We start from the raw sequence: 57,671 nt of genomic DNA on the forward strand, positions 1-57,671 counted from the left end.
TCTTATTGGTGATGCTTCGTTGCAAACGGCGATTGAAGTGACGGAGCAGCAGATTAGTAAATAGTGGCAGCAGGGTATTGTTTGAATGCATCACTTGAGCAAAGCTATCTTTATCCAGCTTGATAACGCGTGTTTGCGTTAAGGTTATCGCGGTAGAAAACGAAGGCTCACCAGTCACAAACGACATCCCGCCGACAATGTTTCCCTTAGAGTGACGAACCACTTCTCGCTGTTGCCCAAGTTCATCTTTCTTATAAAGAGCCGCTTCACCCTCAATGATCAGCCATAAAAAACGATTGTCTTCGCCTTCCACAGTGAGCAGATGCTCGGGGGAGTAGTCACGAATGGCCTTAGTTTTGTCATCTTTTGAAAACACATCTTGTAAGGCATTGACGACACGTTCAGCGAGGGCATTATCAGAAAGCTGGTGGTAGTCGTGAATGAACCCCGATTGGAAAGAGTGAATCTTTTGTTCAATGTGCGCTCTGAGTAAGCGCTGTTGATCCAATGCATCACTGTAAGAGAGCAGGTTTTCTGAGTCATATTGGATAACAAAAGAAGTCAGCTCTTTTTGCGCTGATTTGAATAGAACCTGATCTTGAACCGGTTTGGTTAGACAGTGATTGAGTCGACCTTCATTCACAGCGGTTAGAATGGATTGAATGTCTGACGAGGCGCTGACTAATATCGTTCTTGCGGTATTACTATGGGGTAGCTGTTCAAGTTCAATAAGAAATTGTACGCCATTAAATTCAGAATGATGATGAGTGATCACCAAGGCAACGGTTTGGTTGTGATCATGGATATCTTCTAATGCGTGATGTGCGTCTTCTATGTTCTCGGCAGTATAAATATCGAATACAGAAGCCAACGGAGCCAGCTCCGAACGTATTCTTTCAATGCTAACCGGATTATTGTCTAAACAGATAACAGCGTATTGATTCACAGCTCAACCTTAATAGTAGCGACGCTTCTAGCCTAGCAAGAACCGCCGAATAAGGATGAGAGCTAGCCGTTAATTTATTGAGGCAATCGAAGTATCGAGCAATAGACTGATTTAACTCAATGTTTCTTGTTTGCTACTGATGGGTTAGACTAAAAAAAACAGACACGTGTAGAAAGAGAACTCATGGAACAGTTAAGAAAAATTGGCGCAATCGGCGGAGCAATCTCATTGGCACTTTGTTGGCCACTAGCGGTTGGGCAAATTGGACAAAACGCGATTACTGATGGCGTTGCAAAGCTTAACAATTCAAGCATTCAAGCTGAGATCGTGGAATACGATAGAGGTTACCTGTCTTCCAACGTAACCACTCGTCTAACTGTGACGGATGAAAACCTGAAAGAGCAACTTGCGATTGATGGACTGCCGAGTGAATTTGTCATCAATAGTGCAGTTAGCCACGGTTTGGTGAGCCTAAATGCACTGTCGACGTTTGAGAATACCGATATTTTGCCTCTAACTCTGACAACTAGCACTGAGCTAAACGGCAACACTGACTTTAACTTCGAGTTAAGCCAGTTTAATCATCAAGGTTCTGATGAGAATGGCACTTCGGTATCGATCACTAAATCGAATCTTTCTGGCCATGCGACTGTTTTAGGGCAAGTTGATTACGAGCTTTCAATCCCTTCAGTTCAAATTGATTTTGAAACCGGTGAAGAGGTAACGCTTTCTAACCTGAAAGGTGTGGGTTCAGGGCAGCAAGCGAAAGGCTACTGGTTAGGTACTCAGAATTTTACTATCGATAGCTTCTTGGTTTCAGATTCTGCAATGCAGCCTTTCATGACCATTGAAAATTCTAAGTACGATTTTGAATCGCATCTAGATGAAGCAACTAAGCGCCTGCGCAGCAACCTTAAGCTGGATATCGCAAATATAGAGACCAATGAAGGCCAGTTGAACAACCTAAACGTCGATTTTGAAGTGTCGAAATTGGATAGTGAATCGTTTGAGAAAATCTTCGAGATTTACCAATCTAATCCTGTGATGACGCAAGAAGACGTTGCACAGATCATTCCATTTATTGATATCCTGTTTGCTAAAGGTTTCGACCTTTCAATGAACAACATGTCACTAGATCTAGGTAAAGGGCAGTTTGAATCTAAGTGGTTGGTGAGCGTACCGGAAGGGACGGAAAACATCAGCAGCAATCCTTCGATGATCATGCCAGCATTAACGGGTAACGTTCACTCTAGCTTCTCAAATGAACTTGTTGAAGAGTATCCATTCATCCGCGAAGGTATCGATGAATTGCTTGTGATGGAAATGATTAAGGAAACAGAAAGTGGTTATGAAATCAGCGCTGACTTAGAAAATGGAAACCTAGTGTTCGAAAATGGACAAGAAATTCCATTAATCGCTCTACTTATGCCGATTTTTGTTCAATAAACAGAGCAAAGGTTAATACTGATAAGGTGATTTAGCTGATTAAGTTTAAACATTTTATACGGTACAAAACAAAAGAGGTCTTAAGACCTCTTTTGTTGTTTTTATGTTGGGTAAAACATGGTATTACTTGCATAGTTATTATTTAGCAGGAGCAATCATCCCCATGGAACTTACATTAGATAACGTATTCAACTTCAGTGCTGGCCCAGCTGCACTGCCTAAACCGGTAATGAAACAAGCGCAAGCGGACTTCATTGATTGGAATGGTTTAGGGACTTCCGTGATGGAAATCAGTCATCGCAGCAAGGAATTTATTCAAGTTGCTGACGAGTCCGAACAGGACCTACGTGATCTTCTGAACATCCCAGACAACTACAAAGTTCTTTTCTGTCAGGGGGGCGCTCGTGCTCAATTCGCTGCTGTTCCTCTAAACCTTTTAGGTGATGCGACCAAAGCGACTTACATCGATGCGGGTTACTGGGCAGAAAGCGCAGTGACTGAAGCGAGCAAATATTGCGAGATCGATGTATTCAACGCGAAGACGTCAATCGATGGTAAAGCGGCTGTTGTTCCGGCTAAAGATTGGAAAATCGACCCAGAAGCGGCGTATGTACACTTCTGTCCGAACGAAACCATCGATGGTATTGAAATTAGCGAGCTTCCTCAAACGGATAAGCCAATCGTTGCGGATATGTCATCTAACATTCTGTCTCGTAAGATCGACGTGTCTCAGTACGGTGTTATCTACGCCGGCGCTCAAAAGAACATTGGCCCAGCGGGTATCTGCATTGCAATCGTACGTGATGATCTACTCGAACTCGCAAACGACGTGTTGCCGAGTATTCTGAACTACAAAGTACTTGCTGAAAAAGACTCAATGTTCAACACACCACCAACGTACGCTTGGTACCTGTCAGGCCTTGTGTTCAAGTGGCTAAAAGCTCAAGGTGGCGTTGAAGCGATGGAGTTGGTGAACAAAGAGAAAGCAGCGCTGCTTTACGGCGCAATCGATAGCTCAGCTTTCTACAAAAACGATGTTCACACTGCAAACCGTTCTAGAATGAACGTGCCGTTCCAACTGGCGAAACCTGAATTAGATGGCAAGTTCTTGGAATTGGCTGATGCTGCAGGTCTGAAATCGCTAAAAGGTCATAGAGCAGTAGGTGGAATGAGAGCTTCACTTTACAACGCAATGTCTCTGGAAGGCGTTCAAGCGCTGGTTAGCTTCATGAAAGATTTCGAAGAGAAATACGCTTAATAAGCGAGTTCGATGTTTACCAATGAAAAGAGGAGCTTTGGCTCCTCTTTTGTTTCCTATAGAAGGTGAAAATATAGAGGCCTAATTATTTTCTTTGACCATTGAAGCGAAACTGTTGTGGCGTTACATCAAAAGACGCCTTAAAGGCTTTAATGTAAGACGAGTCGTTTTGATAACCGACTTGGTCAGCAATACTTTGGATTGAGAACCCTTCATCGAGCAAAGACAACGAATAAATCAGTCGAATTTGTTGTCGCCATAGCTGAAATGACGTATTGAACTCTTTTGAGAATAAGCGCGACAAGGTTCGCTCTGATGCGCCGACTTTCTCTCCCCATTCCTTCAACGAAAAGTTCAACGTTGGTGCTTCTGTCAGCGCTTCAAAGATAAGCTTCAAACGTCGGTCTTCGGGCAGTAACAATTGATAGGTCTGAACGTTGTCTTTCATGATCTGATCGTGCAATACCGAGAGCAATCGCGATACCTCTTCATCACTCACTAATCCTTCGCACTGTCTGCGAATTTCCTGCAATAACTCATTCAAAAACGGCGTCAGGGTAATGGTTCGAACTTGAGGTTCATACTTAATACCAAAGGCTGGATTAAGGTAAATACCGACAAACGTCGTATGGCTGAGTGCTATAGATTCATGTTGAACCCCCGCAGGCATAAACAAAGCAGAAGTATGGGGCACAAGATGCTGGTAGTGCTCGGTTTTCGTTTGCAGTAGGCCTTTGATCGGGAAGATCACTTGATGCCACGTATGTTGGTGCATTGCATCGACGTATCCCTTGGGCATGTCGATGGTCTTCACCAACGCGGGCGAATTCGGGTTGGCGACCATCATCTCATTTGAGGTGATGATTCCGGAGTGAGAATCTATTTGGCGGGTTGGCATGGTTAACTGTCTTTATGTCCCTATTCTGACGTAGTGAGACTAGGCTATCATGCCCGGCAGAGTGAATGAAGTGGAGAGGGTACACGTATGCGATATCAAGTTGAAATATCGAAAGAAAACCAACTACTATTCAAAGTCGATATTGAAGGCATTAACCAGAATAAGTGTGAAACATCGCTCGAAACGGTCTTGGCTAAGTTACCGAAAATAGAAGGTTATCAGCGTCATGTATTGCTTTCGAACAGCGAAACACGTTATCTAAAGAGCACTGAAAACCACATTGAAGTATTAGCAGCGGTTCCGGTATTTAAATCACTGGGTGAGCAATAAGTTGGCGTTAGCTCGTATAAAACAGCAAATAAGTTTCAGGTGAGAAGGAAGAGATATGAAGAAGTTAGGTGTAGTAAATAGTGTATTGGCTGGTAAAACCGTTACTTTTGCGCACGGTGCAAACAGTGCCATTGATAAGCAGGTTTTGTCGGAGCGCCAGCACGCCACAGAGTTGGGTTTTACCAACGATGAACAAGGCGACCCTCGCTTTCATGGCGGCATTCAAAAAGCTCTTCATATCTACCCGAGCGAGCACTACCCAGTTTGGCAGCAAGAGCTGGGTGACAAAGACATCTTCCAATCTGCAGGTGCATTTGGCGAGAACCTAAGTTCAAGCGGGATCACGGAACAATCTATTTGTTTGAAAGATAAGGTTCGTATCGGATCAACTTTATTGGAAGTCTCACAGGGACGTATGCCTTGTTGGAAGCTCAATGTGCGATTTTATCAAAACGATATGGCAAGAAGACTGCAAGAGACACTTCGAACGGGGTGGTACTTCCGAGTATTGGAAGAAGGTGATATTGGCGCGGGCGACGAGATCATTTTGTGTGAAAGACCTTACCCAGATTGGTCGTTAGCTCGTATCATGGGCGCGGTATTTACTGGCAGCCTTGATAGAGAAGAGTTAAGTCAGATGGCTGACCTTCCGTTAGTCGAATCTTGGGGGGCGCTCGTTGCACGACGTCTTGAAACGGGCGAAGTTGAAGATTGGGAGATGCGTTTAGTTGGTCCTACAGCAGCATCATAAGCCTTGATGACAAAAAGCAATAAAGCCCACTAATGGAAGTTAGTGGGCTTTATGTTTATACGTTCAGTTTAACGTCAGTCTTAATTGGCAATTAGAGCCAGAAGTTCTTCAAAGGCATCTCAGCGTCAAAGTGATGAGCTATCTGTGCTTGGAGAAGCTCAGCGGTCGCAATAGCGTCAGTTAGTGCATGATGTGGTGTGTAGTCGGGCAGGTGGTATCGACGACGACTTTGACCCAGTCTCACTGAAGCTGGCTTCTTACCTTTTAGCTTATTCCATAAGCCGCCAGCCAGTTTATTTTGGATCTGAGATTCAATCTCGAGCGTGTCGAGGACTGGGAACTCAATGCCTTCACCGAGTCGCACTTTCAATGCGTTATCCAAGAAATCACGTTCGATACGGCGATAGTGAACCACCGGGATATGTCCCGCCATTGATTCTAATATCTCGCCCAACACTTCGCTAAGGTCTGGCGCATCAATGATGTCATTGTGAGTGATACCATGAATCACGACAGACTCTTCTTCCAACTTCTGCTTTGGTCTCAGCGTCCAGTGTTTGGCTTGTCGTAAGTAAATGCGATTTAGTGTAAACGGCACTAAACCAATGGTAATGATGCCGTCTTTGTTTGGGTTTAACCCCGTGGTTTCAAAGTCGACAGCTAAGAACATCACTTCTGAAAGTGGCGTATCAGGCGCAGGAAGAGGCTGGCTATAAAAGTGCTTTAAGCGCTCGTCTCTTGCTCGTTCTAGTTTCTGAGCAAACTTAAATGGCCAATCGACCGCAGGTGATCTGAATAGTTTGTTCATAGACCCTACTTAAACTTATTGCTGGCTTGATAACGGAACTTAAGGAAGTTTTGCGCATTACTTAATATTTGGAATGCATCCTTTAGGTTACGTCGTTCGAAGTCAGACAGGTTCTCTGGTTCAATGTTGTTATCAGGCTCGATATTGTTGTCGACATCGTGTGCTTGGTGACGAATACGAACCAGAGAGATGAACTCCATGGCGTCTTTTAAATCTTGTGCTCTGCCTTTTGGCAAAATACCTGCGTCAATAATGTCATCTAAACGTTCGAATGAGTTTTTAGAACGAGAAGCGACAGCCAAAGAGTGTACACGAATCAGATCCGCCAGCGGTGCCGTACCACGACGCTTAAGGTTGATCGAGTTGTTGTGGCGACCATCTTTCTCCATCACGAAATCTTTGAAGAAGCCCAGTGGCGGAGTGCGGTTGAGCGCGTTACGAGCAAGACACGCCAAGAAGCGGTTGTTCTTACGTGCACGCCTTATGATGAAGCTATTCAATTGCTCAGCCCATTTCAAACGACCATACACGCCATCTAAATCAAAGAAGATAGAGGCGTTCAGCAGCGCTTTCGGGTTTGGATCATCAATCCAATCAGCAAAGCACTCTTCCCATTGTCGGCGTGTCATGCGCCAAGTTGGGTTCGTCGCCATGATGTCACCTGTACAATATACATAGCCACACTGGTCTAAGCCGTCGCAGATGAAGGTTGATAGCTCTTCAAAGTACTTGCCGTGTTTTTTTTCGTCGTAGGTGTCATCAAGAATGATGGCGTTATCTTGATCAGTGACAAGCAGTTGCTCATCACGTCCCATAGAGCCAAGCGCAAGGAAACAATACGGAATCGGCGCTTTACCGAGTTTTTCTTCACCCAGCTCGATAATACGTTGTTTAAAGCTGCGGCCAATTACTGACATCGCGGTGCCAACCATGTGGGCGTTGGCATCTTCATTAACCAAGCGTACAAAGCTGTCTTTTACTTGTTCGGAAAGTACTTTCAGGTCTTCGATACTTTGTTGTTGGAAGATACTACTTACCAACAACAGTGAGTTTTGAGATTCGTAACGTACAATATCGGTTGCTTCGATAATACCAATCGGCTTCTTATCTTTTAGTACTGGCAGGTGATGCACGTTGTAGCGAAGCATGGTCATCATGGCTTCATATACGTAAGCATTGTGATCGAGTGAGATAACCTCAGCGGTCATTACGCTAGATACTTCATCCGATGGATCCAGGCCCTCGGCAAGTACACGAGTACAAAGGTCACGGTCAGTGATGATGCCGATCACTGGGGTTGAGTCATCTTCATCATCTTCAACGATATCGGGATCGATGATTAGCAAAGACGAAACATTATCTTGCGCCATCATGGTCGCAGCTTGCTGAATAGTGCGCGTTTTTTCGATCATCGGCGCTTCGCTGGTCAGCAGCGTTTTGACCTTGGATGTTGTTAGGTCATTAGCGTCGTTGCTGTCTAAGTTCGCCTGACGCAGTCGTGCGTTATCTTCTACTTCGACAAAGTCGGCGAATGAATCATAGTTGTCATAAAGCTCTTGGAAAATAGGCCCGGGGATACAGTAGAGGAGGGTATCTTCAGTCGCTTTAACTGGGAAACGCACCTTGTTGTTGGTCAGCAGGCCCATTTGACCGAATAAGTGGCCTTCATCAAGGCGGTTATAGAGTTCGCCTTTGCGACGGTAGACTTCTACTTCGCCACTTCGAACCATGTAAAAGTCATGAATTTGATCACCAAAGTGAATGATAGGGGTATCTTGGCGGTAATAAGAAATTTCCACGCTACTGGTCACTTTCGCCAACATCTCCTCAGGGAGTTCTGTGAAAGGGGGGTATTGTGCCAGAAAGTTTTGAATCTCTAATAACTCAGCATCCATAATGATCATCCATTGGTTTGTATGATTTCATGGTACAACATTTGATAATATTTTGCCGTCACAAATCAATCTGTGAGCTAAAACCTTTTTAAAGTCTTATGGATAGACTAACCTTTCAGTTAATGGAGTGACAGTTTAAGGATGATAGGAATGTCGAAGTGGAAGCTTAGTTTTGTATCTGCGGTTTTTTTGTTTTCTCCAAGTTTGTGGGCGGACACTAACGCGGCGGATATTCTTGATTATGACCATGTTTATGCCACAGCGCATTCGGGCAGTTTAAATGAAGATGCAGGCAGTAATAACAATGCCTCGTCGTATGGATTAGGCGTCGGTTACGCGATGACGGATGATTGGTTGCTGCTGGGAGACTACAGCGCACGCTTCATTCACCCTGATGACACCACAACTCGAATTGATACGCTGATGCCAGGTTTTGGTTACCGTTACAGCATTAAGAAAGATTTAGATATAGTGGCTTACTACCTGCTTGGTATCACTAAAGGTAAGGTTGAAGATAATGATACCAACCGAACTGAATCTTCAGACACTGAGTTCATCCAAGGGATAAAAGCTGAGCTTAACTATGGCTTTGCGAAACGTTGGATTGCCAACGGTAGTGTGCAAGTGAATCGAAGTGATCTGTTTGATGAAGAGATCTATCACTTAGGTTTACGCTATCTAGTGACCAACAAGTTTGCGATTGGTGGGTCATACCAACATCGAGATGGTGAAGGTAAGATTCGCAGTGAACGAACTAATGAGTTAGGTGTTGAGTTCTTCTTAGAGTATTAACCTATTGAAGCGTTTAGCGCTTTAACTACAGAACAAGTGGCAGACACAATAAAGCCAGCTTAATCGCTGGCTTTTGCATATCTATTGGTCTGCAAGTGCAGGTTTCTGGACTGCAAATACGGGTTTCGCTTTACGATTAAAGAACCGCAGCGATGCCTTTACATAGAGGACCCATGTTTGACTTAGTCATACCAGCAACACTGATACGGCCAGAACCAACAATGTAGATAGCGAATTCGTCTTTTAGGCGAGTTACTTGCTCTTTGCTTAGGCCAGAGAAAGAGAACATGCCGTTTTGACGTTCGATGAATGTGAAGTCTGCATCAACACCTTCTGATTTCAGGGTTGTTACGAATAGCTCACGCATCTCTTGGATACGGTCGCGCATTTCTGCCACTTCTGCTTCCCATTCAGCACGTAGATCAGCATCACCAAGGATGTGAGTTACTACAGCGCTGCCGTGCGCTGGTGGGTTAGAGTAGATAGAGCGGATGATGCTCTTAACTTGAGAGAATGCTGTTGTTGCTACGTCTACAGACTCTGCAACCAATGTGAATGCACCAACACGTTCGTTGTACAAGCCAAAGTTCTTAGAGAACGAGCTAGCAACAAGAATTTCTTTGTTGTACTGAGCAAAAATACGCAGGCCAGCCGCATCTTCTTCAACGCCTTTTGCAAAACCTTGGTAAGCAAAATCGAATAGAGGAAGCAGTTTCTTCTCTGCTACTAGTTTAGCCAGTACTTCCCACTCTTCAGTTGTTGGGTCGATACCTGTTGGGTTATGACAGCAGCCGTGAAGAAGAACGATATCGCCTTCAGAAGCTTTCTCTAGGTCGGCAACCATGCCAGCGAAATCTTTGTCTTTAGTTTCAGCGTTGTAGTAGCTGTATTGAGCCGTTTCGATACCTGCAGCAGCGAAAACGCCGTTGTGGTTAGCCCAAGTTGGGTTACTGATCCAGATTTTCACGTCGCCCAGTTGGCGCTTGATGAATTCACCCGCTACGCGAAGTGCACCTGTACCACCAGGAGCTTGTGCTGTTTTAGCGCGTTGAGATGTTACGATCTCTGCATCTGCACCGAAAAGAAGCTTCTGAACCGCTAGACCGTATTCAGCTGTGCCTTCAATCGTTAGGTAAGATTTGGTTTTTTCGTTTTCAAGAAGTGCAGCTTCTGCTTTCTTTACTGTTTTAAGTACCGGTGTTTGACCATCTTCATTTTTGTAGATGCCAACACCAAGGTTGATTTTCTCTGCACGAGAGTCTTTTTTAAACTCTTCAGTAAGGCCGAGGATAGGATCGGCGGGAGCAGCTAACACTTTTTCAAACATAATCTTCATCCATGTCAATTGAGAGGGGATAGTATCTATGGGTAGTTATACCTGTATGGAATTTTTAAGACAATACGAAGTGAACAGAAAGGCTAAAAAAAATCCATTTCAATTAGATTTATTGACTAAAGAGGGTATTTGATAACAAAACACCCTACGGATTAACCTATAGGGTGCAAGAAGTTAGTGATTTTTGAAGAGATTAAGCGGGTTGAGCAATAAGGCTTTCGCGTTCGAGTTCACTCGCGATATTTTTGCCATCTTTATAGGTTGCAGCAATCGAAACAAACGCGTGTTCAACCGCTAGAAAGGCGTCGACAACCTGTGGATCAAAATGTGTCCCATTACCTTCTAAGATAATTTGTTTCGCTTGCTCATGAGTAAAGGCTGGCTTGTAGACTCGCTTCGAGATGAGCGCATCATAAACATCGGCTAATGCCATTAAACGACCCGATAACGGAATCTCTTCACCAGACAACTGATTTGGATAACCGCTGCCGTTCCATTTCTCGTGATGAGTGAGAGAAATCTCTTTCGCGACTCTTAAGAAAGAGCTGCTTCCTAACTGTCTCTCTGCAATAGATAACGCTTCTGCGCCAATAGCAGGGTGACCTTTCATTATTTCAAATTCTTCGTTAGTCAATTTGCCCGGTTTTAATAACACACTGTCAGGCACACCCACCTTGCCCACGTCATGCAGTGGCGCGGACTTATAAAGCAGTTCGATATAGTTGGGTGTTAATAAGGTCGCGTGAGCTTCCGATTTGCTGAGCTCTTGCGCGAGAACCTTAACGTACTCCTGAGTTCTTAGGATATGTGCGCCCGTTTCATTGTCTCGAGATTCAGCAAGTGCAGATAGGCTGACAATCGCGACGTCGCGAGTGGTCTTAACTTCGTTTTGTGCTGTTTCAAGGCTATCAAGCATGGTGTTGGTCATTGATGCCATTGACCCCAGCTCGTTGTAACCGAAAATAGGTAAACGAACACCTTGCTCGCCTTTGGTTACTTTGTTCAATGCACACTCTTGGCTAAGCAAAATGCGTTTAATCAGTTTGCTCCAAAGTGTCATGATGATGATTGCGTAGCCACCCAGTACCACCGCCAAATAAATGAATTCTTTGATCACACTGATCTTGCCAGAGCCATCCAATAAGCGGCCAGGGTTATGTTCTAACCAGAAGATGTCTTTAACGGCAACCATCGTTAACATTGTGGTAAGGGTGATAAGAAGCACTATGACCAAACCAATCATCTGTTTAACTAAAGAGCTTCGCTCGCCAATCAGTTGAAAATCAAACTCTCCAGACGCTTCCATTTTATCCATTTGAGTCAACTTGGCGTTCAGTTGGAGAATGGTTCCGGTAAAGAAGCCAAACAGTGTCATACCGAATAGCACTTTCAAATTACTATCGATGGTGAAGTCGTAGCTTAGGTTGTAGTAAAGCGCGAAAGGGACACTCGCAGCAAAAAATAGCAAAGTATCGAGCTGTGCGAATCGACCTTGTTCAACTAATGCGTGTTTCGCTAATAGGAAATGGCGAGTTAGCCAAACCAAGACGAAAACGATACTGACTTGAGTGAAAATTTCCAAAGTTGTTAGGGTTTCGAGCATAGGGCATACCCGACTGCCGTAGGTGCCAAAAAGCACGCCAGCGGCAACGTATAACTTAGTCGTTAGCGATTGATTATAATTTGAAGTATCCATCGATAAGCCTTTGTTCTCATTCTTATTAGATTTACGCATTCATTGATTCACGACGTTATAATTGCGAATGGTTAACATAGCTAGCGTGAATAAGATCGGGAATTCTATCGATAGCTTTGGTGGATTGATACAAGAAACTGGTTTGTGTTCGTGATTTGTTAGCTAGGTGGGGGTTATTGCAGCATTCTTATGAAGATACTTGAATAGCCTCGGTCGAGGTTTGAGGCTATTCAGTCTGCGTTCTGGGTTAGAATCGCGAGTGATTGATTTCGCTATCTACTTTAAAACAATTACTTTTTCAGGTTGATTTCAGCTTCGATAGAACCTGTTTCAATCTCAGGGTGAGACGCTAGTTTGTCTGCTGCCCATTGGTTAAGGTGTTTCAGAATTGCAGACACTGCGTGTTTTTCCGTTGGTGTTTGGTCTTGATCGATATCGATCTTTTGTTTTGGATGTGAGCCTGTCGCATCTTCAGCAATATGAAGCCAATCTGGGTGCCAGTAATATGGCTGGCCGCTCGGTGTTGTCCAACTGTGAACACCGTTTGACTCTCCTTTATAACTTAATTGGTCTGCTTCTATTTTTTTCATTGTTATCTCGCATGTTTTTGGGTTACATCAAATTATTGAGGTAGAAAGCCAACTTAGCTCCTGCCTTGGATACAAACTTAGCAAAGCTTACAAAGTTATCTGTGAACTGATTCACACTATTATAGAAATTAGGTTCATTCATATGGATAGCAGCAATAGTTGTTAGCGTTAGTGATAAAATCTCCGGCTTATTGGAATTTCTCTAGGTAGTACAATTAGATGGCGCGTTATGAAGAGCTTGCAAAGGATATTCGAACTCAGATCGCTAATAACACGTGGCGATCCGGGGAGAAGATCCCTTCTGTGCGCATGAGTTGTCGTAATTACAACGTCAGCAATAGTACTGTTTTACAAGCCTACCAGTTGCTAGAAAGCGAAGGGTGGATTATCGCTAAGCCTCAATCGGGGTATTTTGTTGCGCCAAGACTGGAAGGCGTTGATTACGCACAGCCACTCGTTAGTGAAAAGAAAGCCATTAATGACCGCTTATTTGATTTCTTGAAGTCGAGTTCAGCCGAAGGTGTGATTCCTTTCGGTTCTGCATTTCCTGATCCAGACCTTTTCCCTTTACCGACGTTAACTCGAAACCTTGCCAGCGCAGGTAGGAAAATGACTGGCGCCAGTGTGATCAATAATTTGCCACCGGGCAGTGAATCCTTGAGAAGACAAATCGCGCAGCGCTATTTGCAACAAGGCATTACGGTTAATTATCAAGACATCGTGATTACATCGGGTGCTATGGAAGCGCTCAACTTGAGCCTGCAAACGGTCACTAAGTCGGGTGATAACGTCGTGATAGAGTCTCCCGCATTCTATGGCGCTCTGCAGGCTGTCGAGAGGCTAGGGCTTAACCCTATCGAAGTTGATGTTTGCCCAATTAATGGATTGAACATAGAGCAGTTTGAAAACGCACTACAAAACCAAGATATAAAAGCGTGTTGGTTGATGACGACTTTTCAAAACCCAACGGGAACCAGTTTGTCGGAACAGGCAAAGCGCCGTGTGGTAGAGATTGCAGAACAACATGAAACCTACATTATTGAAGATGACGTGTATGGCGACCTTTATTACGAAGGGCATAAGCCGAAGCCACTTAAGGCCTTCGACAAGACCGATTCCGTCTTGCTTTGTGGGTCGTATTCAAAAAGTTTGTGCCCGGGTTATCGAGTAGGCTGGGTTGTGAACACGCGTTTTAACGATGCGATTCAAAAGTTACAGCTTCTTTCTACGCTATCGAGCAGCACTCCTGTTCAACTTGGCGTCGCCCATTTCTTAACGCATGAAAGCTACGACAATCACCTCCGTAAACTGCGTAAAAACCTTTTAGTCAGAAAAGAGCGATTTATCGATGTCATTAAGCAGTACTTTCCGCATTCAATAGAGATTGAAGAACCAGCTGGTGGCTACTTGATATGGATTCGTTTCTCTGAAAAATTCGATAGCCAACAATTTCATCAACTGGCTATCGAGCAAGATATTAGCGTCGCATCAGGCGATCTGTTCAGTGAGCAGGGAAGAGTGGATAACGCGATACGATTGAATTTTTCTTATGAACTCACAGAAGAGAAGGAACAAGCACTTATCTTGCTTGGCAAACTGGCACATCAACTTACGCATTCGTAAAATCTTAAGTCACTCATAAAACTGACAATCATTTCAACTGTACGGGTTGTTTGTGGTGCAACTGTACGCCTTGTACAACAAAGAGTTGTGATTCAATACAGTTAGACCAAATATTGGAGATACCGTTATGTTGAAAATGACTATGGGAAATGAAGTTAAGCTGATTATCGTCGCGATTGTATGCGCGCTTCTGCTTATTCTCGGCCACGTACTGCTGGCAAAAGCATTCGCTGATATGGCGTGGGCGGAATACACCACTGCGGCTATCCCGTTCGTTATGATGGCAATCTGCGGTCTCGCAATAAAATACGCTATCGACCAAGATGTAGATTAGCCTTTGAATAACGAATCTCAGATGGTGGTACGCAGAAGCAGCCGTCGTCTCGTTTTATTCCGAACATAAAAAAACCTCCGCAAGTGCGGAGGTTTTTATTTGTTTTTAACTTTTAATTTCGACTAAGTATCGAATTAGAAGTTTGCAGAGCGTGGTGTACGTGGGAATGGAATCACGTCACGAACGTTGCCCATACCTGTTACGTAAGACACTAGACGCTCAAAGCCAAGACCGAAGCCTGCATGAGGCACTGTGCCGTATTTACGTAGGTCGCGGTACCAGCTCATGTGCTCAGGGTCGATACCCATACCAATCATGCGCTCGTCTAGAATGTCTAGACGCTCTTCACGTTGTGCACCACCGATGATTTCACCGATGCCTGGTGCAAGTACGTCCATTGCTGCAACTGTTTTGCCGTCGTCGTTTAAGCGCATGTAGAAAGCTTTGATGTCTTTCGGGTAGTTCTTAACGATAACAGGTGCTTTGAAGTGCTCTTCAGCTAGGTAACGCTCATGCTCAGAAGACATGTCGATGCCCCACTCAACGTCGAATTCAAATTTCTTACCAGAATCTAGCAGGATTTGGATTGCGTCAGTGTAGTCAACTTGTGCGAAATCAGCGTCTACGAATTGCTCTAGACGAGTGATTGCTTGCTTGTCGATGCGAGAAGCGAAGAACTCAAGGTCGTCACGGCGCTCTTCAAGAACAGCTGCGAAAACGTACTTAAGCATGTCTTCAGCCAGTTTCGCTACATCGTCAAGGTCTGCAAACGCAACTTCAGGCTCAACCATCCAGAACTCAGCTAGGTGGCGGCTTGTGTTTGAGTTTTCAGCACGGAACGTAGGACCGAACGTGTAAACTTTGCTTAATGCACAAGCATAAGCTTCAGCATTAAGTTGGCCAGATACTGTTAGGAAAGTTTCTTTACCGAAGAAATCTTCGTTGAAGTCAACTTTGCCTTCGTCAGTGCGAGGTAGGTTTTCCATGTCTAGCGTAGATACGCGGAACATTTCGCCAGCGCCTTCTGCATCAGATGCAGTGATAAGCGGAGCTGAAGTCCAGAAGAAGCCTTGCTCGTGGTAGAAACGGTGAATCGCTTGCGATAGACAGTTACGTACACGTGCTACTGCGCCAATCACGTTTGTACGTGGGCGTAGGTGAGCAACTTCACGAAGGTATTCGATAGAGTGACGTGTCTTAGCCATTGGGTAAGTGTCAGCGTCTTCAACCCAGCCTACAACTTTAACGTCAGTTGCTGCTAGTTCGAAGTCTTGACCTTTCGCAGGAGACTCAACAATCTTACCAGTTACTTCAACAGAGCAGCCAGTTGTTAGCTTTAATACTTCGTCTTCGTAATTATTAAGATTATTAGGAACCACGGCCTGAATCGGGTCGAAACAAGAGCCGTCATAAATGGCAAGGAAAGAGATTCCAGCTTTGGAATCACGACGTGAACGGATCCAGCCGCGAACAGTTACTTCACTGTCTACCGCTAGCTTGCCGCCAAGTACGTCTGTTACAGGCGCGTAAGTCATGTTGATTTCATTCTCCATTGAGGGACAAATTCAACTCAAAGTCTCTGGCATTGCTGCAAACAAACATACATTTGCACAATAATTAGCCGAAACATTAAGTTGTATAAACTTTTTAAATCGATTGAACATATTACCTGTCATACCGACAGCTTCAACCTTTATTCTTGCTTGGTGAAAGAAATATTGTGTCTACTGACGATAAAACCGTTTGAGGGTGTGTTTTTTGTTCGATCTTCGCGTCCGCCTTACCTTTCAACCCTATGTGAGCTGTTGAACGAGCAAGGCGCAATCGAAACCTTTGTTTTCAATAATGGGAGTGTGATTGTGTTGAGACTCACTCTATATTGGCGCGGATTCAGTCGTTTTGGACTTGAACACCTTCTTAATTTCCCACTAAAGCAACAAGAGGAGTTTAATATCTACGTGTTAATTACGCCGCCTTAACCCCTGCATTCTCTCTACACCCGCATTTTTCGAGCGCTCGCTCATTCAAGAAAAACAGTCGATCAAATTATGTCTCAACAAGGCAGGACTGGCTGTACAAGTAAAAGAGAATTACATGCTTAATTATTTAAAAAAACACTGGTTATCAAACGTTAAAGGAGATTCATTATCTGGGATTGTGGTTGCACTTGCATTGATCCCTGAAGCTATCGCATTTTCAATTATTGCAGGCGTTGACCCTAAAGTAGGGCTCTATGCCTCGTTCTGTATTTGTGTCGTCACTGCTTTGGTTGGCAGTCGTCCGGGAATGATTTCCGGTGCAACAGGTGCAATGGCGCTATTAATGGTCACCTTAGTTAAAGACCACGGGCTAGAATATCTACTCGCCGCTTCGTTTCTTGCTGGCGTCATTCAAATCGCGGCTGGATATCTCAAGCTCGGCAACCTAATGAACTTCGTTTCCAAATCGGTGATTACAGGATTTGTTAACGCGCTCGCCATTCTAATTTTCATGGCCCAACTTCCTGAATTGATCAATGTCCCTTCAAGTGTTTACGTGTTAGTCGCTTTGGGTTTAGCGATTATTTATCTGCTTCCTTATTTTCCAAAGTTTTGTCGCACGATACCTTCTCCACTGGTCGCTATTGTCACCCTGACAATCATTAGTTTGTTGTTCGGATTAGATGTGAGAACGATTGGCGACATGGGCAAGCTTCCGGATTCACTGCCAGTGTTCTTGATTCCTAATATTCCATTCACGTTTGATACGCTCGCAACCATCCTTCCATATTCGATTGCTCTATCTCTAGTTGGCTTGTTGGAATCCTTGATGACAGCAACCATAGTCGATGATCTGACCGATACTGAAAGTAATAAAAACAATGAATGTAAAGGGCAGGGCGTTGCGAACATCGTGGCTTCCCTTTTTGGTGGAATGGCGGGGTGTGCGATGATCGGTCAGTCGATCATTAACATCAAATCTGGCGGCTTAACCCGATTATCTAGCATGATCGCCGGGGTGGTTTTGTTATTAATGGTAGTGTTTGTTTCTGATTGGTTGAAGCTGATACCGATGGCGGCGTTAGTGTCTGTGATGATCATGGTTTCTATCGGCACATTCTCATGGCGTTCTGTTGTTGAGCTTAAAGACCATACACTGCCAACTAATGTAACCATGTTGGCAACCGTGGCGGTGGTGGTGTTTACTCATAACTTAGCGATAGGTGTGGCGGTTGGCGTGGTGCTGTCGGCTCTGTTTTATGCACATGCCAGCAAATCTATGGTGTTTATATCCGATGAAGTAGTGACTAACGAACTGCACACCATTCACCGAGTAAAAGGCCATGTCTTCTTTGCTTCGTCAGATGCGTTTGTTGACCTATTTGATTATGACAACGCGACCTCTTTAGTGACGATCGATATATCGGATGCGTCATTCTTAGATAATACCTCTGTTGAGGCGCTTGATAAGGTGGTGTTCAAGTTCCGTAAAAAGGGCGCTTACGTTGAAGTTTCAGGAATGGATAGCGTGAGTGCGAATCTGATAGTCAAACACGCGATGTACCATAAGCATAAAGAGTTAACGGCGGTTTCAATTACGCACTAGTCACTGTTTGGTTTGAGTCCGATCTCGAACCCTCAGCAAAGATAGGTAAAGAAGACAAAGCGCTCATGCAGAGCGCTTTTTTGTTGGTCGAAAGTAAAGTAACTCTTCAACTTAAGATTTGATACTGGTCTTGGAGTTCGGTTGTGAGTTCATCGTTGACTGAGACAATGTGAATTGATTGATCAGCGATTCAAGATGATCAGATAGCTCTTCTAAGTCATTGCTGATGTTGCGAGTTTCAGCCGCGGATTGCGACGTGTTGTTGGCGTGAGAGGTGATGGTTTCGACTTTCTGCTGAACATCTTTAGTAGCCTGTGTGGTGGATTGGGTCTGCTGTTGAATGTTCTGTGCATGTGCCAACACTTGCTTCATCTCTTCTACAACACCATTCATTTCAACAGACAGGGCATCGATATCGCTCGAGCTTTGATGTGCTTGTTCACAAACATGGTCAGCAGAGGTCAACGATTCTTCGCTGCCTTGCTGGAACTGATGGATAATCGATTCAATGCTGCTTGTTGCTTCTGCCGTTCGTGACGCGAGATGACGGACTTCATCAGCAACAACGGCAAAGCCACGACCTTGTTCGCCGGCACGAGCGGCTTCAATGGCTGCATTAAGTGCAAGGAGGTTGGTTTGGTCGGCAATACCACGAATCACACTCAATATTGAAGAGACCTCTCCGGTTTGCTCATTGAGTGTCAGTATTTTGTGTTTCACTTCTTCTATGCTGCTGACTAGGTTCTTTATGTCACTGCTTGCGTCGTGTGCTTGGTTAGCACTTTTGCATGCCACATCAGCGGTGTGATTAATGAGGTCGGATGCGGTTAACGTCGCTTGTTCCACATTAACCTGTTGAGCTTGTATCCCTTCTACATTGTTTTGTACTTCTGCCGTTTCATATTGCTGATCGCTCGCCGCTTGTTCCGTAATTTGTGCAACGCTGGTCAGTTGGTTCGCAGACGCATTCAGTTTGTGTGAAGTATCTTGTACTTTCTCTAAACTGTCAGAAACCGTGCCCATGAAGGAGTTAATCGAATTGGCGAGTGTACCAATCTCATCTTTGCTTTGTGCTGGTAAGCGGGTTGATAGGTTTTTGTCTCTGCTAACTTGCGTCATAAAACGAGACGTCTGTTGAAGAGGTCGAACAATGATCTTACGAATTAGCCCCATCGTCAGTACAAAGCCCGCAAAGGAGATCACCGCCATAATGCCAATCGCAGCCATGGTTTGAGTGTTGATCAGCGAATTGACATGGCTAAGATTGTACTCCAAGCGAATAGCACCTAACACTTCACCTTCTGGCGCCATATGGCATGCTACACAATTGGTGCCGCGATAGTTTTCGCTCGATTTCATTGGCAGGGCAATCACTAGGCCTTTGCCCCAATCAGCCGAAAAAGGTTCGATAACGGTTTCGCCTGCTAGCGCTCGTTTATCAATATCATCAACGGGTGTTTGGTTGTTATTACCTGGGCCGTATAATTTGCTGACAGCTTCGGCGCGTAAAACACGAACGTCTTCAATACCTTCTTGTGCCAATGCTTTCTGACGTAGGGTTTCTTTCTGTGCCATGGTACCAGTCAGCATCATCATATTGAGGCTATCGAAATAGTTACTCGCTTTATCGTGAAGTTGTTCACTCAACACTGAATTAACAAGTTGTTTTTGCTGTGAATATTGAAAATAGGTCGATATCGCGAGCAAGAAAGTGAACACGATGGCGAGGGCCACTAGGATTTTAAAAGTGATTGTTGAGCGCATAAGGTGTTTGTTTTTATTCATTATAATGACGCGCATACTTTACGTGTAAGAAACCCTACTACCTATGGGGTATAGTGAATTGTGTGACCACACTCCGGTTGTGGTTATGTTTCTGTGATGTAGCGATAATGTGTAGCAATTGATTCAACATTTGAGGTTCAAATGAGTTTGTGTCTACTTTTGGTCTATTGCTAGGGCGTTGGCTGTGATTTTTTTCGCTAAGAACGCCGTTTATGCGGCTGTCATGTGTTTTTTAACGTTCTTTGCACAGGCATTGTAGTTAATGGTGTTGGTGAATTTATAGCTTGGATTCTTATCAGTAATGATTATTGTTTTACGTGGTTTGGTGGTTAATTTGTATCCAAATGGCTGTTTTGTTCAATTTAATAGCAAAAAATGTGGCTATAGCGTTGTGTTTCGAGTCTCATTCGATAAGATGAAAAGACCTCTAATGCTAGAGGTAGGGCAGCAACGGATACGCTGCTTCAAATACTATGGAATGTGAATCAATTATTGGACACATACATGAAATTCAAGATTACATCGCCGATTATTGAACCTACGGAAGGTTCACCACATCAGTTAACGCTTACTCACGCTTCTCGTTTTACCTCTTTTAAGACAAGCTCCCTTTTGAACGCCCTGTTCGACAACGTCTCTGCACGCTTCTTTACCGCTTATCGCTCCTATTGTTATTCGTTTTATAACTTTATTTCTATCTGAATTCCTTTGTCATCCAATTGATGCACGAAGACTCACACCTATAAAAACTAAACAAATAAGTTAAAAATAATGAATATTAAAATGATGGGTAGCTCCCTAATTATCGCTGGTACCGCTCTCGGTGCTGGTATGCTCGCGATCCCAATGGTATTAGCTCAATTCGGATTGCTTTATGGCACACTGCTTATGGTTCTGATCTGTTTCGGTACCACTTACGCAGCTCTATTACTTTTAGAAGCGACCATCAAAGCCGGTGGCGGTCTAGGGTTGAACTCTATTGCTCGAAAAACCTTGGGCAAACAAGGCCAGTTGCTTACCAACGGCCTACTTTACGCGTTATTGATTTGCCTATTAATGGCTTACATTTTGGGCGCGGGCGACTTGCTGAGTAAGTTACTGTCTAACTTCGGTGTAGACATTACAGCAACCTCTAGCCAAATCACGTTTACCTTGCTTGCCGGTGCTGTAGTTGCAAGTGGTACAGGTGTGATTGATAAACTGAACCGTGCATTGTTCTTCGTGATGTTAGCGAGCTTGTTTGCAACCATGGCGTTTTTGGCGCCAAGCATGACTCAAGATAACCTGATGCAGGTGACCAGTCATGACCACGTTGATCTAATCAAAACCAGTGCCATCCTGTTTACCAGTTTTGGCTTTATGGTTGTGATTCCAACCTTGGTTTCTTACAACCACGAAGCGACAGACAAACAGCTGCGTAACATGGTGATTGTTGGTTCTCTGATCCCATTAGTGTGTTACTTGTGTTGGTTGTTTGCGGTAGTGGGTAACTTGAGTGAAGAGCAATTCAGAAGCTTTAAGAATGTCTCTGACTTGATGGCGGCGTTTGAGGCTCAGTCTCCTTGGGTGGGTAACGTTCTGTCTACCTTCACTGGCTTGGCGTTGTTGACTTCTTTCTTTGGTGTGGCGATGGCGTTGTTCAACCAGAACAAAGACATGTTCAACCAAAATACAGCGGTAACGTACTGCATTAGTTTCATCTTACCGTTGGCGGGTTCGTTGCTTGCTGCAGATAAGTTCCTACAAGTGCTGAACTACGCTGGCATCATTTTGGTTTTCCTTGCTGTATTCGTTCCTTTGGTTATGGTTCACAAGCAACGCTTCATGAAAGTTGCTGATGACCGATACCGAGCAGAAGGTGGCAGCGCAATGATGTTGTTCTCACTGCTGTTTGGTTGCTTCCTGCTTATCTCACAAGTGATCTAGTTCTTTGGTCAATTATCTAAGATGCGAATTGAGCATCTTAGATATAAGTGACCGGAATTCAGATACAAAAAAAGGAACGCATCGGCGTTCCTTTTTTATTATTTGCTCGTTACCAAGCAAGCTGTGTTAGAGGCTATTAGCAAACAACCTTAATTGCCAAACCACCTTGAGATGTCTCACGGTATTTAGCGTTCATGTCTTTACCTGTTTCTAGCATTGTTTCGATAACTTTATCTAGAGAAACAGTAGGAGCTGAAGAACGACGAAGCGCCATACGAGTCGAGTTGATTGCTTTAACTGCAGCAATACCGTTACGCTCGATACATGGTACTTGTACTTGGCCAGCAACTGGGTCACACGTTAGACCTAGGTTGTGCTCCATGCCGATTTCTGCAGCCATACATACTTGCTCAGGGCTACCACCCATAAGCTCAGCAAGACCAGCAGCAGCCATAGAACATGCCACACCAACTTCACCCTGACAGCCAACTTCAGCACCAGAGATAGAAGCGTTACGCTTGTAAAGACCACCGATCGCGCCAGAAGCAGCGAAGTAACGGATGTAATCTTTCTCTGTCACTGTTTGGATGAATTTATCGTAGTAAGCTAGTACAGCAGGGATGATGCCACATGCGCCGTTTGTTGGTGCCGTTACTACACGACCGCCCGCTGCGTTTTCTTCGTTTACTGCGAAAGCAAACATGTTTACCCAGTCAACAACCGTCATTGGATCATTGGTTGTTTTTTCTGAAGTAATTAGCTGTTGGCGAAGTGCTGCTGCACGACGAGGTACACGCAGTGGACCAGGCAGGATACCTTCAGTATTCATACCGCGATCCATACACTCACGCATCGTTTTCCAGATGTTAGCGAAGTAAGTGCGAGACTCTTCGTCTGAGTGGAATGCTGCTTGGTTTTTCATAACCAGTGTACTGATAGAAAGACCGCTTTCTTTACACTGGTTAACTAGCTCTTCAGCTGTTGTGAATTCGTAAGGTGCTTTGATTGGGTTTTCTTCTTCTTTGCCGAAGTTCTCTTCGTCAACGATGAAACCGCCACCAATTGAGTAGTACGTTTTTGAGTATGCAACTTCGTCACCAACCCATGCATGAATACTCATGCCGTTCTCGTGTAGAGAAAGGTTGCTAGTGTGGAAGTTCATTCCGCCATCTTTAGGGAACGAAACAGTATGACAGTGCATACCAACAGGTAGACGTTCAGTTTCTTCTACGCGAGCAATGAAGCCAGCAATAGAATCGATATCAACATGTTCAGGAGTATTGCCAGCAAGACCCATGATGATTGCGATATCTGTGTGGTGACCTTTCCCTGTCAGTGATAGTGATCCATATACGTCCACGGTGATTTTAGTGATGTCGCGCAATTTTCCCATTGAACGTAGGTCATCAATAAACTCTTTACCCGCTTTCATTGGTCCAACTGTGTGTGAGCTCGATGGACCAACACCGATTTTATAGATATCAAATACACTAATCATAGCGATTACCTCAAAAAGAGAGCCTCCCACGTCGAGTAGGGAGGCTCATTTATTATCATTATATTTTTTGTCTAATCTCGCGATATAAGATGGATGTCATCTTATAAAAAGCAGCTGAGATTAAAGAGCGCCGTAGATTACAGAACTAATAGCCGCTAGACCACATAAAGCTGTAAAGATTTGCACAGGTGCTGAAGTTTTGTACTTAGCCATTGCTGGTACTTTTTGCATCGCGAATACAGGCATTAGGAACAGGATAGCTGCAATCATTGGAGCACCCATTGTTTCAATCATACCTAGGATGCTTGGGTTAACTACCGCAACAATCCAAGTTGTAACAACGATGAACGCTAGAGATGCTTTCTCAATCGTGCTGATTGAAGAACCAGAGCGAGACTTGATTAGACCAACAAGACCTTCATGAGCACCTAGGAAGTGACCGAAGTAGCTAGAAGTGATTGCTGCGAACGCTACTAGAGGACCCATGTAAGAAATAAGTGGAGACTCGTGAACGTTAGCTAGGTAAGAAAGTACAGAGATGTTTTGTGCTTGCGCTGTTGCTAGTTGCTCTGGAGATAGAGAAAGTACTACAGAGAATACGAAGAACATTACAAAACCCATCAGCATCATTGCTGCGCCGCCAGTGATCGCGTCAGTTTTCTTAACTGCGTCATCACCGTATACACGACGTTGCTCTTTAGAGAACTGTGAAATGATTGGGCTGTGGTTGAAAGAGAACACGATGATTGGAATCGCAAGCCAGATAATAGAAGGCATTGTTGACCATTCTGGGCTTGTTTCCATCATAGAAGTGTTCCAATCAGGAACTAGGTAAAAAGATAGCGCTAATAGGATGAATACTAGTGGGTAAACCATCGCTGAAGTTGCTTTCAGCATCAGATCTTTACCGAATACAACGCCCGCTGTCATAGCAAGGATAAGTGCACCAGAAAGAAGGGGACGTGGAATAGATTCCATACCCATTTGGTTTACAAGGAAAGAGTCAACCGTGTTTGTGATACCAACACCGTAGATAAGAACGATCGGGTAGATAGCGAAGAAGTAAGCAAAAGTAATAATGTTTGCGCCGGTCTTGCCGAAGTGCTCTTCAACTGTGTCTGTAATATCAGCTTCAGGGTTTTTAGCCGACAGTACGAAACGAGCTAGAGATTTGTGTGCGAACCAAGTCATTGGTGCCGCAATTAGAGCTAGGATAACTAATGGCCAAAAACCACCCGCACCAGCTTTGATTGGAAGGAATAGTACGCCAGCACCAACTGCTGTACCGAATAGTGATAAACACCAGGTAAAATCTTTGTAGTTAAACTTGCTTGAATCTTTAACGGCATTTGCCGAAGAAGTTGTTGTGTTCATGTTAAATTACTCATTTTTTGGGAACAGGAAATAAGTCGGGGCTAATTCTGCAGAATTTTCTTCTGCAAAAAATAGATCTAAATCATGTAATGAAACGGCGTGTCACATGATATGCGAAAAACGGATTTTTGATCACGAAAATAGTGTGCTACAGGTGATTTATATTTGGATTGGGTATTAGTTTTTCTTATGGTTTGGTGGGGCGTGTATAGTTTTATACCAGGAAAACGTTTGCGTAAAATTGCATTAATAAATCTGTTCCATAGAAAGTCTGGATTTTGTTAACAGAGATTAAACAAAACGTAGTTGCTATGTAATTCGTTGCACTATGTGTTGCTGCAGCGATTGGATGATTTGCGCCGTAACGCCCCAAATTAGGTGCTCTTGGAAGGGCATGGCAAAAACACGATGCTTGATTTGTTTAAAGTTAACAGTGTGGCTATGTAACTTGGCTTGGTCTAAAACATAGGTAGCGGGTACCTCAAAAATTGAGGCCACTTCGTTTTCATCGATGATGGGTTTATAGTCAGGATCAACTAATGCGACAATCGGCGTAACAGAAAATTTACTAATGGTACTCAAGGCGGGTAATTGCCCAACAATTTTAACTTGATCCGATCGAATTCCTACCTCTTCATGAAGCTCTCTGAGTGCAGTGAATTGCATGGAAGGGTCAGAAAGTTCGTGTTTTCCTCCAGGAAAGCTGACTTGCCCGGGGTGATGCTTTAAGTGAGCAGCTCTTTTAGTAAAAATGACATGTAAACCATCTTCTCTTTCAACTAAACCTACCACTACTGCCGCTTTACGTAATTGATCGCCACTGATATGAGAAACACGCTCTACTGACTCTGGGTGATAGCCTACTGTAGGGTTAAGTTGGAATTGTTGAAGGAAGTTTTCTTTATTCATATCAAGCCAATATATTGATTATTATGATTTTAAGTATAGACATAACCGTGGGTTGATTACCAATGTTGAGTTTTTCTTGATTTACTTTCCTTCTTTTAGTTACGAATTGGATGTTATGAGGGGTTGCTTACCGATGAGTATCCTCAAAATGCCGATTTTTGCTATATTCAATATGTGCATATAGGCGAATAAGCGTTACTCATGTCATAAAATTAGGTGACGAAACGTAGATTTTTTGTTTAAGAATTTGATAACAATAACTTAGTGGACCATTCTAAAAAGAAATAGAAGAAAAGGTATGAGATGAAAGGAATCATATTCACCGAATTTTTAGAGCTTGTTGAAGACAAGTTTGGGTTAGAGCTTTTGGAAGAAGTTCTCGAAATGTCAGAAGATGAAGGGATCTATACGTCGGTCGGCAGTTACGACCACAAAGACCTTGTCAGGTTGATTATCAACCTAAGTAAAAAAACCGATATTGATGCGGCAAGCTTACAACGCGTGTTTGGGCAGTCTGTATTTAAAAACTTACTTGCCTCTTTACCGAATAAAGCGAGTCTTGCTCATAGCAATACCACCTTTCAATTTATTCAGCACGTAGAGCGCTACATTCACGTTGAAGTGAAGAAGCTCTATCCAGATGCTGAGCCACCTGAATTCAGTTTTATCACCACGACCGAAGCACAACTTATCTTTGACTACAAAAGCGCAAGGTGTATGTCTCATGTTTGCTTAGGACTTATCGAGGGATGCGCTGAATACCACGGTGAATCTATCGCGGTGGAGATGACGCCACAAAATGATGACCAAAGCGTGGTTAGGTTTAATCTCAAAGTAGAAAATTGATATGGATCTGGCATCTGCCCTAGAGAAGAAGCTCAAGCGTCAAATCGCGGCAAGAAAAGCGGCTGAAGGATTGTTGGAACAGAAGAGCCTCGAACTTTTCGAGGCTAACCAACAACTAGAGCTTGCTTTACGTCAGTTAGAAAAGCGCTCCAACGCGAATATACGCCGCATTGAATTCCAAGAACAGATCGACAACCTGTTGATTGACTTTGGGCGCGCGTTTCTAAGAAATGATCTCGATGATGTCATGCTATCTGAATTAACGACGAACGTGACCAACAGTTACTTAATCGAAGCCAGCCGTTTGATTCTACCTCCCAAGCTCATCCCTCAGTTACAGACTTATGATTATGGTGATGAAACTGTCGAGGTGTTAGAGCAAGACATTCAAGAACCTCATTGGCAAGACAACCTGCTGACTGTGCCCTTAGAGGTCGAAAAAGTCATAGTTGGCGCGTTAATCGTCAGAGTCAGGTTGTTAGACCAAGACTACGAGTTTATCCAAAGCCAACTGTTGTTAGTAACGGACCTTATCTGTAGTGCCTTAACCCATCAACTCGCGATTAACCGAAATATTGAATCACGTAAACGAGCGGAAGAGTCCGAAAGGGCAACGCGTGACTTTGTGGCCATGATCAACCATGAGTTAAGAACACCACTGAATGGTTTACTAGGCAGTGCCGAGTTGATCAGTGATACCGAACTGAATAGTTCTCAGCGTGAAATAGTGAACAACCTGAGCCAGTCTGGAGAGTTCCTCAGAACCATCATTAATGACTTGTTAGATTTCAGCAAAATTAACGCAGGGATGTTGGAGCTTATTCCAAAGAAATTTGCCCTGAATGACTTGCGAAACACGATTGATAGTATCTTCGTCAATCGAGCAATAGAGAAGCAGCTTGAATTTAATATTAGTGTTGCGTCAAATGTTCCCTCCCATTTCCAAGGCGATTTAGAGCGCATCACACAGTTGTTTGTGAACTTAATCGGTAATGCGATTAAATTTACAGAAGAAGGACATGTGAATGTTGATATTGAGTGGGACACAAACCAATTTGTTTTCTCTGTGGAAGATACCGGGGTAGGGATTGCTGAATCGGCGCATAAGACGTTGTTTGAACCTTTTACACAGGCAGATAACTCAAGTAGCCGAAACTATGAGGGCACCGGACTTGGCTTAGCGATCTGCCGCAAGCTGGTGGCTCTGATGAATGGCGAGATTGGGGTGAGCAGTATTGTTGGTTCAGGCACGACGTTTACCATCTCGATTCCTCTTCAAGTTGTCGATATTCCGGCAGAGAGTGATAGTGTCACCAAAGGCTTTGAGTCAGAAGTCGAATTGTCACTACTTAAAGTGTTGGTGGTTGATGATATTAAGATGAACCAGATCATCATCCAACAGATGCTACGTAAACATGAGATTGAACCTGCCATTGCAAGCAATGGTGTCGAAGGGTTTGAACTCGCGTCAGACAATGAATACGACATTGTATTCATGGATTGCAGAATGCCCGTTATGGACGGGTTCGAAGCAACAGAGAAGCTAAGAGAGAAGGGTTACGTTAAATCTATTGTGGCACTCACCGCCGGAACGACACTTGAAGAACGCGAACGTTGTATTCAATGTGGAATGGATGACATTTTGAGTAAGCCTTACACCGCCAATGATCTTAAAGAGATGCTTAAGAAGTGGGGTGTCTCTGCGGTGAAGGTCGCTTAAACACGCGAATAAAGCATGGTGAGTCATGTACTCTAGTTCAAAGACTAAAAAACCGAAGTGATCTTGCGATCCTTCGGTTTCTTTTTATATAGAGTTTTTGCTGTTCGTTAAGCTGCGGAACTCGTCATTAAGCCGCGGAACTCGCAGTTAATGACGCTAGGCTTCGCAATCTTCAAGTACCGGTAGAATTCGGCTCAGTTTATCCAGTGTTTCTTGGTATTCAGAAGCGCAATCACTATCAAATACCACACCACCGCCAGCCCACGCATAAAGTGTGTTGTTCTCGGCGACTAATGTACGAATGGTGATACTTGTATCCATTCTGCCATTTCGGCTGATGTAGCCGATACTGCCGCAGTACGCTGAACGTCGATGTGGTTCTAACTCTTCAATGATCTGCATAGCACGAACTTTTGGTGCGCCCGTAATTGATCCTCCAGGGAAACAAGCTTTCAGAAGGTCAGTCGCAGAATATTGGTCATCAAGGTCTGCTCGTATCGTGCTTACCAAGTGGTGCACGGCTGGGAAGCTCTCAATATCGAATAACTTTGGTACATGAACAGTGCCCGGTTTTGCTACTCGGCCAATGTCATTACGCAGTAGGTCGACGATCATCAGATTTTCCGCCTGATCTTTATCGGCGCTTGCCAGGTCTTGCGCGTTCGCATCATCAATCACATGGTCGTCAGAACGAGGGCGTGTGCCTTTAATCGGCTTAGTCTCAATCACGTTGTCTTTAAGTTCTAAGAAACGTTCTGGCGAAACGCTAATGATTGCGCAGTCGGCCAAACGGATAAAGCCAGAAAAGGGCGCTGAGTTGTACTGCTCTAACTTGTCATAAGCCAGCCACTCACTGCCTTGGTATTGGGCATTGAAGCGCTGAGCTAAGTTAATCTGATAGCAGTCACCGGATAATAGGTACTCTTGAACACTATCGAACTTGGTGGCGTAGCTCTCTTCGCTCATGTTCGATTGCCAGGGTGTGGTTAGGCGAAATTCTTCTGAGTTAGGCTTGTCTTGCTGCTCAGATAACCAATTCCAGTGGGCCTCGATGTTTTGTCCAACGATGCATGCTGTCTTAAGCGTGTGATCAACCACGATTGCCCATTCATATAAACCAACCGCCATGTCGGGCGCTTCAATATCACGCTTTGCAAGAGACGGAAGCGTTTCCACTCTACGGCCTAAATCGTAGCTAAAGTAGCCTAACGCGCCGCCAACGAATGGCAACTCAGCGTGCTCTTTAGTTGCAGGCAATAATTGTTGCTGATATTGGTCGAGTAGTTCGAAAGGGTCTGACTCTGAAACCTCGCACGTCTCATTAACATTAACGGTCGTTTTTACACCGATTGTCTCGAAGGTGGCGATGGGTTGAGCAACTAAAATATCGTATCGACTGTCAACGTGGCTTTCTGAAGCGGAGCGTAATAGCATTGCCCACGGCAGGTTTTCAATATGGGAAAACAGCCGTTTAGCTAAAGTTGATTGATATTCAAGCGGCTTGATTTGGATAGAGCGAAATTCGTTGTTATTCATTTGTTTAATTTGTGACAAAGAGTTCGATCACTGCATGGCGTGTGAGAGAAAGCAAGAGTATCATAAATTGAAAATAAAATGGGTTTTTGATTAGAACGGTGCAAACCACATGGTTTAGTTTAAAGCTATGCAAGCGATTGCTAAAGCAACTAAATACAGCTCAACATAATAAAAAGCTAAGCCAACTAGTCCGGTTAGACAAAACAGTCAAACCAAGAATCCACATGGAACCAGAACAATAAAGAGGCATGCAATGACGGTTATTCGTAAGCAAGATGTGATCAGCAGTGTCGCTGACGCACTTCAGTACATTTCTTATTATCACCCTTTAGACTTTGTCCAAGCCCTAGAAAAAGCGTACGAGAAAGAAGAGAGCCAAGCAGCAAAAGATGCGATCGCTCAGATTCTTATCAACTCACGTATGTCTGCGGAAGGCCATCGTCCTATTTGTCAGGATACAGGTATTGTTACTTGTTTCGTGAACATCGGTATGGATGTTAGGTGGGAAACGGATCAAACAGTACAACAGATGGTTGATGAAGGCGTTCGTCAAGCTTACAACAACCCAGATAACCCATTGCGTGCATCTGTTCTAATGGACCCTGCAGGTAAGCGTATTAATACGAAAGACAATACGCCAGCGGTTGTTCACATTAATATGGTTCCTGGCAACAAAGTTGAAATTCAAATCGCGGCAAAAGGCGGCGGTTCTGAGAACAAAACTAAGATGGTTATGCTGAACCCTTCTGATGATATTGCAGAGTGGGTAGAGAAGACTCTGCCAACGATGGGCGCGGGCTGGTGTCCACCGGGTATGCTAGGCATAGGCATTGGTGGTACGGCTGAAAAAGCAGCGGTACTAGCAAAAGAATCTTTGATGGAACACATCGATATTCAAGAGCTTATCGACAAAGGTCCAGAGAACGCTGAAGAAGAGCTTCGTTTAGATATTTTCAACCGTGTAAACAAACTGGGTATTGGCGCACAAGGTCTTGGCGGTCTAACGACTGTGGTTGATGTGAAAATCAAAACAGCGCCGACGCACGCGGCCTCTAAGCCCGTTTGCTTAATTCCTAACTGTGCGGCAACGCGTCACGTACACTTCACATTAGACGGAAGCGGCCCAGCAGAGCTAACACCACCTAAGCTAGAAGAATGGCCAGATATTACTTGGGAAGCAGGCGCAAATACACGCCGTGTTAACCTTGATGAAATTACTAAAGAAGATGTACAAGAGTGGAAAACTGGTGAAACGGTTCTTTTATCAGGCAAGATTTTAACGGGTCGTGATGCTGCTCATAAGCGTATTCAAGGTATGCTTGAAAGTGGTGAAGGTTTACCAGAAGGCGTCGACCTGAAAGGTAAGTTCATTTACTACGTAGGCCCTGTTGATGCAGTTGGTGATGAAGCGGTAGGTCCTGCTGGTCCAACTACGTCTACTCGTATGGATAAGTTCACCGACATGATGCTAGAAGAAACCGGCATCATGGGCATGATTGGTAAAGCAGAGCGTGGCCCTGCAACGGTTGAATCAATCAAACAACATAAGTCAGTTTACTTAATGGCCGTTGGTGGTGCAGCTTATCTTGTTGCAAAAGCAATTAAGAAAGCACGTGTGGTTGCGTTTGAAGATCTCGGTATGGAAGCGATTTACGAGTTTGAAGTCGAAGATATGCCCGTGACAGTAGCGGTTGACTCTAACGGTGTGAACGCACACCAGATCGGTCCTGACACATGGAAAGTGAAAATTGCTGAAGCTGAAAAAGCGTAATTAACTGACGCCAAAAATCGTAATTGTCGTTAACCTCGGCGTTTGAATTTCAATTTTTGACAGAAAGTTAAAGACAAAGTGCAGCATTATCTGCACTTTTGTCATATTATCAATGATATAGTGATAAACACATAGTTTGATATAAGAACATAGGAGAGAGGAATGCCTCGTTTTATTCAGATCCTACAGATTATCTTGGCAGTGGTGATTGGTGCTTTTGTTGGCTACGATCTGATCTTGAAAGGGATTAGTATCTTTGATAATAAATACGTGACGATTACTTGTGCGCTTTGGTTAATTGCAGAGATTGCACTGTTTGTTATCTACAAGTTGATTGAAGACGATTAGACGTCGGATATCGTACAAAAATTCTAAAGCCCCTGATTATGAATGTAGTCAGGGGCTTTTATTCATCTAGCATTAAGAATGTGTATTGCATACTCATCAACATCAACAAAAGCATACACACTATCCCAACTGGGAAAGAACATAGGCTTGCCTCTCTATTATCATAATTAGCTAGCCTAACTATCACGGAGTCGTTCAAATGAAACACCTAACTCAAGAAATGAGTGACTTTATAAGCAGAGGAACGGATTCTCATATTCGAGTAGCGGTCACGGGGCTTTCTCGTGCGGGTAAGACAGCCTTTATTACTTCGCTGGTTAATCAGCTTCTTCATACGTCTACCCACAAAAACCTGCCACTGCTTACATCAGCAAGAGATGGAAGAATTATTGGCGCAAAGCGCATTCCGCAACACAATATGATGATTCCACGCTTCTCTTATGATGAAGCGATGGAGTCACTAAACGCGCAGCCCCCAGAATGGCCAGTACCGACGCGTGATGTCAGTGAGATTCGCCTAGCCATCAAATATAAGCCTGCTAAAGGGGCAAAAAAGTTACTGAGTAAAAACAGCACCCTTTATCTCGATATTGTCGATTATCCCGGAGAGTGGCTGCTTGATTTGCCGTTACTGGACATGGACTTCGATACCTGGAGCCAATCTCAATTTGCAGCACTAAAAGGCGACAGAGAAATCTACTCGCAACAGTGGAACGCAATGCGCGGTGACATCGACTTGTTAGCAGAAGCAGACGAAAAGAAACTGGTCGCGATTGCCGATAGTTACACCCAGTACCTGCATACTTGTAAAAGTAACGGATTGCATTGGGTCCAACCGGGTCGGTTCGTATTACCGGGTGAGCTTGAAGGCGCGCCTGTTTTGCAGTTTTTCCCGTGTACTGCTCCTGAGGGTAAGTTCTCGAAAACAAGCAACTATGCGGTTTTAAAAGCGCGTTATGAAGAGTATCAACAGAAGGTCGTGAAGGCGTTCTACAAAAACCACTTTGCGACGTTCGACAGACAAATTGTGCTGGTGGATTGCTTACAGCCACTTAACGCAGGTTACGACTCTTTCATGGATATGCGCGGTGCACTTGAGCAGCTATTGAAGAGCTTTAAGTACGGTCGAAGTAACATCTTAAGACGCCTGTTTGCGCCGAAGATCGACAAGATCTTATTCGCCGCAACCAAGGCCGATCACGTGACTCCGGATCAGCATCCAAACTTAGTGTCACTGTTACAACAGATGGTGCATCCTGCGTGGCAGCAGGCGGCGTTTGAACACATCGACATGAGTTGTATGAGTATCGCGTCTATTCAAGCGACCAGCGCGGGTTATATCTCGTCAGGTTCAGACAATGTGCCTGCGCTGCAAGGTGTCACCTTGGATAACGTTCCTCAAACCATGTATCCGGGAGAGGTGCCGCGTAAGTTGCCCAATAAACAGTATTGGGAAACAAACCAGTTTGATTTCACGAGCTTTAGGCCGATGGAGCAACACTCTGATGAGCCTTGTCAGCATTTAAGAGTCGACAAGGTTTTAGAGTATCTCATCGGTGACAAGTTAAAGTAATTGAGGCAATCAAAATGAGTGAATTAAAAACAAAGCAGGTCTTTAATGAACCGTTGAAGACCTCTTTTGATGAGCAAGATAAGAGCGACGTTGGCCCGGATTTAGGCGCTCAACAACTGTTCACAGAGCAAGAGAAATTTGTCCCTGTCGCTCCGCAAGTGGAAGCCGAACTTGATGGTGAAGCTGAACAGCAATTGGAGCAAGTGATTCGACCGAGCAAAAAGAAGAAGTGGTTTGGAACGGGCTTACTTGTCGCTTTCTCCGGTTTAGTCGGATGGCAAGCTATTGACTCGGTCATTACCGCGATTCAAACAGCCGATTGGCTTGCGTTAGGTTGGGCAGGCTTTATTGCTGCCATTGCTTCATTGGGTTTAGGCGCAATAGGCAAAGAGCTGTGGAAACTGCGCTCACTTAAAGATCATTTTAGTGTGCAAGAGCAGAGTGAAGAGCTACTCCAAAGCCAAAGTGTCGGTAAGGGCAAAGCGTTCTGTGAAAACATTGCGAAGCAAGGCGGCATTATCGCTGAGTCTCCTTCGTACGATAAGTGGCGAAACAGCATTAACCCGGCGCACAGCGATGCAGAAGTGTTGGATATGTACGATGCGTTGGTCGTGAGCCAACAAGATAAGGTTGCGACTCAAATCGTCACTAAGTTCTCGACAGAATCCGCGGCTTTGGTTGCTGTGAGTCCATTGGCGGCTGCTGATATGTTGCTGGTGGCGTGGCGTAATTTCACCATGATCGACAAGCTTGCTGATGTGTATGGCATTGAGCTGGGCTACTGGTCTCGCATTAAGCTATTTAAACTGGTGTTAATCAACATGGCTGCTGCGGGAGTTAGTGAACTCGCGATTGATGCGAGCATGGACCTCGTATCGATGGATTTAGCAGGCAAAGTTTCTGCAAGAGCAGGGCAGGGGCTCGGTGTTGGTATTTTAACCGCTCGACTGGGTCTAAAAGCCATGACATTGCTTCGCTCTATGCCTTGGCATAACGAACGAAAAGTAAAATTGGCAGACCTTCGTAAAGCCGTCCTTTCTGAAATAAAGCGTATTACGCTTAAATAAAGCACTTGAAGCTCAATAGTTTGAGAAGAAGAGTAAACATATGTTTACTCTTCTTCTTGACTGAACTCAGAGCTTAATCCACACTACTGTCAACTTATCCTGACACCTATAATAGGACTATTTGTGCGTCTTGAAGTATTGTGTGAAGACAGACTCGGCTTAACGCGTGAGTTGCTCGATATCTTGGCCTCAAAAAGCATTGATTTAAGAGGAATCGAAATTGATGTTAAAGGCATTATTTACCTAAACTGCCCTGATATCGATTTTGATGCTTTTAGTGAACTTATGGCTGAAATTCGCCGAATTTCAGGTGTGAAGGATGTACGTAAAATCCAATTTATGCCAAGCGAAAGGCATAACACAGAGCTGATTGCTCTGCTGGCAAACCTACCTGACCCCGTGATTGCGATTGACCTTAAAGGCTCAGTCGATATGGCTAACCACGCTGCATTGAACCTCTTCAACAAGCAAGAAGATGAAGTTATCGGTGAACCGCTCGCGACGTTTGTTCCTAGCTTTAACTTTGCTCGCTGGATCGAAGGCGATGTAACGCGTCATCGCGAAGTTGTCGTGTTGGATGGTTTAGATTTCTCTATTGAGATCCTGCCGATTTACCTTGGTGGTGATGTCAACGAAGCGGTACTGGCGAGCGCAGTAATGACGATTCGTTCTTGTAATCAAGAATTGAACTCACCAGATTCAATCCCAGAACAGAACAACCTAGGTTTTGAACACTTTGTTGGCGTCTCTAATCGCCATAAAGCCTTGATCAGCCAAGCTAAGAAATTGGCTATGCTGGATCAGCCTCTATTAATTGAAGGCGATACAGGCACAGGCAAAGAGATGTTGGCGAAAGCGTGTCATAACCGTTCAAATCGTTCTTCTTTCCCATTCTTGATTCTAAGCTGTGCATCGATGCCTGATGACGTAGCGGAAACGGAATTGTTTGGTCATGCTCCGGGTTCATTCAACCATGAGCAAGGTCATAAAGGCATTTTCGAGCAAGCGAATGGCGGTACGGTATTTTTAGATGAAATTGGCGAGATGAGCCCTCATCTACAAATCAAACTGCTGCGTTTCCTACAAGATGGTTCATTCCGCCGTGTTGGTGAAGAAGAAGAGATGCACGCTGATGTTCGTATTATCGCATCAACGCGTCATCGTCTTTCTGAATTAGCAGACTCGGGCTCGTTCCGTGAAGACCTGTTCTACCGCTTGAATGTACTGACGTTGTCTATCCCTGCATTGCGTGAACGCTCAAACGATGTAGCGCCGCTGTTGGAACTGTTTGTTGCGAAACACGCGCAGCAGTTAGGTATGTTAAAACCAAAACTGACTCAAGAGCTGATCGACCAACTTGGTAATTACCAATGGCCGGGCAATATTCGTCAGCTAGACAACATGGTTCTGCGTGCACTAACAGAGCTAGATTCAGACACGCTAACGGTTGAGCAATTCCACTTGCCACAGCTTGAAGCTATGACTGCTGGAATGGCGAACTTAAACATAGATGGCTCTCTGGATGAGATCATGAAAGACTATGAATCTCAGATTCTAGAAAAGCTTTATCAGTCTTTCCCATCAAGTCGTAAGCTTGCAAAACGTTTGAATGTATCTCACACCTCAATTGCGAATAAGCTTCGCGATTACGGTATCAGAAAGAACTGATCGAATAAGAACAAGATTATGGAAGATTTGAGTACACCAGAACGTATTTATAAGAATGACGGTAATCTGATTCTACGCACCGCTGAAATCGATGACGCTGGTATGATCAGCGAGTACTTTCAGGTTAACAGAGAATACCTGAAACCTTGGGAACCGATTCGCGAAGACGCGTTCTTTGATAGAGCGAGTTGGGCGCAGCGACTGATTAAGTTAAACGAGCTTCATAAAATGGGGCTAGGCTATTACTGTTTGTTGATTAATGCTGACTCTAATGAAATGTTAGGCACCATATCGTTCAGTAATTTGTCTCGTTTCCCGTTCTACGCTTGTAATGTCGGTTACTCATTGGCGCAAAGTGCACAGGGGCACGGTTACATGCGCAGAGGCTTGAGTATGGCCAAAGACTACATGTTTGATGTGCAGAACATGCACCGCTTAATGGCTGGCTATATGCCTCATAATGAGCGCAGTGCTGGTGTGTTGGAACATCTTGGCTTTGTTCGCGAAGGTTTTGCTAAAGACTATCTACAGATTAACGGTAAATGGGAAGACCATATACTGACTGCACTCGTTAACCCGAACTGGGAAGATAGGCGCGCTGTTTAGAGACAAATAGTCATTAGGCGTAAGTATCAATTAAACGTAAATACAAATTTAGAGGCAGTGACGAACATAGATAAAATGAAACCGTCACTGTATCAAAAAGAGCATATAGGCATGGTAATCCATAAGCCTGAGAAGAAATTTGAGGAATTTTGATGTCATATACAACTTTGGACGAATACCAAAGAAAATGGATTTTTACTCACCAGTCGATGCCATTACCAGCAGAGGACTTGGAAAAGATTAAACCAATGACACAGGCAAGGGCATCTCAGTTTTGGAAAGAGAACGTAAGCCCTCAAAGTCCTGATGCAGAAAGACTAAGTTCACAAGACTGGCCAAGCAAAGCATCGAACTGGAATGAAGAGATCAGCTGGATGGCAAATTGGGAAGCCGATGAGCCTGAAATGCCAGAAGAGATCCTTAACTTCATTGATTGGCAAGATGACGTAACTGTTTATTTTTGTTATGAAAAATATAACATTCTCGAAACTAAGTGGTCAGTTTTTAAGAAACACTGGAAGAACTTTTTGTTCTACGATGATGGCCCAATTTTGCTAGGTCGCCGTCGTTCAGAAGCTCTTTGGTTTGCGACAAATGGCACGGTGAAAATCGGTAACCGTGCTTAAGTTCGGTGTGATTTAATCGAGCAAGTATTGGTGACCCGATCACAGACAGACAAACAAAAAGCGAGTATTGAGCTCGCTTTTTTTATGCCTGATGATCTTAGAAGATCATGGTAAAACACCCACTATTTGAGCTAACTAAAGATAAGGGTTTTCACTCGTTAAAATCAGGTGAATGACGAAATTGAGATCGCTATCCCATTGGCTTACTTGAAGTTTTAAGACGTTTGGCTATATTTATATTACTGCCTTAGTGGAGGTGAAGTATTATGATTTGGGATACTCTCGAACGTGTAAATAAACTTCGCAGGGAAGCAATGGAGGATCCGGAGTTTTTGGATTCGGCAAAAATGCATGAGGAATGGCTTTTAAGCGAAACTCATAACCAATCAATAAAAGGAGCCAAGGATAAGAAACCTAAAAAACTATCAGATATTTATGAAAACACGGATTTTCCGATTAACCCAACAGGAACGAAACATTAACAATGATGAACTGCAACACGGCTAAGGCCTTTAAACAGCGAGCCTCTAATCAATTAGATACTGGCCAGCAAAATACTAGCCAACCAGACACTTGCAAACAGGCCTTTAGCCACCAATAAAAAAGCCACTTTCAACGAACCGAAAGTGGCTTTTTCTTTTCTAACTCGTGACTAAAGCTATTCGTCTATAAAACGAACAGCTTTTAAAATTAGCTATTGATCAGGCTTAATCCGCTTGGTAACGCATCACCAAATACGCGCTTAGATTCGCTCTCAGAAAGCTCAGTCACTTCACTCACTAGCATTAACCATGAATCAGGTACCTTGCTTTGCTTAAGCTTCTCAATCACCTGATTGCGATAGTCGTCAGAGATATCAAACTGACGGTCACCGGTTTTACGACAAATCATCACCGCTGCAAAGGCGATCATCTGCTCTTTATGCCAGTTCTGCTCAAGCAACTTCGGCAACCATTGTTCAGCTTGTTCTCTAGGAATCACGCTGTGTTGGCTGCCATATAAAGGCGTTCTTGAAGCCAGTCGACCTAAAGCCCACCAATGCGCTTGCTCAAACTGGTTGTGGTTAATTGCTTTGCTTAAGAACCAACTTGCCAGCAGCACTTTGTCTTCAACTTCAAGTTGCTCAAGTGACGCCGCTAAACGAACCATGGCTTCATAACCATTGTCTTGCGCATCTTTGGCAGTCTTAGGGTTTTTCATTGCACCTGGGTGAAGGTACTTAGCGATATCAGCCAAGATACTTTCTTGCTGTTCTTGATTCAGGCCACCTGCAACACGACGCCAGAATACCCACCAATCTGTCCAACCTTGATGGTTCTGGAATTGGATGTTTTGTTGGTAAAGTCCCCAAATTTGTTCAATGCGCCATGAGTCGGTTGGATCACCAAAGCCGGGACGCAAAGAGTAACCCGCCAGACGAAGCCAGTTCTTTTCGTGTGCCTCAGAGCGGCGACGACGCTTACGGCCTAATGAAAAGCTATCAAACAGGTGGCGAAGGGTAGTGAAATCCCATTCATCACGTTTACCGAGTCGCTTTTCAAGATCTTTAGCCAGTGTTTTGATCTCTTTAGATTCGGCACTCTTCTTGTTACCGCTGTACAGGCGAGAAATTAGCTCCTTACATTCTTCAAGTCTTGGATGAAGTTTAGAGTTATCGGATTCATCGCCTTGCTTGTTTCTTACTTCAAACTCAAGCAACCAACGCTTAGAGTCATCTTCTGTACTCACACACTCCATTTTCAATGTGCCGACTTCGGTTAACTGACAAGCGAGCAGTACTTCAACACGCTCTTTTTGGTTGGCTTGAAGTTCTGCAGTGCCAGACCCTTTTAGCGTAGAAATATACGGTGGAAGAGGTGAGAACAAGTCGGCATCCACATTGACCATCACACCATTTTGAATAGCAGTGTCGTGAGCTATTTGGTCATGTGTTGAAGTCAGTAGATTAAATCGTACTGGCTCACCTAACGTCAACGAAAAACGACGACTGTTTAAGCGTATCTCTTGGCCTTCCTCAGTACCTTTGGCAAGCAAACAAAGTGCTTTACCCATCTTGTTCTTCTCTTGTAGATGCAAGAAGTAAGAACGAGCAGCACCGCCACCGATTTTCAGTTGTGCACCACGGCGGGCTTTACCAAAGGCAACCGCGCCAAGGGCAACAGACCAATCGGGATGAGGGTTATCAAGCACTGTGATTGGAGAACCGTTCCAGTTGCCTAGTAGTTGAGTAATACGCTCAGTCACCAGTTCACTGTTGAACACACCACCATTGAGTAGTACACCCACAGGAATAGCAGGTTTGGTGTCATCGAACTCAACAGAGCCTGAGTTTTCCAATGCGGCTTTAGACACTTGTTGGTGTGTCGTTAGGAATTCTGCAACGTGCTTACTCACCGCAGGGTCGGCAACGTAAGGCAGGCCGAATTCAACCACGGCGCTGCGACGCTTATCTGGTGTTTCAGAAAACTCAGACAGTGGGAAGAAACCTTCCAAAGCGATTTGATGAACTTCTTGCTTAGTTAAGCCAATGCTCTTGGTACCACCTAGTAGCTTCGAACCACTACTGAGCATGGTGATCTTCACATCATCGGGCGCATTGGCAGAAAGCAGGCTCTCTTTTGCGGCGCGAGTTTGTTGAATTAGTTTGGTTAGGCTAGAAGCATTCAGCTTTTTGTTTTGATTGAAGCGTTGCTCGGCTAGGTGAGCAAGCGCTAAATCTAGATTATCACCACCGAGCATCAAGTGTTCGCCAACGCCGATACGGTCGAGTGCGAGCTCGCTGTGACCAGCGTTAGTCGTATCGTTATTTGCATCGAATTTAGCTTCAATTAAGCTCAAGTCGGTAGTACCACCGCCGACATCACACACTAAGATCAATGGGATCTGTTGAAGCTCTTCCGCAGCCGTTTGTTGATGACGAGCATACCAGTCATAACAAACAGCTTGAGGCTCTTCGAGTAATAAAATCTTACCTAAGCCAGCAAGTTCTGCGGCTTCAAGAGTCAGCTTACGTGCTGTCTCATCGAATGATGCAGGAACCGTTACAACAACATCTTGGTCTTCAAGTTTGTTGCTTGGATTACGGTAGTTCCACGCTTGGCGGATGTGATTCAGGTAGCTTGCACTCGCGACAACCGGCGATACTTTATCGACATCAGCTGCGCCTGCCCAAGGCAGAATATCGGAGTTACGATCAACCGCTTGGTGCGACAACCAACTCTTGGCACTCGATACTTGGCGGCCTTCAACTTTTGCGCCCAGTTCGCGCGCCCATTCACCGACGATGACGTTTTGAATATCACCTTCAACCAAACTCGGTTCCCAAGGCATAGTGAGATCGGAAGGAGAGATCTGACCTTGTGCCGGATGGTAACGAAATGAAGGAAGTAGCGGTTTACGAACCACTTCACCTGGGCCGATGAGTTGATCGATATCGAAAAGAGAAACGGGAGCATGTTGTAGGTCGTCGTTGATTTCACAGTAGGCAACCACAGTGTTGGTTGTGCCTAAGTCAATGCCGACTAAAAAACGAGGAGTTGCCATACAAAACCTTATTCTGCCAAAGTGATGACCAGTTAATGGATAGTCTTGGTCTTATTATTGTCTTTGAAATGCTTTTAATACAGGGCGAGGGAATCGCATTGATAAAGTAACGGCACCCGTTAAGGTGCCGTTGATTCATTATGCTTGTTCGTTTGAGTCGTTATTCGAGTCTTCACGAACATCAAACTCAACGTGCCATTTCTGACCGTTATCAGCAGCAATTGCTTCTAGATAAAGCGTGCCGAGTTCAGTGACACGAGAGGCTAGGGTTACCGGAACCACTTCACCCTCACGGCGACCTTCAGATACTGGCAGTGTCACTTGAATCTCTGGAAGTTCATCAAGGTCTTCTGGTGCCCAATGATCAAGGTGCGTACCCGCTACGTCTTCACGACGGGTCGTAGAACCGAAGAATTGGAAGTGTACTGGCTGGCCAATCACCAAACCAAACTCTTGGCTAGGCACTTGAACGCTTGAGCCTTCTTCCATACCAAACGGTGCAACACACAGTGCTTCCATTGGAGGAGCCATACCTGGGATTGCTGGCATCGCGCTCTCGATTCCTACGTAATAAGAAGAAGCGATACCACCGCGGATACGAACGCCTTGGCCACGACGAACTGCGCCGTAGTAAGAAGCGCCACTTGCAACCGCTAGGTCTAGATCCAAACCTGAAAGCTGTTTAGCAAATTCTGCATCAGCATTGATCAACCATTCGTTGATCGTGTCTGAAAGACGATCAGCAAGTAGATTAGATTTTAGAACACCACCATTGAACAGCACCGCTGTTGGTTTGATGAAATCTGCCGCTGGCGCTTCTGACCCTTGCGCTTCTGTACCGGGCATACCGGGCATGTTTGCAAACGGGTTGAAATCTTGCTGAGCCGTTTCGCCATTTCCAGAAAGCGCGTTCGCTTGCTTAGAAAGGAATGCGGCAATGTGACGAGTAATGCCTGCGTCTTGAGCGTAAGGCAGACCCATTTGAGTCAGTGCGCCACGCGTCTTTTGAACTGGGTGCTCCGTCACAGCTACTTTCGGGAAGAAGCCATCAACCAATGTTTGTTGTACTTCTTGCTGAGTCAGTTCTGTTTTTAGTGTTGCGCCAAGTAGTTTAGAACCACGGCTAGGTACAACGATCGGCACAGATTGCAGTTCAGCATCATTAAGCAGTGCTTCTTTTGCATCACGACATGCGTGAGTCATTGCTTGAACCTGCCAAGGAGCCAACTCTTTGCCTTCTTGAGCCAGTTTCATTTTCAGACGGTAAGCCAGTGCTAAGTCCATGTTGTCGCCGCCAAGTAGGATATGTTCACCTACTGCGATACGGTTCAGGCTTAGGTTGCCGTCATCTTGTGTTACTTCAACTAACGAAAGGTCGGTTGTACCACCACCGATATCGACAACAAGAACGATGTCACCAACGTTCACTTCATCACGCCATGTGTCGTTGCTGTTATCAATCCAGCTGTAAAGAGCCGCTTGTGGCTCTTCAAGAAGCGTTAGGTAAGTGAAACCCACATTACGTGCAGCTTCTGCTGTTAGGTCACGAGCCGCAGGATCAAACGAAGCAGGAACCGTGATCGTTACATCTTGGTCTGCCAGTTTGTGTTCTGGATTCGCGTGGTTCCAAGCGTCTTTAAGGTGCTCAAGGTACAATTCAGTGGTCTTAAGCGGAGATACTTTTTCAACTTCTTCGGGGCTGCCTGCAGGAAGGAACGCATCACGACGGTTCACACCACCGTGGCATAGCCAAGATTTTGCACTTGCTACCAAACGGATTGGGGTTTTAGAACCTAGGTTACGAGCAATCGCACCGACTAGCGCTTTTGGCTCAGAAGACCAAGGAAGAACGCGAGAGCCCGCATTCATTTCATGTTCGTGCGGCTGGTATAGGAATGAGCCTAGTTGGCTGCGAGTTTCTACTGTACCTGGAGCCGTCAGTTGAGGGATTGGCATTACCTCTACGCGAGCGTCTTCATTCGTTGTGTCGATGTAAGACAAAACGCAGTGTGTAGTACCTAAATCGATACCAATACTGAATTTAGGCGCCTGATGTTGCTCTTGAGAAGATAGCTCTTGTGAATGCTCTTGCGATGAAGAGTGGTTTTGGTGTTCCATTATAGCTCCACCTCTGCCGGTGCAATCACAGATGCGTCGTAATTTTCAGCAAGCTTAGGCAGGTTCATGTCAGTGGCTTTCCAACCTTTGTGAACCAATGTGCCATTGAATGGTGCGTTGCCTGTTACGTTACCTGTTAGGCGAATTTCTTGTGGGTTGAAGCCTTCTACTACCGTGATACGTGTTTCTTCATCTTCCGTACGGATGTGAGAAAGCTTTACGTAATCAGCAAGTACTTTTTGACCGCCAGTGTGGATTACACGTGCTGCCGCGCCAACTTCTTCGTCAGAGAACGAAGTGAGATCTTCTTTTAGGAAGTCAATTAAACGTGCTTCTTGCTGCATGATAGATAATAGCTGCATTGCTGAATCGGTCGGTGCTGTTGCTAGTTTTGATTCAACTTCAACAACTCTTTCAATCACTTTTTCAACTTCAACAACTTTCTCTACTTCGACAATTTTTTCTACTGGCTTTTCAACTTCAACGATCTTTTCTACTGGTTTTTCTACGACTTTCTCAACCACTTTGGATTTACGAGAAACGGCAATAAGCAGCAGTAAAACGCTTGATGCAGTGAGGCCTGCGTGAAGCATATCAAACGTTTGTGGAATTAGGTTCAAATCAACGATCATAGTGATTTTCTCTTTAAATTGATTTAACGGTATATTCATTGGTTAAGTTGAACATACGGGTTGGAAAGAAAACTCTGTCGCACTCAGGCAAAACGGTATCTTTCAAGCTATAAATATGGATGGATACTAGCATATTCAAGGCTTAAGGGCTGTATTTAATGTTTTTATTCAAGTGGGTTTTTAGTGTGTTAGCGTGAAAATTAGTCGAGATTTGCTTGAATAATAGCCTTTGATGTAAGGGGAAGGTAAACATTGCCCATTTTGTGTCAGATTTAGGACTAAACATGAATGGAGCAGGGTTTCTTAACGTTATATACTTATGACTTTATATAATCCGACATGAGATATGTATGCCGCATACAATCGACCCGTTGACAGGGTTGAAGAGAAGAACCTTGCCAGTAGTTGCTTTTTTGGTCACCTTTCTGATTACGGTGTTATGCGTTGTGTTGGTGGCTCTTAATCAAAATCGTGCCTTGAACATGAATTTGGAGAGCTTTGCTAAACACCAAACTCTAAGCCTAAAAGCGTTTATTGATAACGATGTTGCTTACATTGGTTCTGGTGCTAATTTTTTCTACGCAAATGATCCTGAAAACTGGGATAAGTTTGATCGTTTTGCCCAACAAACGATTAATGTTTCAAAAAGTCTAATTGGCTTGCAATGGATGCAAAAAGTGACAGCCGATGAGATTGAAGAACAAACTGCTCAGATGGAAGAAAAGTACCCATCATATAAGTTATTCACTATTCCAAAACATGAATCAAAAGCTTTTGGTTACATCTTAGATGGTGAGCCAGCCTTTGTTGCGACTGATATCTACCCAAATACCGAACCAAATAACAGAGTTCTTGGTTTCTACTCTTCTCGTGAACGATTTAAGCGCGTTTTAGACAATATTAAACAGACGCGCCAAGCTAATATTTCAGACAAAGTTCGTTTAATACAAGATGGCTTAGACCCAGAAATACCGAAAAGTGGCATGCTGGTGTATCACCCTGTATTTGAAGGCGAAAGTGACAATTTGCTCGGTGTTGTGATTGGTGTGGTTCGTACGACTTATTACTTTGAGAACTTACTGGCGTCCACTGCGGGTGATATGAATGTATATGTGCGAGTGACCGATACGGGTTTTGAAGCAGAAGATTCTCCCATTTTGTTTGAGACTGAAGGTTTTGAAGGCGTAACTGGGCACCTTATTACCAAAACCATTAGCCTAACCAACCGTGATTGGAAAATTGATTATAAGATAGGTTCATGCATCTCGTTTTCCGGCTACTTGGTACTCGCCGGCATTGCTTTAGTTGGGACCACTATCTCTTTATTGCTGGCCTACATAGTTAATCTACAAATTCGTGAGAAACAACGTTTGTACCAAATGCTAGATGAGAGGACGGAAGAACTTCGCTTTTTAGCCAATCATGACAGCTTAACCGAGGTCTACAACCGACGAGCGTTTAATAAGAAATTAGACAAAGCGATTGACCGCGATAAACCATTTAGCCTTATTGGTTTTGATATCGATAAGTTCAAAAACATCAACGATCAATTTGGTCACCCAGCGGGTGATGCATTGCTGATTCACGTCGTCAAACTGATCTCTGTTAATTTGAAAGATGGTGATGACCTGTTCCGTTTAGGAGGTGATGAATTCTGCATCATTTCGAGTATCTCAGATCACGAAGCGTTGGAGCGTTATTTAGCATGTATCCTCAATACTGTTAGCCGCTCTTATTGTGAGCACAAAGGTCGCCAATTGAGCTGTACACTTAGTATTGGCGCTTCTATTCGTAGCAATGAAAATACCGAAGAAATTCAACAGCGAACCGACAGCATCTTGTATCAAAGTAAACTAAACGGTCGAAATCGAGTCACAATTGCAGGCTAAATGAGCACTTGATGTAACAAGGGTCGAGTTCCTGGCTGTGCTCATGTACAATTTCACGAAATTTTTGACGAGAGAATTAGGCGACGTATGAATCACAATCGAGTGGTGTGTTTCGATTTGGAAATGTGCTGTTGGAGCGAAAATGGTGTAGGAACAACAGGGGAGATCATTGAAGTGGGTCTTGCTGAGATTGATCTAGCATCTGGCACTATCGTGAAGCGAGCGCAATACTACGTTAAGCCAGAGAAAGACGAAGTCTCTCTGTTCTGCGCCGAGTTAACGGGCATTACACCTCGTAAAATCGAAAAACAGGGTCGCCCATTAGAGTCTGTTATCAAGTCGATGATTAAGAATTTCGGTGGCCCAAAGAAAATCTATGCAGCGTGGGGACGTGACGACCTCATCTTACACAAAGAGTGTAAAGATAAAGGCATCGAACCTCCGTTTAGCGAGTTTATAAATATCGCAACGCTTTATCGGATTCAGAATCGATTGAAAGAAAAACGCATTGGTCACCGCGCGGCTCAAGAAGCGAAAAATATTGAGTGGGAAGGCCGTCAGCACTCTGGTTATGTCGATGCGTATAACCTCGCGAAGTTGGCGTTAACGATGCTCTAGATAGCAGCAGTGAACACCCAAACATAGAAAAGCCATCTACTTGTAGATGGCTTTTTGGTTTAATTTTTATCGGTATTTCTAAAGATTAATTCATATTCTAATGACCAAGATCGAGTTATTTACCATACCCTCGACCCTGTCGGTGATGTGAACCAGTCCGTTTGAAGTGTACCGCCAGACTCTGCCCACGTGGTTAGATGTTCATATGCTTCACAAGTATCAATACGTTCGTATGGGTGAGACCATTGACCTGGGATATCTAGAGCCCACGGGTGGCCAGTCGTGTTTTGATAGTATTCACCTTCACTTGTGACTGTATCATCATCGCCAGCACCGAACATTGCAGTATCTGCTACATCCGTATTTGGATAGTTCATCAAGTGAATCTCTCTACCTCTCGCGTTGGGTTTGTAAATGAACGGGTTAAAATCAGTATTGCTTAGCGCAGGAATTGAACCATCAATCACCAGCGAGACACTGTAATCGACTAAGCTTCGTGCATCACCTGACTCTGTGTTGTAGAAGCTATAGGTGCTTGTACTTGGCAGCATCGCCGCGACACTATCAATCACAACAAATACCAATTCGCCTGAGTGACCGGCTTCTGGTGTTAACGCCACGGTAGCGCCGTTGTATGTTTTGGTCAGTGAGGTGACATCCGTGTCTTCAAGCCCTGCTATCGAAATAGCGAAACCATTATCTTCAGCCGCTCCACGAGCAATAGCTTGGCCGTAGTAATCAAAACGAGTGATTTGGTTATTCGCGTTTGTATAAACACCTAATGCGTAGTGGCTAACAAAGTCATTCAGATCGTAGTCACCTTCATTTGGCCATAAATCTTCGTAAGCTAATGTGTACCATCCACTGGTTGGTGTTCGGCTATAGAAAGCGATTGTCGGATCGTTTGGTGCATAGTCGTTGGCATCTGATACACCATCACCGTCACTATCCCCGAGTGAAGGCCATTCAATCTCAGCGATTTCACTAATCAGCCCATTCTGGTCAATAGCGATGACCTGAACCTTCCAAAGTTCTCCAATCTCAGTTTCACTGGCCGGCAACGTGGCATTACTGTTGTCATTTTTTCCGACAAACTCATCATCCACATAGAACCCTTGACCTACGTCGACAAACCAACGGTAGCTATAAGTTACAGAATCACCGTCTGGGTCTTCCGGTGTTGGACCGGTTACTGTCACAACCAAGTCGTCATTATCACCGAGTCCAGTGCTGCGACTTAGAGTTGGTGTAGAAGGAGGGTTATTAGCAATGGTGACATAAGTCACACTGATAAGGCTGTAATCCAGTGTGGTTAGCCAACCATCGTTATTCACATCAATATCTAGGTCTACATTCACCAGACTGTCGTCAAGTGAAGCGATAGGGAGGTCAAAAACGGTTGTCGACCAGTTATTGTTGGTACCTTGCAAGAACCCGGGAGTAAGTAAAGAACCGTCAACAGCGATACTATCGTATTCTCCGTTTTCCCCGTGGTGTGCTTCTGAGTCAACATCATAAGCGTAAATAGTGAGTGTCGCTGCGGTAATCTGTGCGCCATCAGGAACCGTTAAATTATGTTGCCAAGAGTAGTCTTCGTTTGCTCGGCTGTAGATGCTGAAGCCATAACCAGAAGGGGCGATGTAATGTGGTGAGGTACTACTTGCATCGATTTTTTGAGTCACTGTTATTGAGCCATCACCGTTAGTGGTTGTTGTGTTTTCTGTTGCAGCTGCAAACGTCTGTTGCGAGAATGAACACATAGCGACTGAACCCATCAGCATTAGAGATTTTTTAATATTTTTCATGGCAGCTATCCTTAGTCAGAATCCAGAACAATGTCGCAAGAAACTAGCAAATCAGTAGTGACGTTATCTAGGTCAACGGTACTTCTACACTCTTGACCACGCACCTGAGCAACGATTTCCAAACCTTCCCAGTTGGTTGGAATACTAAAGTCACTCACCAATTCACCATCGCGGTTCGACATACCAGAGTAGAAGGCTTGAGGATCTGTTTGGTCTGAGGTCACGCTGTATAGTTTGATTATGTGGGAGCCGCGAATCGGAGCTGGCTCACCATCCTTGTATGAAAAACTACTGACGACGTTGACGCTCATTGTTCGCGAAGTCGTTCCTCGCCACTCAAAACTGTCCGGTACAGCAATATCAACAAAAGTCGTATTGGCAGCTGTTGCGGCAGGACTCGCAGCGCTGTCTGCTGAGCCACCTCCACCTCCACCGCCGCAGGCGATGAGAGACATTGATGTGACCGATGTTAAGAGGAGTGTTTTTAATTTCATCATCATAATCTTCCGTAATTGATTGAGGTCGTGTAAAACTTAAAGAGCAATGACTGCGCCAGTTTTTATGTTGCTGATAATAAAGGGAAAATTTGATTATTTGATGTGGTTTGAAATTAATTGTATATCAGCATCTCAATTAGAGAATCAATCTGACGATAACGAATAAATGATGGCCTGATAATGAGATTGGATAGGGAATTGGATTCAGTTTTCACGAATGCTGAGTGAGGAAAGTTGAATGTGCAATTAAGAGACATTTGACTGGTATTTCTCTTGTTCAATAGGTGGTCGGTATCGGTTTTTATATCAACACAAACAGAATGAGAAGAATGTTAATTCTTAATAAATATCAGAAGCGCTTTAATTAATATTAAATCGCAGGTTTCGACCTTGATTGGGCAGGGCTAGATGATAGCGTTAGCTCACCCAAAACAAGGAGAATAGGATGAAGAACATAATTAAGTATGGATTGGCACTGGGGGCGCTAAGCTTAAGTGCGTTAGTTTCGGCAAAACCCGTTGTATTGATAAACACTTTTTCAGTCGAGCCAGCCCATGAAGCCGCAACGTTAGCGTATTGGGAAAGCGCAAGAGACGTATTAAAGCAGCAACCGGGATACTTATCGACCAAGTTACACCGCTCTTTAAGCTCAGATGCGACATACCGCTTTATCAATGTCGCTGAATGGGAAAGCAAGAAGCAATTCCATGATGCAATACAAGTGATGAGAGAAGAGCTACCACCTTTAAAAATCGAAGGGGTTTCTGCTGACCCTAACTTGTATGAAATTGTTCGCGACTAATTAGGAAACCACATAATGAAAACAGCGCCAGGAACCTTTTTAGCTATTTTTAGCTTTCTATTTTCAGCCCTTCTATTTTCTAGTTACAGTCATGCTGCGGCATACGGCGTGTCAGTGGCTTGGAAAACCGATGACGCTCAAGCGGTATTTGAGGCAATGCCTCATCAGCAAAAAGCATTTGCTAACTTAATTGATGCGGGCTTGGTCCACGATATGTTCGTATCAGAAAGCTTTATCGGAGATAAGAAATTTCCGATTATTAAGTTTGTGATTGAAGCGGACAGCGAACAGCACGTTCGAGAGTTGATTGGTAATTTACCATTCCAATTTAAAGAGCTTGTAGAGGTGACTGAAATCAGAGACATCGGTAATAAATGGTTAAACACCGAAGTCGCTTTCAAAAACTACGCAGTAGAACTCGCTTGGAAAGAGCCAGAGAATCAATTCATTGTCGATGAGATTATCAGTCAAGATTTACAAATGGTTGTCGATTGGAGTGCTCAAGGCGTGATTACGTCTGCTTACTTAAAACATCAAGAAATAGCACAAGAGAAGCCAAACCAAAAAGCGATGATCAGACCAATCTACTCAATGGCAATATTGGCTAAAAATGAAGAACAAGCACGCGAAGTTGCCAACCAGTTGAATGCAGTAAAGCTAGGCTTCGCTGAAGTCATGGTCAGTGAACTGGGCTTTAAACTAGACCTATAAATAATGGGCTCTCTAGACCTCATTAGTTGTTCTAACTGCTAGGCTTTGTACTAAGGTGAGTGAGTTTAAGTGACTGACTCACCTTGTTGTTATTTCATCTTGTTACTCGTAGAACTTATATTTCACTTAATTATTGGTTAGACTTCGCGCCATTCTTTTCTATGTATGGCTTGGCATTAGAACAACCAAGCAAACACCTTTTTGATGACCTTTTTATTTATGAACTCCTCGCTGAAATGAACGCCGATAGCCATGAAAAAATCACCTTAAACGCTTCGGGTATAGAGCTGATTAATAACACACTCATTGATTCTGAATCAGGCAAGCAGGCCACCTTATCTCCCTCAGAAAGCCTGATCCTTGAACATTTAGTGAAGAACAGCCCAAAAGCCGTTGGTCGCGACTTTTTGCTTGAGCATTGTTGGCCGGGCAGGGTGGTGACAGGCAGTTCGCTTAATGTTGCGGTCAAGAACATTCGCACAGCACTAAATTCGCTTGAGTGTGATTGCAAAATTTTAACGGTTCAAAAGGAAGGGTATAGCTTCAATGGCCCGAGACAGGTTGGTAGTTATTTATCGACGCCAACGCCTGCGACTGACGTACATGTTGAATCGAGAGTTGTTGAATCGACGTCTTCAGAGATTGCCACCACCACAGATGACTTAACGTTTGTAGCAAAGTTCAAGCCTTCTGGTATGAACAGACAAGCTGGGCAATCAAAGCAACAGTACCCACAATCTCATCAGTCTATGGTGAAGCACTTTATCACTCATAATCGATCTCGTATCGCAGGAATCGTAGTTAGCGTGTTTCTTGTCATGTTGTTTTATCAATTTGCTTTTTTTATGGATAAGACGAGCTATCGCGGCATGGATGTTTATCACGACAGTTTGAACTTTGATCAAGAACTGTTCATTGAGTTGAATACCGTGTCAGAACTCGGTGTTGAGTCGCTCTACCTACATCGCATTGGCGTTGGGTGTCAGAACATTCAAGCTGTTGCTTTGATAAACGGGCGCTGGAAAGAGATGAGCTATCAGTTTAAATCGCTCTCTTGTGATGACGACAATGACGATGAGCGAGGCTAACCGATATGAATCGTAAGTTTTGGATGCCTATCTTGCTCACGCTTTTTGTGATTATAAATGTAGGCTTAATCTCTGGGCTAGCAACTAAAAGTACCTATAAATTTTCCGCAGAGTATCCAATGGTAGGCTGGGAAAAAATCTCACTTCGATTGGAAAGTGGTCGGGTAAAAATGCAGTACATTGGTTACGACATCGATGGGAACGTTGCTCAAACCAAGCAAATGTTTGGAGTGTTCTTGCGCTGGGGTAATCACTACTACCTTTATCAATTGGACCAAGACCAGGCCCAAGATAAACAGACTTTCAATATCAAACACTTATACATCCAACAAACGCAAGGCAAGCGCAGTGTATTGGTGTCAAACCAGCGTGGCCTTTATGTGACGAAAAAAGGCACGCCGTTAGAGCTGAAAGGCATCATGTATGGCGATCGATTACGTTAATACGGAAGCTTGACGCGAATAGAAAACCTTTGGTTAGCTTTTACCGAGGACGTTCAGCTTAGTTTTGATAAAGTCACTGTGGTCAACGTAGAGCAGCTCTGCTGTTTTACGGATCACAGAGTCTTCGATAGGGTCAATTTCCCCATCGGCATGCGCCACTTCCCACATCGCTTTGATTAAGTCGATTCGCACTGGCTGAGATAGGTCTCTGAGTTGTGATGTAAAGTCATACAACGATACCGATTGCTCTACTTTCGGCTCTGCTTGCGCGAGCAGCACCTTTGCTTGTTCTTCATCTAAATTCAGCAAGCGTTGCAGAAGCTGTAGTTTAGCGACTCTTTCTGATTCATTGATCTGATGGTCGGCTCCCGCCACTTCACACAACAAACTCGCGATGGCGATATTAGGTGATGTGCCTTGGTTTTTGCTTAGGTCCTGGCCTTCAATCAATTGTTTGAACATTGATGTGAGAGAATTGAACATAACGAGCTCCAGTTAAAATGTGTATCGGGTTCCGTAACGCTGATAGCTATCAACTATAACCATAACTATTGGGTCTACAGAGTGTGATCGCAAGCGTCTTTACTAAAAACTGACATTACGGATACGCGAGCGATAAGGAGCACATCTTAGTCCGGTTCCGGAAAACGCGTGACCTTGCCATCGGCACTGAGTGTCGTGATCGATTGCGGTTTCCCATCAGTGTCTAGCCTCAATTCACCAATCGCACTGCGGTTTGAAAGGCGATAGAAGGTCTGATTGTCAGGGCTTCGCTTTTCGATCTTCAAGCGTTTACGCTTAGTGAAGTAGTTCAAAACTGAGCGAGGGCTGTACAACAGACGGTCCCATACATCGCAGAATTTAAGCAGCGGAGCTGGGAACTGATTTTTAATACCACTACAGGTAATCTGATAGATGTTCGGGCTGTTGCGACGATACCTAAGCTTGATGTCATAAGCGAAGGAGTAGTGAACGTCACCAGAAAGTACCACGAAGTTGGTCGGTGTTTTGGTGTGGGTAAAGATACTGATCAGCGTATTAGCACTGCCCGGATGTGCCATCCAGTTTTCAGCGTCTATCACTAATGGCTTGCCGATTGTGGTCGCCATCTTTTGCAGTGTTTCAATAAACTTCACGCCAAACATCGGTGCCGCAGAAACGATGACTACTTTCTCTTGATGCAACAATTGATGTTGAAACTCAATTAAGGCCTCCCAGTCCATCAAACCCGAAGGCTTATTCATGCGAGATTCTGAACGCCAACGACGCGTTCGAGTATCCAACACAATGACTTTGGGTGAGGTATCTATTGTGTAATGCCACTCTTCAAAGCGACTCAGCATCTCAATAAAGGCTTGATGCTTGTCTGGCTCGATGTTGCTAACAGAGTGAGTAGTATTGTTATCACCGGCTTCATGATGCGTTTCTGTAGTGGTACACACTTGAACAGTAAAAAGCTGTTTTGCTTGCTCGATGAACGTTTCGTCGAAGCTCTCCGGTTTGTTGCCCCAACCCTGACACATCCAGTAGGCCGCGAGGCCGTTACCTATCACCTGAGTGGCGAACTGGTTTTGGTCGACGGCATGTTCCCAACCTACGGTAAGGTTCCAATCATCCGTCACATCGTGATCATCAAAAATCATGTACGTTGGGATATGCGCGAACAGACGTTGCACTTGAGGCAAGCCAGAAATGAAATCATCCATGATGACGCTTTCATCACGCCACTGTTGCTGCTCAGTCGGTGTTAATTGGCGTCCACCTTGAGTGAAGTTATTCTCAATTAAACGTTCTCGATTAACGCATTGCCACAGTGTTGGCGACCAAACCAACAAGTACATCGCGATAAATTCAGACAGCGTCACTAAGTGGTTTTCACAATCGGTAGAACTAAAAATCGGCACGCCACGATTCGGGAATAACTTATCGAGCATGGATTCTGAAGCGGTATGGTGCGGCAAATAGTGATGACGCTGATATAAGTGATATTCACTGTTATACAGAGCGTCACTGCTGTTGATTTGTTTAATTTGCGAGTCGGTTGGTAAGCTCTCGCCTACAAGGCCAAGCAGTAGAATCACTTGCTGAATAGCATCAAGCGTTGGGCCTGCCACATGATCGGCGTAGATCTGATCGCCGCTCATCATCAGCATATCGGGTCTTTCAGCGACGGTTTGATTGGCAATCTTGTTATCGGCTGCCACTAGGCTGTCTTTGCTTGGATGATGCGGATTACGGCAAGAACCGTGAAGAATGTAATCAGCCGATGTCGATATCTTAAACTCAACGCGAGATTTGCCGTTGTAAACAAGGTGAGGGGCGAGCTCTTTTAGTGAACCTAACTCTGTGTGAATGTCATATTCAAGAAGCGTATTCGTCGGAAACTCACCTTGTAAGCGAATCAGCGTTACCCAAGCATGTGTACCGATTTGAATCGAATCATGCTCTTCAAGCGATGAGGTATAAAACGGTTGGTCTTGTTCTGCTTCAGAATTGCCTATTTCTTGAATATGAAGCTCAGCTCTGCCTGTAAGAGGTGAACTGGTGGCTAGCCAAAGTACCACTTCAGTCGCGGTGGTTTTTCTTAAAATGGGTCCGGCGAGTAACAGGGGAAGAGATGATGTCGTAGAGGGTTTCAATACGGTACCTAAAATCGTTGGTGGTTAGTCGTCGTGGTGTTCTTTTGTTTCGAGCTTATTCGTGCCTGGCTTTAAGGTTTAAAGCTCTGATGCTTCAAGTTCTACTGAGTCAGATTCTGTTGTTTTATGCTCTGCAATCTCAGGCTCTGTCGTTTCAGAATCCGCTGATTCAAGAACTTCGATAACTTCCGAGCTAGAAAGTTCATGACCCATTAGAAATATTGCCAATAGGGCATCGGCTTTGGTCTTGGTATCGGAAGTGTCGTCTAACACCTGTTCAAATTTTTCACGAATCATAGCGATTTCGTGTTCAACAAAGCCACGACCTTCTTCATCCCCTTGATTGTCTTCAGGAGCATTATCGAATTTAAGAAATAGCATGTCGCCGTCTAGGTTGGTATCCACCAAACGCTCGGGCAACCACGCCTCACCCATAACAATATCTGGATCGGAATCTTTGGGTAACTGATCTATAATGTTTTGTAATTCGGAAACTTTCACAACACTTTCATTTAACCGAGAATATTCTGCATTGTAACGGTCAATGCCGAGCAAACCTAAAAATAGTTAGCCGCCATGGTTAATAAATGTCTATTCAGTAACACAATATTTATTACAAAGAGTAATTACACAAGAATGAAGCACAAATTTTCACCGAAGCTCATCTCGTATGGGGCGGTTTTATTAAGTAACGTTTTTTTAGGTAACAGCGTGGCGTGGGCTGCGGAAGAGCAAGAGTGGGGCATCGCTGCGATGTTTCGTACTGCGAGCATCCCTTATGACACGTCTGGTGGTGACCAATCGGTTAACTCATTCGTACCGATGTTGTTTTTCAAGAACGATTATGTATTCATTGACGGTACCGAGATGGGGGCATATCTCTATCAAACGGACGATGAGAAGTGGTCTTTCAATGCTATCTCCCGCATGCGTTTTATTGATATCCCCGCTTCTGAACAGAACGCAATCGAAGGCGATACGGCGGATTTCGGTGCTCAACTGACCTACCAGCTTGATGATTCTTGGTCTGTCGAGACGGAATTAATGAGCGATAGTGAATACAACTTCCACGGTAACTTACGTGCTAAAGCTAAGTATGAAACCGGAGATTGGGAGTTTTACCCGAGCGCGACACTTCGTTATAAAAGTGCTGACTTCAACAGTCAGTATTACTCCGCGTCTAATGAAACCATTGGTGCTGGTGTTGACTTAAATGTTGGTGTTGAAACGCGTTACCATGTGGTTTCAAACTTGTACTTATTGGGTTCAACCAGTGTGACTCGATTGGACGATAACGCTTACGATTCGTCGATTGTTGAAGACCGTTATCAAGGTGAATTGTACCTTGGCTTTGGTTTCTTTAACGACAAAGAGAAAGCACCCAAACCTAAGCTGAGTAATGCGCCGTATTTACGTGTCGCACATGGTTGGGCAACGCCATCCAATATTGGCGATATCATGAAGTTCAATAGAGAGAAAGACGAATACAACAACCAGCTGACCTCGTTCTTCTATGGCCACCCGTTAACCGATGAGATCTTCGGCTTCCCATTGGATATCTATTTGACCCCAGGTATCGCACACCACTGGAGTTCAGACGTTCAATCAAGCAGCACCGAATACATAATCGCAATCAAAGCGTATTACACCTTTGATTGGCCAACTCAGTGGCGTGTAGGTGTGGCAGAAGGTATGTCTTACATCGATTCGATTACCTATATCGAAGGCTCAGAGATGGACCGTAAAGGTTACACCGCAAGCCATTTGTTGAACTACTTAGACTTCTCATTTGATGTGAATGTGGGTGATTTAATCGGCAAGAATGACTTGAACAACTTATGGTTTGGCTACTCATTGCATCACCGTTCTGCAATCTTTGAAAACGCATCCCAGTTTGGTCGAATCAAAGGCGGCAGTAACTACAACACGGTTTACTTCCAGTACGAGTTCTAAGGTTAGTTTCGAAATGTCGTTTTTAGCCGTAGTTTACTAAGTACTACTTACATTTGACCTCGCTTCTATAGCCTTCGCTAGTGTTAGCGTGGTTAATCAGCCTGATAGCAAAAGGTTTTCCCTTTGCTGTCAGGCTTTTTTGTTTGAGACTTGTGATATAATCGCGCGAGTTTAATAAGTACAAGAATAGGACACGCTTTGACTTCGTCTCCGGAAAAAGCAGACAACAACAAGAATGCAGCACAGCCGAGTTCTCCAAAGAACGAAGCGAAATCGAATAAGCCTGCATCGAACCGACCTGCTAAGCAATTAAAAGCTAAACAACCAAAAACTAATCAACCAAAAGCTACACCTGCTGATCATTCAGCAGCAGCCAATACAAAAGCATCTCAGAATAGCCCAGCCTCTCTTCGTAAAGCGCTCAACGAATGTATGATGCGCGATCGCTTCCGTTTGAGTAAGCGAATTGCTGGTGCGAGTAGAATTAAAAACGAACAATCTAAGAACGTTGTCTTCGATGAGATAGCGTTAGACATTGCCAAGTCAATGATGACGGCAAATCAGCGTGCCTCGCACAAACCAACCATCGAATACCCAGAGATTCTCCCTGTTAGCCAAAAGCGCGATGATATTGCGAAAGCCATTTCTGAAAACCAAGTGGTTATCGTGGCGGGCGAAACGGGTTCGGGTAAAACCACTCAGTTACCAAAGATTTGTTCTGAGCTTGGCCGTGGTCGCTTTGGCCTAATTGGTCACACTCAGCCTCGTCGTCTTGCGGCACGTTCAGTTGCCAACCGCATTGCGGAAGAGATGCAAACACAGCTGGGTGATTTTGTCGGTTATAAGGTTCGTTTTAACGACCAAATTTCTGATAACACGCAAATCAAACTGATGACCGACGGTATTCTACTGGCGGAAATTCAGCATGACCGTTTCTTAAGTCAATACGACACCATCATCATCGATGAAGCCCACGAACGCAGTCTGAACATTGACTTCATCATGGGTTACTTAAGAGAGCTTTTGCCAAAGCGTCCTGATCTGAAAGTGATCATCACGTCGGCGACCATCGATCCTGAGCGTTTCTCGAAGCACTTTAACAATGCACCGATCATTGAAGTATCAGGTCGTACTTACCCTGTAGATACGCGTTACCGCCCATTAGGTGGTGATGAAAGTGATTCAGACCGCGACCAAATCGAAGGCATCTTTGAAGCCGTTGATGAGCTGTGTGATGAAGGGCAAGGCGATATTTTGATCTTCATGAACGGTGAGCGAGAAATTCGTGATACCGCAGATGCATTAAGTAAACGTAACCTGCGTGATACTGAAATTGTTCCGCTGTACGCACGTCTATCGGCGGGTGAACAGAACCGAATCTTCCAGTCTCAT

The 57,671-nt window shown here is 44.3% G+C and carries 49 protein-coding genes (2 of these 49 only partly in view); 28 read left to right on the forward strand and 21 right to left on the reverse strand.

The window, feature by feature from the left end:
• Positions 1 to 946: the 5' end (the start) of a cyclic nucleotide-binding domain-containing protein gene (locus ITG09_07020; GenBank protein UPR53368.1), read on the reverse strand. The gene continues 998 nt to the left of window position 1, outside the view; the window shows 946 of its 1,944 coding nt (coding positions 1-946); it begins with the start codon at positions 944 to 946; its stop codon lies beyond the left edge, outside the window.
• Between the two features lie 183 nt (positions 947 to 1,129).
• Here ITG09_07020 and ITG09_07025 point away from each other — a divergent pair, with 183 nt between their 5' ends.
• The gene (locus tag ITG09_07025; GenBank protein UPR53369.1) at positions 1,130 to 2,392 is read left to right on the forward strand and encodes a DUF945 family protein; all 1,263 of its coding nucleotides are present in this window, start codon (positions 1,130 to 1,132) and stop codon (positions 2,390 to 2,392) included.
• A gap of 163 nt (positions 2,393 to 2,555) precedes the next feature.
• A complete protein-coding gene (gene serC / locus ITG09_07030) occupies positions 2,556 to 3,650 on the forward strand; it encodes a 3-phosphoserine/phosphohydroxythreonine transaminase (protein ID UPR53370.1) in 1,095 nt (364 codons plus the stop codon).
• Between the two features lie 85 nt (positions 3,651 to 3,735).
• On the opposite strand, the gene ITG09_07035 is transcribed toward serC, so the two are convergent.
• Positions 3,736 to 4,548 carry a helix-turn-helix transcriptional regulator gene (locus ITG09_07035; protein UPR53371.1) on the reverse strand — a complete coding sequence of 271 codons (813 nt, stop codon included), beginning with the start codon at positions 4,546 to 4,548 and terminating at the stop codon, positions 3,736 to 3,738.
• 87 nt (positions 4,549 to 4,635) lie between these two features.
• Here ITG09_07035 and ITG09_07040 point away from each other — a divergent pair, with 87 nt between their 5' ends.
• Both ITG09_07040 and ITG09_07045 read left to right on the forward strand, forming a co-directional pair.
• Positions 4,636 to 4,878 (forward strand): hypothetical protein, encoded by a 243-nt coding sequence (locus ITG09_07040; protein ID UPR53372.1) that lies wholly within the window; start codon positions 4,636 to 4,638, stop codon positions 4,876 to 4,878.
• A gap of 55 nt (positions 4,879 to 4,933) precedes the next feature.
• Complete coding sequence (locus ITG09_07045; GenBank protein ID UPR53373.1) at positions 4,934 to 5,629, forward strand: MOSC domain-containing protein; 696 nt, start codon at positions 4,934 to 4,936, stop codon at positions 5,627 to 5,629.
• A gap of 91 nt (positions 5,630 to 5,720) precedes the next feature.
• On the opposite strand, the gene ITG09_07050 is transcribed toward ITG09_07045, so the two are convergent.
• Together ITG09_07050 and ITG09_07055 are read right to left on the reverse strand one after the other, a co-directional pair.
• Complete coding sequence (locus ITG09_07050; GenBank protein UPR53374.1) at positions 5,721 to 6,437, reverse strand: 3'-5' exonuclease; 717 nt, start codon at positions 6,435 to 6,437, stop codon at positions 5,721 to 5,723.
• A gap of 5 nt (positions 6,438 to 6,442) precedes the next feature.
• Positions 6,443 to 8,332, reverse strand: a complete 1,890-nt coding sequence (locus ITG09_07055; protein ID UPR53375.1) for a cyclic nucleotide-binding/CBS domain-containing protein — start codon at positions 8,330 to 8,332, stop codon at positions 6,443 to 6,445.
• Between the two features lie 150 nt (positions 8,333 to 8,482).
• Here ITG09_07055 and ITG09_07060 point away from each other — a divergent pair, with 150 nt between their 5' ends.
• Positions 8,483 to 9,124 (forward strand): outer membrane beta-barrel protein, encoded by a 642-nt coding sequence (locus ITG09_07060; protein UPR53376.1) that lies wholly within the window; start codon positions 8,483 to 8,485, stop codon positions 9,122 to 9,124.
• Between the two features lie 136 nt (positions 9,125 to 9,260).
• Here ITG09_07060 and ITG09_07065 read toward each other — a convergent pair whose 3' ends face one another.
• The 3 genes from ITG09_07065 to ITG09_07075 form a co-directional block, all read right to left on the reverse strand.
• Positions 9,261 to 10,451, reverse strand: coding sequence for an aspartate/tyrosine/aromatic aminotransferase (locus ITG09_07065; GenBank protein ID UPR53377.1), 1,191 nt, complete (start codon positions 10,449 to 10,451; stop codon positions 9,261 to 9,263).
• A 202-nt stretch (positions 10,452 to 10,653) separates the two neighbouring features.
• Positions 10,654 to 12,195: an HD domain-containing protein gene (locus tag ITG09_07070; GenBank protein ID UPR53378.1), complete on the reverse strand. Its 1,542-nt coding sequence runs from the start codon at positions 12,193 to 12,195 to the stop codon at positions 10,654 to 10,656.
• Positions 12,196 to 12,446: 251 nt separating this feature from the next.
• Positions 12,447 to 12,746, reverse strand: coding sequence for a hypothetical protein (locus tag ITG09_07075; protein UPR53379.1), 300 nt, complete (start codon positions 12,744 to 12,746; stop codon positions 12,447 to 12,449).
• A gap of 219 nt (positions 12,747 to 12,965) precedes the next feature.
• Here ITG09_07075 and ITG09_07080 point away from each other — a divergent pair, with 219 nt between their 5' ends.
• Both ITG09_07080 and ITG09_07085 read left to right on the forward strand, forming a co-directional pair.
• Positions 12,966 to 14,369: a PLP-dependent aminotransferase family protein gene (locus tag ITG09_07080; GenBank protein UPR53380.1), complete on the forward strand. Its 1,404-nt coding sequence runs from the start codon at positions 12,966 to 12,968 to the stop codon at positions 14,367 to 14,369.
• A gap of 127 nt (positions 14,370 to 14,496) precedes the next feature.
• Positions 14,497 to 14,703, forward strand: a complete 207-nt coding sequence (locus ITG09_07085; GenBank protein UPR53381.1) for a hypothetical protein — start codon at positions 14,497 to 14,499, stop codon at positions 14,701 to 14,703.
• 134 nt (positions 14,704 to 14,837) lie between these two features.
• Here the strand turns inward: ITG09_07085 and asnS are convergent, their stop codons facing one another.
• Entirely contained in the window at positions 14,838 to 16,238 is a 1,401-nt protein-coding gene (gene asnS, locus ITG09_07090; protein UPR53382.1) for an asparagine--tRNA ligase, read from the reverse strand.
• Positions 16,239 to 16,797: 559 nt separating this feature from the next.
• Here asnS and ITG09_07095 point away from each other — a divergent pair.
• Positions 16,798 to 18,288, forward strand: a complete 1,491-nt coding sequence (locus ITG09_07095) for a SulP family inorganic anion transporter (protein UPR53383.1) — start codon at positions 16,798 to 16,800, stop codon at positions 18,286 to 18,288.
• A 111-nt stretch (positions 18,289 to 18,399) separates the two neighbouring features.
• On the opposite strand, the gene ITG09_07100 is transcribed toward ITG09_07095, so the two are convergent.
• Complete coding sequence (locus ITG09_07100) at positions 18,400 to 20,052, reverse strand: HAMP domain-containing protein (GenBank protein UPR53384.1); 1,653 nt, start codon at positions 20,050 to 20,052, stop codon at positions 18,400 to 18,402.
• Positions 20,053 to 20,577: 525 nt separating this feature from the next.
• On the opposite strand from ITG09_07100, the gene ITG09_07105 reads away from it, so the two are divergent.
• Together ITG09_07105 and ITG09_07110 are read left to right on the forward strand one after the other, a co-directional pair.
• A complete protein-coding gene (locus ITG09_07105) occupies positions 20,578 to 20,775 on the forward strand; it encodes a hypothetical protein (protein UPR53385.1) in 198 nt (65 codons plus the stop codon).
• 81 nt (positions 20,776 to 20,856) lie between these two features.
• Positions 20,857 to 21,999: a tyrosine transporter gene (locus ITG09_07110; GenBank protein UPR53600.1), complete on the forward strand. Its 1,143-nt coding sequence runs from the start codon at positions 20,857 to 20,859 to the stop codon at positions 21,997 to 21,999.
• A gap of 136 nt (positions 22,000 to 22,135) precedes the next feature.
• Here the strand turns inward: ITG09_07110 and ITG09_07115 are convergent, their stop codons facing one another.
• The 3 genes from ITG09_07115 to ITG09_07125 form a co-directional block, all read right to left on the reverse strand.
• A complete protein-coding gene (locus ITG09_07115; protein UPR53386.1) occupies positions 22,136 to 23,497 on the reverse strand; it encodes an L-serine ammonia-lyase in 1,362 nt (453 codons plus the stop codon).
• Positions 23,498 to 23,617: 120 nt separating this feature from the next.
• A complete protein-coding gene (locus ITG09_07120) occupies positions 23,618 to 24,871 on the reverse strand; it encodes a septum formation protein (GenBank protein UPR53387.1) in 1,254 nt (417 codons plus the stop codon).
• Between the two features lie 309 nt (positions 24,872 to 25,180).
• Positions 25,181 to 25,780, reverse strand: a complete 600-nt coding sequence (locus ITG09_07125) for a CoA pyrophosphatase (GenBank protein ID UPR53388.1) — start codon at positions 25,778 to 25,780, stop codon at positions 25,181 to 25,183.
• Between the two features lie 303 nt (positions 25,781 to 26,083).
• Here ITG09_07125 and ITG09_07130 point away from each other — a divergent pair, with 303 nt between their 5' ends.
• The gene (locus ITG09_07130; protein UPR53389.1) at positions 26,084 to 26,626 is read left to right on the forward strand and encodes a heme NO-binding domain-containing protein; all 543 of its coding nucleotides are present in this window, start codon (positions 26,084 to 26,086) and stop codon (positions 26,624 to 26,626) included.
• Between the two features lies 1 nt (position 26,627).
• Positions 26,628 to 28,346 carry a response regulator gene (locus ITG09_07135; GenBank protein UPR53390.1) on the forward strand — a complete coding sequence of 573 codons (1,719 nt, stop codon included), beginning with the start codon at positions 26,628 to 26,630 and terminating at the stop codon, positions 28,344 to 28,346.
• 156 nt (positions 28,347 to 28,502) lie between these two features.
• Here ITG09_07135 and pabB read toward each other — a convergent pair whose 3' ends face one another.
• Entirely contained in the window at positions 28,503 to 29,882 is a 1,380-nt protein-coding gene (gene pabB, locus ITG09_07140) for an aminodeoxychorismate synthase component I (protein UPR53391.1), read from the reverse strand.
• 253 nt (positions 29,883 to 30,135) lie between these two features.
• Here pabB and ITG09_07145 point away from each other — a divergent pair, with 253 nt between their 5' ends.
• The 8 genes from ITG09_07145 to ITG09_07180 all read left to right on the forward strand — a co-directional run bounded on the left by ITG09_07145 (position 30,136) and on the right by ITG09_07180 (position 38,023).
• Positions 30,136 to 31,653: a fumarate hydratase gene (locus tag ITG09_07145; protein ID UPR53392.1), complete on the forward strand. Its 1,518-nt coding sequence runs from the start codon at positions 30,136 to 30,138 to the stop codon at positions 31,651 to 31,653.
• Positions 31,654 to 31,815: 162 nt separating this feature from the next.
• A complete protein-coding gene (locus ITG09_07150) occupies positions 31,816 to 32,001 on the forward strand; it encodes a hypothetical protein (protein ID UPR53393.1) in 186 nt (61 codons plus the stop codon).
• A gap of 199 nt (positions 32,002 to 32,200) precedes the next feature.
• Entirely contained in the window at positions 32,201 to 33,574 is a 1,374-nt protein-coding gene (locus tag ITG09_07155) for a YcjX family protein (GenBank protein ID UPR53394.1), read from the forward strand.
• A 14-nt stretch (positions 33,575 to 33,588) separates the two neighbouring features.
• Positions 33,589 to 34,641, forward strand: a complete 1,053-nt coding sequence (locus tag ITG09_07160) for a TIGR01620 family protein (protein ID UPR53395.1) — start codon at positions 33,589 to 33,591, stop codon at positions 34,639 to 34,641.
• Between the two features lie 123 nt (positions 34,642 to 34,764).
• The gene (gene tyrR / locus ITG09_07165; protein UPR53396.1) at positions 34,765 to 36,309 is read left to right on the forward strand and encodes a transcriptional regulator TyrR; all 1,545 of its coding nucleotides are present in this window, start codon (positions 34,765 to 34,767) and stop codon (positions 36,307 to 36,309) included.
• An 18-nt stretch (positions 36,310 to 36,327) separates the two neighbouring features.
• On the forward strand, positions 36,328 to 36,915 hold the full coding sequence (rimJ, locus tag ITG09_07170; protein ID UPR53397.1) for a ribosomal protein S5-alanine N-acetyltransferase: 588 nt from the start codon (positions 36,328 to 36,330) through the stop codon (positions 36,913 to 36,915).
• Positions 36,916 to 37,067: 152 nt separating this feature from the next.
• The gene (locus tag ITG09_07175; protein UPR53398.1) at positions 37,068 to 37,541 is read left to right on the forward strand and encodes a DUF2947 domain-containing protein; all 474 of its coding nucleotides are present in this window, start codon (positions 37,068 to 37,070) and stop codon (positions 37,539 to 37,541) included.
• A 266-nt stretch (positions 37,542 to 37,807) separates the two neighbouring features.
• Entirely contained in the window at positions 37,808 to 38,023 is a 216-nt protein-coding gene (locus ITG09_07180; GenBank protein UPR53399.1) for a hypothetical protein, read from the forward strand.
• A 208-nt stretch (positions 38,024 to 38,231) separates the two neighbouring features.
• Here the strand turns inward: ITG09_07180 and ITG09_07185 are convergent, their stop codons facing one another.
• The 3 genes from ITG09_07185 to ITG09_07195 all read right to left on the reverse strand — a co-directional run bounded on the left by ITG09_07185 (position 38,232) and on the right by ITG09_07195 (position 43,834).
• On the reverse strand, positions 38,232 to 41,084 hold the full coding sequence (locus tag ITG09_07185) for a hsp70 family protein (GenBank protein UPR53400.1): 2,853 nt from the start codon (positions 41,082 to 41,084) through the stop codon (positions 38,232 to 38,234).
• A 138-nt stretch (positions 41,085 to 41,222) separates the two neighbouring features.
• Positions 41,223 to 43,202: an Hsp70 family protein gene (locus ITG09_07190; GenBank protein ID UPR53401.1), complete on the reverse strand. Its 1,980-nt coding sequence runs from the start codon at positions 43,200 to 43,202 to the stop codon at positions 41,223 to 41,225.
• Positions 43,202 to 43,834: a DUF2760 domain-containing protein gene (locus ITG09_07195; GenBank protein UPR53402.1), complete on the reverse strand. Its 633-nt coding sequence runs from the start codon at positions 43,832 to 43,834 to the stop codon at positions 43,202 to 43,204. The genes ITG09_07190 and ITG09_07195 overlap by 1 nt, the downstream gene beginning before the upstream one ends.
• Before the next feature lie 350 nt (positions 43,835 to 44,184).
• Between ITG09_07195 and ITG09_07200 the strand changes: the two genes are divergently transcribed.
• Together ITG09_07200 and ITG09_07205 are read left to right on the forward strand one after the other, a co-directional pair.
• On the forward strand, positions 44,185 to 45,723 hold the full coding sequence (locus ITG09_07200; protein UPR53403.1) for a sensor domain-containing diguanylate cyclase: 1,539 nt from the start codon (positions 44,185 to 44,187) through the stop codon (positions 45,721 to 45,723).
• A gap of 87 nt (positions 45,724 to 45,810) precedes the next feature.
• Positions 45,811 to 46,341 (forward strand): exonuclease domain-containing protein, encoded by a 531-nt coding sequence (locus tag ITG09_07205; GenBank protein ID UPR53404.1) that lies wholly within the window; start codon positions 45,811 to 45,813, stop codon positions 46,339 to 46,341.
• Positions 46,342 to 46,460: 119 nt separating this feature from the next.
• On the opposite strand, the gene ITG09_07210 is transcribed toward ITG09_07205, so the two are convergent.
• Entirely contained in the window at positions 46,461 to 48,146 is a 1,686-nt protein-coding gene (locus tag ITG09_07210; protein ID UPR53405.1) for an LruC domain-containing protein, read from the reverse strand.
• An 11-nt stretch (positions 48,147 to 48,157) separates the two neighbouring features.
• Positions 48,158 to 48,646, reverse strand: coding sequence for a hypothetical protein (locus ITG09_07215; GenBank protein UPR53406.1), 489 nt, complete (start codon positions 48,644 to 48,646; stop codon positions 48,158 to 48,160).
• 442 nt (positions 48,647 to 49,088) lie between these two features.
• Between ITG09_07215 and ITG09_07220 the strand changes: the two genes are divergently transcribed.
• The 4 genes from ITG09_07220 (at position 49,089) to ITG09_07235 (ending at position 51,687) form a co-directional block, all read left to right on the forward strand.
• The gene (locus ITG09_07220) at positions 49,089 to 49,445 is read left to right on the forward strand and encodes an antibiotic biosynthesis monooxygenase (protein ID UPR53407.1); all 357 of its coding nucleotides are present in this window, start codon (positions 49,089 to 49,091) and stop codon (positions 49,443 to 49,445) included.
• Positions 49,446 to 49,460: 15 nt separating this feature from the next.
• Positions 49,461 to 50,156 (forward strand): hypothetical protein, encoded by a 696-nt coding sequence (locus ITG09_07225; GenBank protein ID UPR53408.1) that lies wholly within the window; start codon positions 49,461 to 49,463, stop codon positions 50,154 to 50,156.
• Between the two features lie 236 nt (positions 50,157 to 50,392).
• The gene (locus ITG09_07230; GenBank protein ID UPR53601.1) at positions 50,393 to 51,244 is read left to right on the forward strand and encodes a winged helix-turn-helix domain-containing protein; all 852 of its coding nucleotides are present in this window, start codon (positions 50,393 to 50,395) and stop codon (positions 51,242 to 51,244) included.
• 5 nt (positions 51,245 to 51,249) lie between these two features.
• The gene (locus tag ITG09_07235) at positions 51,250 to 51,687 is read left to right on the forward strand and encodes a hypothetical protein (GenBank protein ID UPR53409.1); all 438 of its coding nucleotides are present in this window, start codon (positions 51,250 to 51,252) and stop codon (positions 51,685 to 51,687) included.
• Positions 51,688 to 51,720: 33 nt separating this feature from the next.
• On the opposite strand, the gene ITG09_07240 is transcribed toward ITG09_07235, so the two are convergent.
• The 3 genes from ITG09_07240 to ITG09_07250 all read right to left on the reverse strand — a co-directional run bounded on the left by ITG09_07240 (position 51,721) and on the right by ITG09_07250 (position 54,881).
• Entirely contained in the window at positions 51,721 to 52,170 is a 450-nt protein-coding gene (locus ITG09_07240; protein UPR53410.1) for a TerB family tellurite resistance protein, read from the reverse strand.
• Positions 52,171 to 52,316: 146 nt separating this feature from the next.
• Complete coding sequence (locus ITG09_07245; protein ID UPR53411.1) at positions 52,317 to 54,326, reverse strand: alkaline phosphatase D family protein; 2,010 nt, start codon at positions 54,324 to 54,326, stop codon at positions 52,317 to 52,319.
• 78 nt (positions 54,327 to 54,404) lie between these two features.
• A complete protein-coding gene (locus tag ITG09_07250; protein ID UPR53412.1) occupies positions 54,405 to 54,881 on the reverse strand; it encodes a hypothetical protein in 477 nt (158 codons plus the stop codon).
• A gap of 81 nt (positions 54,882 to 54,962) precedes the next feature.
• Here ITG09_07250 and ITG09_07255 point away from each other — a divergent pair, with 81 nt between their 5' ends.
• Complete coding sequence (locus tag ITG09_07255; GenBank protein ID UPR53413.1) at positions 54,963 to 56,279, forward strand: MipA/OmpV family protein; 1,317 nt, start codon at positions 54,963 to 54,965, stop codon at positions 56,277 to 56,279.
• A 198-nt stretch (positions 56,280 to 56,477) separates the two neighbouring features.
• On the forward strand, positions 56,478 to 57,671 hold the beginning of the coding sequence (gene hrpA, locus ITG09_07260) for an ATP-dependent RNA helicase HrpA (GenBank protein UPR53414.1). It continues 2,907 nt past the right edge of the window; the window shows 1,194 of its 4,101 coding nt (coding positions 1-1,194); it begins with the start codon at positions 56,478 to 56,480; the stop codon falls past the right edge of the window.

The organism is Vibrio cyclitrophicus, assembly GCA_023206055.1.
Taxonomy (GTDB): domain Bacteria; phylum Pseudomonadota; class Gammaproteobacteria; order Enterobacterales; family Vibrionaceae; genus Vibrio; species Vibrio cyclitrophicus_A.

Coding starts and splice junctions, on each gene's coding strand:
- ITG09_07060 (UPR53376.1), top strand. CDS start 8,483: ATGTCGAAGTGGAAGCTTAGTTTTGTATCTGCGGTTTTTTTGTTTTCT.
- ITG09_07215 (UPR53406.1), bottom strand. CDS start 48,646: ATGATGATGAAATTAAAAACACTCCTCTTAACATCGGTCACATCAATG.
- ITG09_07240 (UPR53410.1), bottom strand. CDS start 52,170: ATGTTCAATTCTCTCACATCAATGTTCAAACAATTGATTGAAGGCCAG.
- ITG09_07095 (UPR53383.1), top strand. CDS start 16,798: ATGCTTAATTATTTAAAAAAACACTGGTTATCAAACGTTAAAGGAGAT.
- ITG09_07175 (UPR53398.1), top strand. CDS start 37,068: ATGTCATATACAACTTTGGACGAATACCAAAGAAAATGGATTTTTACT.
- ITG09_07105 (UPR53385.1), top strand. CDS start 20,578: ATGAAATTCAAGATTACATCGCCGATTATTGAACCTACGGAAGGTTCA.
- ITG09_07135 (UPR53390.1), top strand. CDS start 26,628: ATGGATCTGGCATCTGCCCTAGAGAAGAAGCTCAAGCGTCAAATCGCG.
- ITG09_07025 (UPR53369.1), top strand. CDS start 1,130: ATGGAACAGTTAAGAAAAATTGGCGCAATCGGCGGAGCAATCTCATTG.
- ITG09_07120 (UPR53387.1), bottom strand. CDS start 24,871: ATGAACACAACAACTTCTTCGGCAAATGCCGTTAAAGATTCAAGCAAG.
- ITG09_07190 (UPR53401.1), bottom strand. CDS start 43,202: ATGGAACACCAAAACCACTCTTCATCGCAAGAGCATTCACAAGAGCTA.
- ITG09_07115 (UPR53386.1), bottom strand. CDS start 23,497: ATGATTAGTGTATTTGATATCTATAAAATCGGTGTTGGTCCATCGAGC.
- ITG09_07160 (UPR53395.1), top strand. CDS start 33,589: ATGAGTGAATTAAAAACAAAGCAGGTCTTTAATGAACCGTTGAAGACC.
- ITG09_07040 (UPR53372.1), top strand. CDS start 4,636: ATGCGATATCAAGTTGAAATATCGAAAGAAAACCAACTACTATTCAAA.
- ITG09_07150 (UPR53393.1), top strand. CDS start 31,816: ATGCCTCGTTTTATTCAGATCCTACAGATTATCTTGGCAGTGGTGATT.
- ITG09_07065 (UPR53377.1), bottom strand. CDS start 10,451: ATGTTTGAAAAAGTGTTAGCTGCTCCCGCCGATCCTATCCTCGGCCTT.
- ITG09_07045 (UPR53373.1), top strand. CDS start 4,934: ATGAAGAAGTTAGGTGTAGTAAATAGTGTATTGGCTGGTAAAACCGTT.
- ITG09_07155 (UPR53394.1), top strand. CDS start 32,201: ATGAAACACCTAACTCAAGAAATGAGTGACTTTATAAGCAGAGGAACG.
- ITG09_07145 (UPR53392.1), top strand. CDS start 30,136: ATGACGGTTATTCGTAAGCAAGATGTGATCAGCAGTGTCGCTGACGCA.
- ITG09_07035 (UPR53371.1), bottom strand. CDS start 4,548: ATGCCAACCCGCCAAATAGATTCTCACTCCGGAATCATCACCTCAAAT.
- ITG09_07255 (UPR53413.1), top strand. CDS start 54,963: ATGAAGCACAAATTTTCACCGAAGCTCATCTCGTATGGGGCGGTTTTA.
- asnS (UPR53382.1), bottom strand. CDS start 16,238: ATGACTTACGCGCCTGTAACAGACGTACTTGGCGGCAAGCTAGCGGTA.
- ITG09_07070 (UPR53378.1), bottom strand. CDS start 12,195: ATGCGTAAATCTAATAAGAATGAGAACAAAGGCTTATCGATGGATACT.
- ITG09_07185 (UPR53400.1), bottom strand. CDS start 41,084: ATGGCAACTCCTCGTTTTTTAGTCGGCATTGACTTAGGCACAACCAAC.
- ITG09_07125 (UPR53388.1), bottom strand. CDS start 25,780: ATGAATAAAGAAAACTTCCTTCAACAATTCCAACTTAACCCTACAGTA.
- ITG09_07050 (UPR53374.1), bottom strand. CDS start 6,437: ATGAACAAACTATTCAGATCACCTGCGGTCGATTGGCCATTTAAGTTT.
- ITG09_07210 (UPR53405.1), bottom strand. CDS start 48,146: ATGAAAAATATTAAAAAATCTCTAATGCTGATGGGTTCAGTCGCTATG.
- ITG09_07055 (UPR53375.1), bottom strand. CDS start 8,332: ATGGATGCTGAGTTATTAGAGATTCAAAACTTTCTGGCACAATACCCC.
- ITG09_07195 (UPR53402.1), bottom strand. CDS start 43,834: ATGATCGTTGATTTGAACCTAATTCCACAAACGTTTGATATGCTTCAC.
- ITG09_07225 (UPR53408.1), top strand. CDS start 49,461: ATGAAAACAGCGCCAGGAACCTTTTTAGCTATTTTTAGCTTTCTATTT.
- rimJ (UPR53397.1), top strand. CDS start 36,328: ATGGAAGATTTGAGTACACCAGAACGTATTTATAAGAATGACGGTAAT.
- ITG09_07075 (UPR53379.1), bottom strand. CDS start 12,746: ATGAAAAAAATAGAAGCAGACCAATTAAGTTATAAAGGAGAGTCAAAC.
- ITG09_07085 (UPR53381.1), top strand. CDS start 14,497: ATGTTGAAAATGACTATGGGAAATGAAGTTAAGCTGATTATCGTCGCG.
- ITG09_07235 (UPR53409.1), top strand. CDS start 51,250: ATGAATCGTAAGTTTTGGATGCCTATCTTGCTCACGCTTTTTGTGATT.
- ITG09_07180 (UPR53399.1), top strand. CDS start 37,808: ATGATTTGGGATACTCTCGAACGTGTAAATAAACTTCGCAGGGAAGCA.
- ITG09_07200 (UPR53403.1), top strand. CDS start 44,185: ATGCCGCATACAATCGACCCGTTGACAGGGTTGAAGAGAAGAACCTTG.
- ITG09_07230 (UPR53601.1), top strand. CDS start 50,393: ATGAACGCCGATAGCCATGAAAAAATCACCTTAAACGCTTCGGGTATA.
- serC (UPR53370.1), top strand. CDS start 2,556: ATGGAACTTACATTAGATAACGTATTCAACTTCAGTGCTGGCCCAGCT.
- pabB (UPR53391.1), bottom strand. CDS start 29,882: ATGAATAACAACGAATTTCGCTCTATCCAAATCAAGCCGCTTGAATAT.
- ITG09_07205 (UPR53404.1), top strand. CDS start 45,811: ATGAATCACAATCGAGTGGTGTGTTTCGATTTGGAAATGTGCTGTTGG.
- ITG09_07110 (UPR53600.1), top strand. CDS start 20,857: ATGATGGGTAGCTCCCTAATTATCGCTGGTACCGCTCTCGGTGCTGGT.
- ITG09_07130 (UPR53389.1), top strand. CDS start 26,084: ATGAAAGGAATCATATTCACCGAATTTTTAGAGCTTGTTGAAGACAAG.
- ITG09_07100 (UPR53384.1), bottom strand. CDS start 20,052: ATGCGCTCAACAATCACTTTTAAAATCCTAGTGGCCCTCGCCATCGTG.
- ITG09_07220 (UPR53407.1), top strand. CDS start 49,089: ATGAAGAACATAATTAAGTATGGATTGGCACTGGGGGCGCTAAGCTTA.
- ITG09_07080 (UPR53380.1), top strand. CDS start 12,966: ATGGCGCGTTATGAAGAGCTTGCAAAGGATATTCGAACTCAGATCGCT.